This is a genomic window from Cupriavidus lacunae (assembly GCF_003353055.1).
Lineage (GTDB): Bacteria > Pseudomonadota > Gammaproteobacteria > Burkholderiales > Burkholderiaceae > Cupriavidus > Cupriavidus lacunae.
The window spans coordinates 1-54833 of the sequence record NZ_QKWJ01000007.1 but is presented as its reverse complement, the minus strand read 5'-3'; the positions used below and the strand labels follow the sequence as shown (position 1 = coordinate 54833).

Below are 54833 nucleotides of genomic sequence, written 5' to 3'. Positions count from 1 at the left end.
CCACTGATGAGGGTGGGGTAGTCCAGCGCCTCCGCAAGGCGTTCGCCGCTGTACCGGCCTGTGCGCGATACCACCGGCGTATAGCCGCGGTTTTCCGGCCGATAGAGAGTGATGTAGTGGTGATCTCGGTCAGTGTGGCATACCGCCACCACGATGAATTCGGTCATGACAGCTCCCGCTCGGCTTGCCGCATCGCGGCGGTGAGGGCAGCCATATCGTCGTGCGAGCCACCGCGGTCTGGGTGCGCCGCCTGGGCGCGCCGGCGGAATGCCGCCCGCACGTTGGCCATATCCTGCTCGCCGGCCGGCACGCCGATCACCTCGCGCCACGTACGCGCTGCGCCAGGCGACGGGAGGGCGGTGAAGCCGGTGAAGGCTCGTTCGAGGATCTGGGCCCCGCCGTGCCGCTCGATCGCGCGCCGCGCTTCCAGTGTGGCGGCGATGGCGGCCAGGTTGTCGGCCACGCTGCGGTACATGTCGATCGCCATCACGCGAGGCGCGCCGGCGCGGTCCTGCCAGTAGACTGCGGCGCCCGGGTCGGCCGGCTCGCGCTGGCCGGAGCGTGGCAGCCCATCCAGGCGGACCACCACGTTCGTGCTGATGACGGTAAAGCCCTGCCGCGCGCCGAGGCGATCCGATTGTTCCCGGGTATGCGACGCCAACCGTGCCGCCGGAAGGCAGCGAGCGCCGCGTTGCGGTCTACTGCCGATCGACCATGGCGCGCAAGTTCAACGCTGGGGACCACGCCAGCGGGTGCGCGGAGTTCTCCCGCTGGACTCTCGCCGGCGGGCGCGAGTTGCCAGGGCTGGTCAAGCGGCGTGCCGCTGAGCGAGCCCTGTGTGAGGGGATGTTGTCATGAGTGCGATCAGCAAGATTCTGCGCGAGTCGGAAGGCAATGGATTGATGTTCTGATGCCCTGGCTGCGACATGGCCCATCGCATTCAGTACGGCGCCGGTGACGGACCTCGCTGCCGTCGGCGCCCACGAACACGGGGAGCTTCTTGCCGCCCACTTCCTGAACTGCGATGTTGCCGGCTTCGTCGTACTTGAATGGCATGGTGACTTTCCTTGAGGCATCCGCCCGCGAGCTTGTGCGGCATCCGCCGCAATGCGCCCTGCGGCATCCACCGCGTTGGGCAATGAAAAACGCCCGCGAGGCAGAGCCAGGCAGGCGTCGGTAGAAACAAAAAAGCCCGCCGAAGCGAGCTTATGTGGGGTTTTGGAAGATCAGGCGTCGGCTAGGCGGTCCGCGAAGTCAGGCCCAATGGTTTCGACTCCCAGGTCACGCAATGCCATTTCGTCGGTGTTGTCCGCGATCTGCGAGACGCTGAGCAGACGGAATTCCATCGAGGTCATGGTGTACTTCTGCTTGTAGACGTCGCTGTAGCGCTTCAAGAGCCGCAGCGCTGTGGTCAGATCGAGCAGAGTGGAGAAGGCCACCGTGCGCGTGCGCGAGCTCACGAAGCGGTCAGAGTGCGGCTCCTCTCTCGTCGCCAAGCACTCCTCAACGGTCAATAGAAGCATTTCAACCTCACTGGTACTTGGCCCTCAACTGCTCCAGTGTAAGCGGATTCCGCGCTGGCCAGGTTGCTCTGAAGGACGCGATCGACAAGAGGGACAAGGAGATCGCGCGCCTGAACAAGCAGGTCGTCGCCAAGGACCAGGACGTGATCGTGGCCAAGCAGCAGGACCGTGAGCGTCAGCGCGAGGCCACCAACTCGGCGCTGATCGAGATCAAGACCGAGATGGTGGCCATGAAGAAGACCATCGAGCGGATGGAAGGGGACCGCTACACCGGGGCAGATGCCCGCCGGGACTTCGCCTGGCGGGATGAACGCGTCGCGGAGCAGGGCAAGCGGCTGACGGATCCGGAGAGCGAGGTGCGCGGCCGGCGGCGGTGAAGCAGGTACGCAAGCTGCCACCGCTTTCGATAGCGCTCTGGCGGCAGCCTGCGTGGTGCCGGACGCGCCGGCAGTGGCCGACTATGACGCCTGGCAGGATTGGATAGTGACGGTGCTAGGCGAGTTGGGAGAGTGCGCGGCCAAGCATCGTAAGACGGTGGAGGCTTGGCCGACGTAGGGAGTTGCTTACGCGAGCTTTTCGTAGTCGCGAAGGTGAAGGGCGATAGAGGTGTACTCGTGAACTGAGTCCTCAAAAGCCGGCGCCTTGCTGCCGATCACGAGGGACACGGCGTCTTGAAACTCGCACTCGGACCAGTCCGTACCGACCGTCGTCTTCAGCTTCTTTACGGCCTTGAGAAACCGTTCTTCATCGAGCTGGTGTCCAGAGTGCCAGCCATCGTGCGCGAGCCACGGTTTCAAGCAATCGGCCATGGTATTGGGATCGGCCATCATGGCTCCAAGTTTGGGTTGAGGGGCGCCCCTTATCGCTGAAACCGTTTAGCGGGCACTGCCCCAGGCCGCTTGATCTTGACCCTGTCGCGCGAAAGCTCGCCGGATCGGTACGCCGAGCCGGAACGTTTCCCCACCACTTCCTCCCGCCCAAGCGTCAACGAAGTCTGACCTTCTTCTCCTTAGCGCGCGCCGCGCCGGCTTCTGGAGGTAGGGGGGGCGAGGCTCAGGCGGTCGACCAGGCCGGACGCCGATTTCTACTCCAGTGGTTGCGCCGCGCTGGCTGAGCTAGAGCAGCGCGCGGGTTATGAAGCGCTGCTTGAGGCGGCTGTTACTGCTTGTCGGTGAAGGCCGCCAAAAAAATCTAGGCGCCGTGACGCAAAGTCGAGAACGGGGGTACTCGACGCGATGGATTCTCGCACCGACGTTTTCGGTGATGCTAGCCACATCTTGGTATGGCCCGGGCACCAGAATAGAAATACATCGCGCAGCACCGGTCGCTGGGGTCTGAGCCTATGGGAGTAGGGGTCGTTGATCATGGGCGTATGCTGTATGAATATACGGTGTAGCCTGGTCCGCGCCGCTTGCGAAATCTTTGGAAGATTGCGAAAATGTGCACGCGCCGACGCGGGATCGCGGTCGGCACAGATTCCAAAGTATTCGCGTAACGTGTTGATTATTTTGGGGATTGGCTCAGGATTGTGATTCCTGTCGTCGTGGGTTCGAGTCCGATCAGCCACCCCAACGCATTCTCCAAAACGGCGCCTCCCAAGGGCGCCGTTTTGCATTCCCCGGGGGTGTTATGTCTGTTCGAGCGGCAGTGCTTGGCGTAGTGATGGCAGCCATGGTGGCAGGGTGTGCCTCCGGTACTTCTGATAAAGAGATTCGCACGCGCCCGCCCGTGCGCTTGTTCACGCCCGCCAAGATGGGCGATGTTGCGAAATGCCTTCGCAACAACCTGGGCGACGATGCCGCATTCGTCAGCTATCCGGCAAAGAACCAGGCTGAGATCCGCATCGGCCAGACCACGTCTGGTGGTGAATACCAATACGCCTACCTGATTTCGCTGACAGCGCAGCCGGATGGTACGGCGCTGGAGTTGCGCAAGACCGATACGTGGTTCCCCCAGCTGATGCCGGCGGAACTGGAAGCCGAAGCCAGGGCGTGTGCGCCGCGTAGCTGAGGGCAGGGCCCGCGGCCGCGCGGACCGCGCCCGCGGGGTTCAGGCGGCCAGCTTGTCGGCGGTTTCGAGTTCAAGCATACGGCAGATCGCCGCCATGCTGCCGACCATGGTACGGCGCTGCGTACCCTGGTAGACGCGTACGCCCTTGCTCTGGCGGAACGGCACGGGCTTGACCGGGCGACGGGCGGCGACGTTGTGGATTTGCGGCATGGTGGCACCTCTTTTGGGCAAAGCGGGGTCAACACCCGGCAAGCCGGGCGGCATCTGCAAAGCAATGGAAGCGGGTGGGCCCGCGCAGGCGGATGGCCTGCGGTGGTGCCCGGCTAGAAGCCGGAAGATCGGATCAGCCCGACGGCGATGCCTTCCAGCGAGAACTCTTCGCCGGGCTCCACGATGATGTTGGTGAAGTCCGGGTTCTCTGCAATCAGTTCGATATGGCCGCCGCGCCGCTGCAGGCGCTTGACGGTTACGTCATCGCCCAGGCGTGCCACCACGATCTTGCCGTTGGCGGCTTCGCTGGCGCGGCGCACCGCGAGCAGGTCGCCGTCGAGGATGCCGGCGTCGCGCATACTCAGGCCACGCACGCGCAGCAGGTAGTCGGGGCGTTCGTCAAAGACTGAGGCGTCGACCTGGTACTGGCGGTCGATATGCTCGGCAGCCAGGATGGGGCTGCCCGCGGCCACGCGGCCCACCAGCGGCAGCGTCAGCTGCATCACGCCTGCCATTGGCAACGAGAACTGGTCCGGCATTTCCGAATCGCTGCGAGCCACCTTCAGGCGAATGCCACGCGAGGCGCCCGGCGTCAGTTCGATCACGCCCTTGCGAGCCAGCGCTCTCAGATGTTCTTCGGCGGCATTGGGGGAGGAGAAGCCGAACTCCGCGGCGATCTCGGCGCGCGTGGGCGGGAAGCCGGTATGGCGGATCGTATTGCGGATCAGATCGAAAATCTGCTGCTGCCGGGGTGTCAGGGTCGCCATGGGATCGCCGTTCCGTGCAGGGCCGCGGGGGATGTCGGGTCATGGATCAGCCGATCCTTTATCCTGCATCCGGCGGGCCGGGCACTGTATGTTTAAACAGTATGCTGTGATTTTATACAGTATCGGCCTGAGCGCAAGCAGAATTTTTGGGGCAGGCGGCATGGACCGGAGGCGCGTTGACTGGGCCAGCCAGCGGCAAGGCAGGGTGTGCCCGTTACAATCGCCACTCATCGTTCCCTATTCCTTGCGCTCCCCATGACCCAATTGCCCCGCATCGTCGTACTCGCCACCGGCGGCACCATTGCCGGAGCGGCCGGCAGTCCCGCCAGCAGCGCACGCTACCAGGCGGCGACCGTGCCGGTGTCGTCGTTGCTGGCGGCGGTGCCCGCGTTGCAGTCGGTGGCCCGGGTCGAAGCCGAGCAGGTGGCCCAGGTCGACAGCAAGGACATGACCTTCGCGCTCTGGCAAACGCTGGCGGCGCGGGTGGAGCACTGGTCGGCGCAGCCCGATATCGCGGGCATCGTGATCACGCATGGCACGGACACGCTGGAAGAAACCGCGATGGCGCTGCATCTGACGCAATCGTGTCCGGTGCCCGTGGTGATGACTGCGGCGATGCGGCCGTCGACGTCGCTGTCGGCGGACGGCCCGCTGAACCTGCTGGACGCGGTACGCGTGGCCGCCCACCCGGATGCGCGTGGCAAGGGGGTGCTGGTGGTGCTGAACCAGCAGATCCACGCGGCACGGGATGTGGCCAAGGCCCATACGTCGACGGTGGATGCCTTTGTCTCGGCTTGCGGGCCGCTGGGTTTCGTGCAGGACGACTATGTGCGCTTCGCCCGCGCGCCGCGCGCGGCCTGGACGATCGGGCCGATGCCCACGGCGTGGCCGGTGGTGGAGATCGTGGCGAGCTACGCCCAGCCGGGCAGGGTGGCCGTGGATGCGCTGGTGCAGGCGGGGGTCGCCGGGCTGGTGGTGGCGGCTGCCGGCAATGGCTCGGTGCATGAAGTGCTGGCCGGGGCGCTGGCCGATGCCGCCGCCGCAGGGGTGGCGGTGGTGCGCAGTTCCCGTACCGGTGCCGGCCATGTGGCGATTTCGCCTCAGCCCAGCCCCACGGACGGGGTCTTCGTTTCTGCCACAGACCTCAATCCCTATAAGGCGCGCGTGCTGTTGGCACTGGCGCTGGCCGCGGATGCAGGGCTGGCGCGCGATCCGGCGCGGCTGCAGGCGGTATTTGCCAACGCCTGATTTGCCTGTGTAATCATTGGCTTGCGCACATGTCAGAGTGCGGGCTATAATTTAAGGCTATTCAACCTTGCCACACCGGACTCGTGACGCCCGGGTGGCTAATCCAAAAGGAGCGTCAATGCGTCATTACGAAATCGTCTTCATCGTCCACCCGGACCAGAGCGAACAAGTGCCGGCCATGATCGAGCGCTACAAGCAGCTCGTGACCTCGCAGAACGGCAACGTTCACCGCGTGGAAGACTGGGGCCGTCGCCAGATGGCTTACATGATCCAGAAGCTGGCCAAGGCTCACTACGTTTGCCTGAACATCGAATGCGGCAAGGAAACGCTGGCTGAACTGGAACACGCGTTCAAGTTCAACGACGCCGTCCTGCGCCACCTGATCGTGCAGACCAAGAAGGCCGAGACCGCACCTTCGCCGATGATGAAGGAAGTGCAGCGCGAAGAAGCCCGCAAGGCCGCGCAAACGACCACCGAAGGCCAGGCCGCCTGAGTGCGGACTGCGGTGCGCGCCGTGGCTGACAGCGTCGGCCAGGGTTGCATGGATTGCAATCAGCAAGAGGCCCCGCGTTGAACCAGTTTCGGCTTGCCGCCACCCTGGCGGAACGCGATGCCCTGCGCTATACCCCGGCCGGGGTCCCCGTCGTGAACTGCATCCTGCAGTACAGCGGCGAGGCCGTCGAGGCGCAAACGCCGCGGCAGGTCGAGTTTGCAATCGCAGCGATGGGGATCGGCCAGGTTGGCCAGCGTCTGGAGCGGCTACCGCTCGGCACGCTGCTCGACTGCGAAGGATTCCTGGCCCGCAAGCACCGCAACAGCAAGGCCCTCGTCTTTCACATCACTGGATGTAAAGCATTCGAAAAGGATTGAATCATGGCATTCGTCAAACGTGACAACAAGAACAAGAAGCGCTTCCAGCAACAGAACCCGCTGTTCAAGCGCAAGCGCTTCTGCCGCTTCACCGTGGCTGGCGTGGAACAGATCGACTACAAGGATCTGGACACCCTGAAGGACTTCATCGGCGACAACGGCAAGATCACGCCGGCCCGCCTGACCGGTACCAAGGCTCACTATCAGCGTCAGCTGGATACGGCCATCAAGCGCGCGCGTTTCCTCGCGCTGATGCCGTACACCGACCTGCACAAGAACTGATCAGGCCCTAGGTCCGTCAAGGAGAGAACACGATGCAAATCATTCTGCTGGAAAAAGTCGTCAACCTGGGCAACCTCGGTGACATCGTCAAGGTGAAGGACGGTTACGCCCGTAACTTCCTGATCCCGGGCAAGAAGGCCCGCCGCGCCACGCAAACCGCGATCGCCGAATTCGAAGTCAAGCGCGCCGAGCTGGAAAAGGCCGCTGCCGAGAAGCTGGCCGCCGCGCAAGCCGAAGGCGAGAAGCTGAACGGCCTGACCGTCCAGATCGCCCAGAAGTCGGGCGTGGACGGCCGCCTGTTCGGTTCGGTGACCAACGCCGACATCGCTGCAGCCCTGGCTGGCGAAGGCTTCAAGCTGGAAAAGTCCCAGGTTCGCATGCCGAACGGCCCGCTGAAGATGGTGGGCGACCACCCGGTCAGCGTTGCGCTGCACACGGACGTCGTGGTCGACGTGACCGTGTCGGTGGTGGGCGAGAGCGTCTAAGGACGTGCCGCCTCGCCGGCGCGCTGCGCCGGCTGAAGCACCGCAAGCACTGCAAACAAGAAAGGCAGGAGCCCTGGCTCCTGCCTTTTTTGTTGCCCGCCCGCCTTTGCAGGCGCAGTCGCCAAATGTCCGGCGAAGTGTGTCCGCCCGCCGTTATAATCCCTCCCCATGAACGCGCCCGTCGCCGACCCCCAACTCGAGAACCTCAAGGTCCCGCCGCACTCCATCGAAGCCGAGCAATCGGTGCTGGGTGGCCTGCTGCTGGACAACGCCGCCTGGGACCGCATTGCGGATTTCATCTCCGAGGCGGATTTCTACCGTTTTGACCACCGGATGATCTTCCAGAGCATCGCCCGGCTGATCTCGGCCACCAAGCCGGCCGACGTGATCACGGTCTATGAGATGCTGCAGGTCGCCGGCAAGGCCGAGGAGGTAGGCGGCCTGGCGTACCTGAACTCGCTGGCGCAGAACACCCCCAGTGCGGCCAATATCCGCCGCTACGCGGAGATCGTGCGTGAGCGCTCGGTGCTGCGCAAGCTGGTGACGGCGGCCGACGATATCGCCTCGGCCGCGTTCGCGCCCAAGGGCCGCGAGGTGCGCGAGCTGCTCGACGAGGCCGAGTCCAAGGTCTTTGCGATCGCCGAAGAAGGCTCGCGCGGCCAGAAAGGATTCCAGGAAATCCAGCCGCTGCTGACCCAGGTGGTCGAGCGCATCGACGAGCTGTACCACCGCGATTCCACCACCGACGTCACCGGCGTCCCGACCGGCTTCATCGACCTGGACAAGATGACCAGCGGCATGCAGCCGGGCGACCTGGTCATCGTCGCCGGCCGCCCGTCGATGGGTAAGACGGCGTTCTCGCTGAACATCGGCGAACACGTGGCGGTGGAGCAGGGCTTGCCGGTGGCGGTGTTCTCGATGGAAATGGCGGGCACCCAGCTGGCCATGCGTATGCTTGGCTCGGTCGGCCGACTTGACCAGCACCGGCTGCGTACCGGCCGCCTGCTGGATGAGGACTGGCCGCGGCTGACGCATGCGATCCAGCGCATGAACGACACGCAGTTGTTTATCGACGAGACGCCGGCGCTGAACCCGATGGAGCTCCGTGCCCGTTCGCGCCGCCTGGCGCGCCAGTGCGGGCAGCTTGGCCTGATCATCATCGATTACCTCCAGCTGATGTCGGGTTCCGGCGGCGGCGAGAACCGCGCCACGGAAATTTCCGAAATTTCCCGTTCGCTCAAGGGCCTGGCCAAGGAGCTGAACTGCCCGGTGATCGCCCTGTCGCAGTTGAACCGAAGCCTGGAGCAGCGACCCAACAAGCGTCCGGTCATGTCCGATTTGCGCGAATCCGGCGCTATCGAACAGGATGCCGACGTGATCCTGTTCATCTACCGCGACGAAGTCTATAACGCGGATTCCCAGGACAAGGGCACGGCCGAAATCATTATCGGCAAGCAGCGTAACGGCCCGATCGGCACGGTGCGCCTGACCTTCCTTGGCCAGTTCACGAAGTTCGACAACTTCAGCGGCGGCCCGGCTTTCTTCGACAACGACACCTGACGAAGTCAAGCCGGCCTGCAACAGTCTGTGCGGCGCCGTCTCGTTTGTGCCAAATTCGCGGGCAATGTCGCTGTAACCCTGTAAAATATTGCGCTTTGATGACAGTCGCCACCAGCGGCTGCCATCCGACGCGTCCGCTCAATCCAGCAACACAATCCGCAGCGCCAACTCGCTGCCACAAGGAACATTCCATGTTCGGCCGATTCATGCCCACGGAGGGCAAGTTCTTCGAATATTTCAACCAGCACGCCGACTGCGCGGTGACCGCCGCCCATGAGCTCCAGGCACTGGTCAACGACTTGCCCAACGCCGAGGCACATGCGCGCCGGGTCCAGGCCACCGAGAAGAAGGCCGACCGGATCACGCACGACACCATCGACCTGCTGCACAAGACCTTCATCACGCCGCTGGACCGCGACGAGATCCACAAGCTCATCACGACCATGGACGACATCCTGGACCTGATGGAAGACGTGGCCGAGACCATCTCGCTGTATGACGTGACCAACCTGACCGACGAGGCCCTGCGCCTGGCGGCCATCTGCGTGCAGTGCTGCGACCAGGTCAAGATCGCGGTGGGCCTGCTTGAGGACATGGGCAACGCCAGCGCCATCCTGAAGACCGCGCAGCAGATCGACCAGCTCGAGTCGGAAGCCGACCGCGTGATGCGCTCGGCGATGTCCAAGCTGTTCCGCGACGAGACCGACGTCAAGCGCCTGATCAAGCTGAAGGCCATCTACGAACAGCTCGAGACGATCACCGACAAGTGCGAGGACGTCGCCAACATCATCGAAGGCATCGTCCTGGAAAACGCCTGAGGCGGCAATCGGCATGCAGACCATACAAATGAGCCTGTGGGTGATCGCCCTGCTGGTGGCGCTCGCGCTGCTGTTCGACTTCATGAACGGCTTCCACGACGCGGCCAACTCGATCGCCACGGTAGTGTCCACGGGTGTCCTCAAGCCGCACCATGCGGTGGCGATGGCGGCGATGTGCAACGTCGTCGCGATTTTCATTTTTCATCTGAAGGTGGCCGCAACGGTCGGGACCGGCACCATCGATGTCGCGATCGTCGACCATTACGTTATTTTCGGGGCGCTGGTCGGGGCAATCGCCTGGAACGTCATCACCTGGTACTACGGCATCCCGTCGTCGTCGTCGCACGCGCTGATCGGCGGGCTGGTGGGCGCCGCGGTGGCCAAGTCGGGCACCGGTGCGCTGGTGGGCAGCGGCCTGCTGAAGACCGTGGCCTTCATCCTGATCTCGCCGCTGCTGGGGTTCATCCTCGGCTCAATGATGATGGTGATCGTGGGCTGGACCTTCTTCCGCACGCCGCCGTCGCGCGTGGACCGGTGGTTCCGCCGGCTGCAGCTGGTTTCGGCTTCGATGTACAGCCTGGGCCATGGCGGCAATGACGCGCAGAAGACCATCGGCATCATCTGGATGCTGCTGATCGCCAGCGGCCATGTGGCGGCCGGCGGCCAGCCGCCGACCTGGGTGATCGTCTGCTGTTACGTGGCCATCGGCATGGGCACGCTGTTCGGCGGCTGGCGCATCGTGCGCACCATGGGCCAGAAGATCACCAAGCTCAAGCCGGTCGGCGGTTTCTGCGCCGAGACGGGCGGCGCCATGACGCTGTTCTTTGCTTCGGCGCTGGGCGTGCCGGTATCGACCACGCATACGATCACCGGCGCCATTGTCGGCGTCGGCTCGGCGCAGAAGATGTCGGCGGTGCGCTGGGGCGTGGCCGGCAATATCGTCTGGGCCTGGGTGCTGACGATTCCGGCGTCGGCCTTCATGGCGGCGATCGCATGGTGGATCGGGCTGCATATCCTGTAACGCAGGGGCAACCGCACCAGGCAAAAAGCCAGGCTGATGCCTGGCTTTTTGCTTGGACGCTTCACTGATTGGCGAAGGCCGCGATGGGATCGTCGTCGGCCGGGACGGGAGTTGGCGCCGGCTCGGGCACGGGAATGGCGGCCGGGGGCTGGGCCGGAGCCGGCGGCTGATAGGTGGCGGCCACTACGCGGCGCGCGCCGTTGTAGCGCGAGGCCCAGTAGGGCTTGCCCATGTCTTCCAGACGGACCGTGCCGCCGGACGACGGTGCATGGACAAAGCGGTTCTGTCCGACATAGATGCCCACGTGCGAATTGGCGCGGCCGGTGGTGTTGAAGAACACCAGGTCGCCGGACGCGACCTCGCTGCGGTCCAGCGAACTGCCGCGGGTGCCCATGGCCTCGGTGGTGCGCGGCAGGTTCACGTTGGCCGCGCGCGACACAACGTAGCGCACCAGGCCGCTGCAGTCGAAGCCCGAATCCGGCGTGTTGCCGCCATAGCGATAGGGCGTGCCGACCAGCGACATGGCCTGGATGGAAACCTCTTCCAGTCCGGCGCTGGGATCGACCATGGGCTTGCCGGGCGTGCGCGGCAGGCCGGCATAGCGGGAAGGCGGGGAACTGGCGCAGGCCGCCAGCAACAGGGCGGTGGCGCAGAGCAGCGGCAGCCGCGCCTGGGCAAGCAGGCGCCGCGGATTGGAAGAAAGACGGGTACGGCGCAATGGCATCCTGGGTTTCCGGTCGCCGGCCTGCCGGCGCACCGGAAGCCTTGCCGCTACCAGCGTAGCTGGGCGTTGCGCGTACCGGTGCTGACCTTGATGGACTTGGCCTGGCCCTTGTAACTGGCCTCGATATTGTAGCTGCCTTCGGGCGCACGTATCAGGCAGCGCGGGCCGGCGGCGCGGAAGGTGGCGACTTCCTGTTCGTCGCGCACCAGCTTGACCTCCACGTCGGACAGGAACTCACCGTTCGCGCCCTGCGTGAACTGGATGCCGATATTGAAATCTTTCTCTTTCGCCGTGAGCGCCTGGCGTTCGTCCTCGGCGACGCCGCCACAGACGTAGCTGACCGGCCCCATGGTGCGGATCACCATTTCGTCGGCGGCGGCATGGGCCGGGCGCCAGCTGGCGGCCAGCGCGATGCCGGCCGCGGCCAGCATGGCCAGCACAAGTCGCTGCCTGGGATGGCCTCGGGCGATCGCGGTGCCGGCGCCGGTGACGGTGCGACAGCGGGCGACAGGCGCATGCCTGCCGGGCAGATGCTCTAAATTCATCGACGCCTCCAGTCGGGATGCGGGACAACGGCAAACATGGGGCCATCATAGCCCCAAAGTGCTTGCCCTTGACGACAGCGCTCAGGCACAACAGGCGCGCCCCGCCATTGGCAGGGCGCGCCCGCAGGCTGCCGGTGTCAGAGCACGTCGCCGGCGTGGTCGGCCAGGCGCGAGCGTTCGCCGCGCGCCAGCGTGATATGGCCGCTGTGGCTCCAGCCCTTGAAGCGGTCGACCACGTAGGTCAGGCCCGATGAACCCTCGGTCAGGTACGGCGTGTCGATCTGCGCGATATTGCCCAGGCAGATGATCTTGGTGCCGGGGCCGGCGCGCGTCACCAGCGTCTTCATTTGCTTGGGCGTCAGGTTCTGCGCCTCGTCGATGATGACGAACTTGTTGACGAAGGTGCGCCCGCGCATGAAGTTCATGCTCTTGACTTTGATGCGCGAGCGGATCAGCTCCTGCGTGGCGGCGCGGCCCCAGTCGCCGGCGCTGTCGTCGCTCTTCTGCAGTACCTCGAGGTTGTCGTCGAACGCGCCCATCCACGGCTGCATCTTCTCTTCCTCGGTGCCGGGCAGGAAGCCGATGTCTTCGCCGACCGGCACGGTGGCGCGGGTGACGATGATCTCGTTGTACTGCTTCTGGTCCAGCACCTGCTCCAGGCCGGCGGCCAGCGCCAGCAGGGTCTTGCCGGTACCGGCCTGGCCCAGCAGCGTGACGAAGTCGATGTCCGGGTTCATCAGCAGGTTGAGCGCGAAGTTCTGCTCGCGGTTGCGGGCGGTCACGCTCCACACATTGTTCTTGTGGTGCGTGTAGTCCTTGAGCGTCTGCAGCAGCGCGGTCTTGCCGTTGATCTCCTTGACCTGCGCATACAGCGGCAGGCTGCCGTCGACGGGCTCCAGGTAGACGAACTGGTTGACCAGGAACGAGGGCACCAGCGGGCCGGTGAGCCGGTAGAACATGGCGCCGGACTTGGGGTCCTGCCAGCTTTCCACGCCCTTGCCGTGCTTGGCCCAGAAGTCGCCGGGCAACTGCATTACGCCGGCGTAGAGCAGGTCCTTGTCTTCCAGGACCTGGTCGTTGAAGTAATCTTCCGCGGGCAGGCCCAGTGCGCGCGCCTTGATGCGCATGTTGATGTCTTTCGACACCAGCACGACCTGGCGCTCCGGGTACTGCTGCTGCAGCGCGCTGACCACGCCCAGGATCTGGTTGTCGGCCTTGCCCTGCGGCAGGCCTTCAGGCAGCTTGATGTCGTTCAGGCGCGTCTGGAAGAACAGCTTGCCCTGCGCGTCGCGGTTGCCCAGCTTGGCCAGCGGCAGGCCCTCGTCGAGCACGCCGTCGGTGCCGCCCACCAGCGAATCGAGCGTGCGGCTGACCATGCGCGCGTTGCGCGCGACTTCGCTCATGCCCTTCTTGTGGTTGTCCAGTTCTTCGAGCGTCATCATCGGCAGATAGATGTCGTGTTCCTCGAAGCGGAAGAGCGAGGCTGGGTCGTGCATCAGCACATTGGTGTCGAGCACGAACAGCTTGCTCGGGCCTTCGGACTTGCGGGCGCGGCGCGTGGGGCCGGTGGAGGGTTTGACCAGGCTGACCGGAGCGGAGCTGACGGCGGGCGTCGATACGGCCGGGGTCTCGGTGCTGCGGGCGCGGGTGCCACCGGCGGCGCGGGCCTGGACCTCAGGCACCTCGGTGTCGCCGGTTTCCAGCAATGCCACACGCTCGAGCGCCGGCACAGGTTTCTTGCCCTGTGTGGCGGCTTTGGCCTTGGGCACCGCGGAGACCGGAGCAAACTCGCTCGGATCCAGCAATTGGGCAGGCTTGGCGGGCATGGTAGGCAGCGGCATGCTTGGCTTTCCTTTCAGGGGGACAAGAAGGGGGCGAGGATGTCCGTGTCGCGCCGCCGCGAATCGTCAGATATCGCGTGGCGGACCATGGCCGGGGCATGCATGCGCGAGGCGCCCGGCGCGGACAGGCATGAGAACAGACGCGGCTGCAAACAAAAAAGCCGCCATGCCTGCAGAACAGGGTTGGCGGCTAGGATCCGGCGGCTCTTTTGGCAGACTGCCGACACGGCAGGTCCGCTACCGGCCTGTGGCGCGAACCGCCTGGGCCGGGGAGTCGAAACAGCGTGGCATCCGGAATCTGAACTCATTACGGGCCAATGTATCCGAAGGTTTTGGGTTTGGCAATTGGGTTTGCCAGCGGCTTGTTGCAACACAGCACGTCCGGGTTGCGGTCCGTGCTGCGGCGACGCCGATACCAACACTATCCCTCAGATCCCGCGCACCATTTCCAGGACTTCGTCGACATGGTTCGGCACCTTGATGCCGCGCAGCTCGTGGCGCAGGATGCCCTTGCCGTCGATGATGAAGGTGCTGCGCTCGATGCCGCGGTGCTCCTTGCCATAAAGCTTTTTCATCTTGATGACATCGAACAATGTGCACACGGCTTCGTCGGCATCGGAGATCAGCTCGAAAGGCAGTTCGAGCTTGGCCTTGAAGTTCTCGTGCGAGCGGATGCTGTCGCGCGAGATGCCGAACACCTGCACGCCGGCCTTCTGGAAATCCTCATGCTGGTCGCGGAAGTTCATGGCCTCCGTGGTGCAACCCGGCGTGTTGTCCTTCGGGTAGAAGTACAGCACCACCGTCTTGCCGCGGTAGTCGGCAAGGCGGAAGGTGGCGTCGCCGGTCATCGGCGCGCTGAAGTCGGGTACGGCCTTGTTGAGACTGACGGTCATACTTGTGGCTCCTTGGGGGAGGGGCAGGGGATCGGGAGATTCATCGGTGAGGAGACTGCCGCCTCAGCCCGGGCAGATTGGGGCGCCCGGCCGGACTTCAAGCGTGGCGCCGGCTCAACTTTTGCTAAGGTCAGGCGGTCTCGGGTTCAAGCAGCAGCACCGCCGCCACCTTGCGGCCCTCGGCCATCAGGATGTTGTAGGTGCGGCAGGCGGCCTGCAGGTCCATGGCGTCCACCCCGACATGGCGGCGCGACAGCGACGCGGTCAGGCGCGGGTGCGGGAACCGCAGCCGTGAGCCGGTGCCAAGCAGCACCACCTCGGGGCCGAGTTCGGCCAGTTGCTCGAAATGCGCCGGTTCCAGGTCTTCGAAGCGGCTGACCGGCCAGGGCTTGATTTCACCCTCGGGCATGACCAGGATCGAGGTGGTGTGACGGACGAGGTTGATCTCGATATACCCCGGCCCATAGGCCGTGACGGTATTGAGCGACTGGGGCTGGTCGGCGTGGAGTTTCACTTGGAGGTCTCTGCGGCGGCCGCCGCGGGCTGGCAGGCCCGCCCCTGGGGCGGATGGCCGGCGGCCCGGGCGGGCAGTGGATGGGCGACAGCCCGCAGGCGGGTACGGTGCGCGCGGGTAGCGCACGCTGCAATGCAAGAATCCCTGCCGAAGTCTGTCATAATCCGATAAATTATAGCTTTTGCCTCCCTGTCTGCCACGTTCGCGTTGCATTGCAGCGGACGACGCCTTCGCGCGGGGCTTCCGCACGGGGCTTCGGCATTAATTCAGATTCGCCCAGATTCCCTGTCCGGTGCCGCCGACGCGGCACGCTACGCTCGCCCGACATCGCCGTGAAACCCATCCAGAAATCCAACAAACTCAATAACGTTTGCTACGACATCCGCGGGCCGGTGCTGGAAAAGGCCAAGCAGATGGAAGAAGAGGGGCACAAGATCATCAAGCTGAATATCGGCAACCTGGCCGTGTTCGGCTTTGACGCGCCGGAAGAGATTCAGCAGGACATGATGCGAAACCTGCCAAATTCGGCAGGTTATTCTGATTCCAAGGGTATTTTCGCCGCGCGCAAGGCGATCATGCACTATACCCAGCAAAAAAATATCGAGGGCGTTGGCCTGGAAGATATTTATGTGGGCAACGGTGCCTCCGAACTGATCGTGATGGCGGTCAATGCGTTGCTCAATACCGGCGACGAAGTGCTGGTGCCGGCGCCTGACTACCCGCTGTGGACCGCCGCGGTGAGCCTCTCGGGCGGCACGCCGGTGCACTATATCTGCGACGAGTCCAACGAATGGATGCCCGATCCGGCCGATATCCGCGCCCGCATCACGCCGCATACCAAGGCCATCGTCATCATCAACCCGAACAACCCCACCGGGGCGCTGTATTCGGACGAGCTGCTGCTCGAGATCGTCGCCATCGCGCGCGAGCATGGCCTGATCATCTTTGCCGACGAGATCTACGACAAGGTCCTGTACGACGGCAACACCCATACCTCGATCGCCTCGCTGTCGACCGATGTGCTGACCGTGACCTTCAATGGCCTGTCGAAGAACTACCGCTCGTGCGGCTACCGCGCCGGCTGGATGGTGGTGTCGGGCGACAAGCGCCCGGCCTTCGACTATATCGAAGGCCTGAACATGCTGTCGTCGATGCGCCTGTGCGCCAACGTGCCGGGCCAGTGGGCGATCCAGACCGCGCTGGGCGGCTACCAGAGCATCAACGACCTGGTCAACGAAGGCGGGCGCCTGCGCCGCCAGCGCGACCTGGCCTACGAGCTGATCACCGCCATCCCGGGCGTCACCTGCGTCAAGCCCAAGGCGGCGCTGTACCTGTTCCCCAAGCTCGACCTGTCGATGTACCCGGTGCAGGACGACCAGGAGTTCATCTATGAACTGCTGCAGGAGTCCAAGGTCCTGCTGGTGCAGGGCTCAGGCTTCAACTGGGCCAGTCCCGACCATTTCCGCATCGTGTTCCTGCCGCATGAGGAAGACCTGCGCGAGGCCATCAGCCGCATCGCGCGCTTCCTCGAGGCATACCGGAAACGTCACGGCAAGGCAGCGGCCTGAATCGCGGGCCGCGCCGCAACTCATCCCTAGCAACTCAGAAGATTGTCCATGAACCCCATCAAAGTTGGTCTGCTCGGCATCGGTACCGTCGGTAGCGGCACGTTCAACGTGCTCAAGCGCAATCAGGAAGAAATTCGCCGCCGCGCCGGCCGCGGCATCGAGATTGCCGTGGTGGCCGATCTCAACACCGAACGCGCGCGCGAACTGACCAACGGGGAAGTGGAGATCGTCAGCGACGCCAACGAGGTGGTGACGCGCCCCGACATCGACATCGTCATCGAACTGATCGGCGGCTACGGCATCGCGCGCGAGCTGGTCCTCAAGGCGATCGAGAACGGCAAGCACGTGGTCACCGCCAACAAGGCGCTGCTGGCTGTGCACGGCAACGAGATCTTCGAAGCGGCGCGCCGCAAGGGCGTGATCGTCGCCTTCGAAGCGGCGGTGGCCGGCGGCATCCCCATCATCAAGGCGCTGCGCGAAGGCCTGACCGCCAACCGCATCCAGTGGATCGCCGGCATCATCAACGGCACCACCAACTTCATCCTGTCCGAGATGCGCGACAAGGGCCTGGATTTCGACGTGGTCCTGAAGGAAGCGCAGCAGCTGGGCTACGCCGAGGCCGACCCGACCTTCGACATCGAGGGCGTCGACGCCGCGCACAAGGTCACGCTGATGAGCGCGATCGCCTTCGGCATGCCGGTGCAGTTCGACAAGGCCCACGTGGAAGGCATCACCAAGCTGTCGGCCACCGATATCAAGTACGCCGAGGAGCTGGGCTACCGCATCAAGCTGCTGGGCATCACCCGCCGCCGCGACGACGGCGTGGAACTGCGCGTGCACCCGACGCTGGTGCCGGCCTCGCGCCTGATCGCTAACGTGGAAGGCGCGATGAACGCCGTGCTGGTGCAGGGCGACGCCGTGGGCGCGACGCTCTACTACGGCAAGGGCGCCGGCGCCGAGCCGACCGCCTCGGCCGTGATCGCCGACCTGGTCGACGTGACCCGCCTGCATACCGCCGACCCGAACCATCGCGTGCCGCACCTGGCGTTCCAGCCCGACGAGCTGTCGAGCGTGCCGGTGCTGCCGATCGAAGAGATCAACAGCTCGTACTACCTGCGCATGCGCGTGGCCGACGAGACCGGCGTGCTGGCCGAGATCACCCGCATCCTGGCCGAGGGCGGCATCTCGATCGATGCCATGCTGCAGAAGGAATCGCGCGAAGGCGAGCCGCAGACCGACATCATCATCCTGACCCACATCACGCGCGAGAAGCACGTCAACGCCGCTATTGCCAAGATCGAGGCGCTGCCGACGGTGCTGTCCGCCGTGACGCGCCTGCGCATGGAAGAACTGAACTAAGGGCCGGACCTGCCGATTCACATGAAATACCAGTCGACCCGCGGCCATGAGATGCCGCAATCGTTTTCCGAGATCCTGCTGGGCGGCCTGGCGCCGGACGGCGGCCTGTACCTGCCCGCGCAGTACCCGCAAGTCACTGCCGACGAGCTCGAAGCCTGGCGCAAGCTGTCGTATGCCGACCTGGCCTACGAGATCCTGCGCAAGTTCTGCGACGACATTCCGGCCGAGGACCTGCGCGCGCTGATGCGCAAGACCTATACGCCCGAGGTGTACTGCAACGCGCGCGCCGGCGACAATACCGCCGACATCACGCCGCTGCGCACGCTGGGCGAAGAAGGCGGCACGACGCTGCAGTTGCTGGCCCTGTCCAACGGCCCGACGCTGGCCTTCAAGGACATGGCGATGCAGCTGCTCGGCAACCTGTTCGAGTACGCGCTGGAGCGCGCCGGGCAGGAGCTGAACATCCTGGGCGCAACATCCGGCGATACCGGCAGCGCCGCTGAATACGCCATGCGTGGCAAGCGCGGCATCCGCGTGTTCATGCTGAGCCCGCACCGCAAGATGAGCGCGTTCCAGACCGCGCAGATGTTCAGCCTGCAGGACGCCAATATCTTCAACCTGGCGGTCGAAGGCGTGTTCGACGACTGCCAGGACATCGTCAAGGCGGTCTCAAACGACCTGGAGTACAAGGCGCGCCAGAAGATCGGCACGGTCAACTCGATCAACTGGGCGCGCGTGGTGGCCCAGGTGGTGTACTACTTCAAGGGCTGGCTGCTCGCGACCGATGGCCCGGGCCAGAAGGTCTCGTTCTGCGTGCCGTCGGGCAACTTCGGCAATGTCTGCGCCGGCCATATCGCGCGCATGATGGGCCTGCCGATCGACAAGCTGGTGGTGGCCACCAACGAGAACGACGTGCTCGACGAGTTCTTCCGCACCGGCGCCTACCGCGTGCGCAAGTCGGCCGAGACGTACCACACCTCCAGCCCCAGCATGGACATCTCCAAGGCCTCGAACTTCGAGCGCTTTGTGTTCGATCTGCTGGGCCAGGACGCCGGCAAGCTGGCGGCACTGTTCCGCGACGTGGAAGAGAAGGGCGGCTTCGACCTGTCGGGCACGCCGGAATTCGACCGCATCCGTCAGTTCGGCTTTGTCTCGGGCCGCAGCACGCATGAGGACCGGCTGGCCACCATCCGCGACCTGTCGTCGCGCTACGGCATCACCATCGATACCCACACCGCCGATGGCGTCAAGGTGGCGCGCGAGCATCTCAGCGCCGGCGTACCGATGGTGGTGCTGGAAACCGCGCTGCCCGCCAAGTTTGCCGACACCATCCGCGAAGCGCTCGGCCACCAGCCGGAGCGCCCGGCCAGGTTCGAGGGCATCGAGAGCCTGCCGCAGCGCTTTGAGGTGATGCCGGCCGACGCCGCGCAGGTCAAGGCCTATATCGCCGGCCACACCGGCCTGTAAGGACGCCAGATCGGCCTGACTGCGGGCCCGCCTGCGGCGCTGCCGCATGCCGGGCCCGCGCCAACTCGCTACAATCAGGCTGCGGGCCCGATCCTCGGCCCCCGGATTGTCTGCCGCCAGCATGCTGCGCGGCGGCAATGCGCGGGCCGTTTTTCATGGGCCAATCCTTTCCCACATCGCACCATGACCCAAGCCGCAGCACCTTCCCGCCCCCCGATGCTGACCATGGCCCAGGCGCTCGACGCGCTGCTCGGCGCCGCCCGTCCGATTGCGCATGTGGAGCAGGCCGATACGCTCGAAGCCAATGGCCGCGTGCTGGCCGCGCCCGTGACCAGCTCGCTGCGCGTGCCGCCGGCCGACAATACCTCGATGGACGGCTACGCCATGCGCGCCGCCGATGTGCCCGCTGCCGACACGCGGCTGCGCGTGTCGCAACGGATCCCCGCCGGCCATGTCGGCACGGCGCTGGAACCCGGTACCGCCGCGCGCATCTTCACCGGCGGGCTGATCCCGCCCGGCGCCGACGCCGTGGTGATGCAGGAGCAATGCGCGGCCGAGGGCGACGATGTGATCGTCAACCATGTGCCGCAATCCGGCGAATGGGTGCGGCGCGCGGGCGAGGATATCGAAGCCGGCAGCGTGATCCTGCCGGCCGGCACGCGGCTGACGCCGCAGGCGCTGGGGCTGGCCGCATCGGTCGGCCAGGCGAAGCTGGACGTGGTGCGCCGCGTGCGCGTGGCCGTGTTCTTTACCGGCGACGAGCTGGCGATGCCGGGCGAGCCGCTCAAGCCGGGCGCCATCTACAACTCCAACCGCTTCACGCTGCGCGGCCTGCTGGAAAACCTGGGCTGCGAGGTGAGCGACTTCGGCATCGTGCCCGACACGCTGGCCGCCACCCGCGAGACGCTGCGCCGCGCGGCGCAGGGCCATGACCTGATCATTACCTCGGGCGGGGTCTCGGTCGGCGAGGAAGACCATATCAAGCCCGCGGTCGAGGCCGAAGGGCGGCTCGACATGTGGCAGATCGCGATCAAGCCGGGCAAGCCGCTGGCGTTCGGCCAGGTCAATAGCGGCGGCGAGCCGGCGTTCTTCCTGGGTTTGCCGGGCAACCCGGTGTCCAGCTTCGTGACCTTCCTGCTGTTCGTGCGCCCGTTCATCCTGCGCCTGCAGGGCGTGGCCGACGTGACCCCGCGGCGCCTGCCGCTGCGCGCGGATTTCGAACTGAAGAAGGGCGACCGCCGCAATGAGTTCCTGCGCGCGCGCATCAATGCGGAGGGTGGGCTGGACCTGTTCCCCAACCAGAGCTCGGGCGTGCTGACCTCCACCGTCTGGGGCGACGGCCTGATCGACAATCCGCCCAACCAGGCGATCGCGCGCGGCGATACCGTGCAGTTCATTCCGTTTGACGGCCTGCTCGCGTAGCCGGCCAGCAATACCAGGACGCAGAAGCAGTCATGATCATCGAACTCCGATTCTTTGCCAGCGTGCGCGAGCAGCTGGGCGTGTCCGAAGAGCGCGCCGAGGTGCCGGCCGACGTGCGCACCGTGGGCGAGCTGCGCCAGTGGCTGCGCCAGCGTGGCGGCGCCTGGGCCGAGACCCTGGCCGAAGGCCGCGCGCTGCGCATGGCCGTTGACCATGCGGTGGCGCGTGCCGATACGGCGATTGCCGAGGGCTGCGAAGTCGCGTTTTTCCCGCCAGTGACCGGAGGCTGAGATGAGCGTCAGGGTGCAGCGTGAGGATTTCGATCTCGGCGCGGAAGTCGCGGCGCTGCGTGTCGGCAATCCGGCGGTTGGCGCGGTCGCCAGCTTTATCGGCACCGTGCGCGACGTGAGCGACGGCAGCGCGGTCAGCGCGATGGAGCTGGAGCACTATCCGGGCATGACCGAGAAGGCGCTGGCGCAGATCGAGGCGGCCGCCTGCGCGCGCTGGGCGCTGCTGGGCGTGACCATCGTCCACCGCGTGGGCCCGCTGCAGCCGCTGGACCAGATCGTGCTGGTGGCGGTGGCATCGGCGCACCGCGGCAATGCCTTTGCCGCGTGCGAATTCATCATGGACTACCTCAAGTCCGAAGCGCCGTTCTGGAAGAAGGAAAACACCCCGGAAGGCGCGCGCTGGGTCGATGCCCGCGTGACCGACGAGGCCGCGCTCAAGCGCTGGGGGATTACGTCATTCAATGCCAGCGGGGATGATGCACAGCCCGAGGCGGGTACTGGCGGGAGCCAGCCCTGATGGGGCCGCTCGGCTTTGTCGCCGTGGGCATGGGCGCCGCGGCGGGTGCCTGGCTGCGCTGGGGCTTCGCAGTGCTGTGGAACGCGATCAATCCCGCGCTACCCTACGGCACGCTGGCGGCCAACCTGCTGGGCGGCTACCTGATCGGCCTGGCGGTCGGTTTCTTCGATACGCACGCCGGCCTGCCGCCGGAATGGCGCCTGCTTGCCATCACCGGCTTCCTGGGCGGGCTGACCACGTTCTCGACCTTTTCCAGCGAGGTGCTGGCGAACCTGATTGCCGGCGACTACGGCTGGGCGGCGATGCATTTGCTGCTGCACCTGGGCGGCTCATTGCTGCTGACCGCGTTCGGGCTCTGGACCTATCGCTTGCTGGCCTGATCCCGCCTGCCGGACCAGGGCAAGCAGTGCGGCATTGAAAGCCTGCGCCTGCTCCATATGCGGGCTATGGCCGGCGCCGGCGACCACGCTTAACCCTGCGGCCGGGTGCAAGGCACGGGTTGCGATGCCGACGGACGGCGCATAAAGCCGGCTGGCCTCGCCATACAGGTGGAACAAGGGCAGACGGGCCGTGCGCAAGGTGTCGCGGAAATCCTGCCGCGCCATGTCTTCCCACAACGCGGCCAGTGTTGCCGCGTCGCACTGGTCTGCCATGTGCGCGATGCGCTGCATTGCCGCACCATCCGGACGCTGTCCCGCAGCCCACAATCCCAAGGCGACCGACGGTGCCAGGCGTGGCCAGTCGGCCCGGATGCGCGCCGCCATTTGCGCGGCCTGCGCCATGTCGTAGTGTCCGTGCAGCCCATGCGGCCAGCCCGGGTCCGTGACCAGCCTGGGCGTCATGTCGATGCTGCCGACCGCCGACAGGGGAAGCGCCGGATGGTCGCGCAGCAGGCTCCATGCCACCATCGCCCCCATCGACCAGCCTGCTACCACCACGTCGGCCAGCCCGAGGTGCGCAACCAGTCCGGCCACGTCCCGCGCCAGCGCCGCGATGGTGTTGCTGTCGCGCTCGCGCGACAGGCCGTGGCCGGCATGGTCGGGCGCGATCACGCGGAATCCGGCCAGCGCCAGCGCGCGCTGGCCGTCAAAAGCCTCGCCATTGACCGACCAGCCGTGCAGCAACAGCAGCGGCCGTCCCTGGCCGGCTTCGCGCCAGCCAGGCAAGGCGCCGCGCGCCGGATGGCAGGCGAATTGCGGGGCAGCAGGGCTGGCGGGCGCCGAATCGGGAGCGTCCAACGGCGGGTTTCTCCTGGCAGGAGGGTGAAGGGAAGCGGCCTGAATGCCACCGGGTGAGGGTGCCCCTCTATTGACATCCATGGTGCTCAATTTATACGATGAAACATGAATCAGATATCAGGTTTTGCCTGAGTGTCGATTCAGGGCGGCGGCAGGGGCGGAGGAGGCGCCTGCCCCGCTGGCATGACATGAAGCGGCAGGCATTCCAATGACAAGGCGCTCAGCGCCACCGGAGACAAGATGTCCCCCACGCAGACTGGCGAGACTGACGTAGCCGACGCCACCGGCCCGGCCGGCGGCATCTGCCCGCCCAAGACCGCGCGCGGGCAGAAGACGCGCGAAGCGCTGCTGCGCGCCGCGGAGAAGGTGTTCGGCGAGAAAGGCTACTACGCCGCGTCGATCTCCGAGATCACGCAGGAGGCCAAGGTCGCGATGGGCACCTTCTACCTGTACTTCAAGGACAAGGAAGACATCTTCCGCGCGCTGGTCGCGCATATGCTGGAACTGGTGCGCGCGCACCTGCGCAAGCACGTCGCCGCCGCCGAAACCCAGATGGACGCCGAGCGCCTGGGCCTGAAGGCATTTCTCTCTTTCGTTTCGCGCCACAAGAACCTGTACCGGATCGTGCTGGATTCGTACTCGGTGGACGAGACCATCTACAGCAGCTACTTCGAGGTGTTTGCCGAGCTCTACAGCCGGCGCCTGACCCGCGCCGAAGATCAGGGCGAGATCGTGCCCGGCGATGCCGAGGTGCGCGCCTGGTGCCTGATCGGCATCAGCAACTTCCTGGGCATGCGCTATGCGCGCTGGAAGCGCCCGCCTTCGATGGATAAGGTGGTCGATACCGCCTTCGACCTGATCGCGCACGGCCTGCAGCCGCGATGAGCGCCAACGACGAACCCCCGGTGCAGTGGGTGCGCGCCGATGGCGTGGCGCTGCTGCGCCTGAACCGGCCGCAGCGGCACAACAGCCTGGTGCCCGAGCTGCTGGAAGCGCTGCTGGCCGCGCTGGACGAGATCGAGGCCGATCCCGCGATCCACGCTGTGGTGCTGACGCATGCCGGAAGGAATTTTTCCACGGGCGGTGACGTCGCGGCATTTGCCGCGCAGGGGGATGCGATCGCCAGCTACGCCGACCGGCTGCTGGCCCTGCTGAACCGTTCGATCCTGCGCCTGGCCGCGCTGCGCTGCCCGGTGGTGGCCGCGGTGGAGGGCTGGCTGACGGGCGGTTCGCTTGGCCTGGTGCTGGCGTGTGACATGGCGGTCCTGGCGCAGGATGTGCGCATCGCGCCGTACTACACGGTGGTGGGCTTCAGCCCGGACGGCGGCTGGACCGCGATGCTGCCGCAGCTGATCGGCTCGCCGCGGGCGCGCGCGTGGCAGCTGAACAATTCGATCGTTGCCGCGCCGGAGGCGGCGGCGCTTGGGCTGGCGGCCGCGCTGGCCGCGCCAGGTTCGGCCGAGGCCGAGGCCGTGACGCTGGCGCGCGGCGTTACGCGCAAGGTGCCGGGCAGCGTTGCCCACACGCGCGCGCTGTTGTGCTGGGATGCCGACACCCTGGCGGCCGGGCTTGAGCGCGAGCGCGCGGCCTTTGTCGCGCAGATCGCCAGCACCGAGACCGCCGACGGCATGCGGCGCTTCCTGGCGGAACGCGCGCGCGAATAGGCCATATAGCATTCCCAGGCAGTTGCAGCAGGTTTCAGTAAGACAAAGACAAACGAAACTGAAAACAGGAGACAGCAATGCAACGCAACCCACTCGCCGTACGCGCCCTGGTCGTGGCCGCCGGTCTGCTCGCCACCGGCGCCGCGCTGGCCAAGGACATCCGCATCGCGCACGTCTATGACAAGACCGGCGCACTCGAGGCCTATGCCAAGCAGACCCAGACCGGCCTGATGATGGGCCTGGAGTACGCCACCAACGGCACCATGGCCGTCAACGGCAACAAGCTGGTGGTGATCGAGAAAGACACCCAGGGCAAGCCGGACGTGGCCAAGGCGCAGCTGGCCGCGGCCTACAGCGACGACCGCGCCGATATTGCAGTCGGCCCCACGTCTTCCGGCACCGCGCTGGCCATGCTGCCGGTGGCCGAGGAATACAAGAAGGTGCTGCTGGTCGAGCCCGCGGTGGCTGATTCCATCACCGGCGACAAGTGGAATCGCTACATCTTCCGCACCGGCCGCAACTCGTCGCAGGATGCGATCTCCAACGCCGTGGCGCTGGACAAGCCGGGCGTGCAGATCGCCACGCTGGCGCAGGACTATGCCTTTGGTCGCGACGGCGTCAAGGCCTTCAAAGGCGCGCTGAAAAACGCGAAGATCGTGCATGAGGAATACCTGCCGACCAACACCACGGACTTCACCGCCGGGGCGCAGCGGCTGTTCGATTCGCTCAAGGACAAGCCGGGCCGTAAGGTGATCTTTATCATCTGGGCCGGCGCCGGCAACCCGTTCAAGATTGCCGATCTCGATCCCAAGCGCTATGGCATCGAGATCGCCACCGGCGGCAACATCCTGCCGGCGATGGCCAGCTACAAGAACTTCCCGGGCATGGAGGGGGCCACGTACTACTACTTCGGCATCCCCAAGAACAAGGCCAATGAGTGGCTGGTGTCCAACCACTACAGCAAGTTCAAGGCACCGCCCGACTTCTTCACCGCCGGCGGCATGACCGCGGGCATTGCGCTGGTGGAGGCGCTGAAGAAGACCGGTGGCGACACCGGCACCGAGAAGCTGATCGCGGCGATGGAAGGCATGTCGTTCGACACGCCCAAGGGCAAGATGACCTTCCGCAAGGAAGACCACCAGGCCATGCAGTCGATGTACCACTTCAGGATCAAGGTGGATCCCGCCTTTGCCTGGGGCGTGCCTGAACTCGTGCGCGAGATCAAGCCCGAAGAGATGGCCGTGCCCGTGCGCAACCACCGCTGATGAGCGCGCCAGCCTCCTTTGCCCGTGCCGCGCCGGCGTCGTCGCAGCCGGCCGCCGGGCGCGACGGTGCCATTGCCGCCGGGGCGCAGCCGCTGCTGGAAACGCGCGGCCTGACCATCCGCTTCGGCGGCCACGTGGCCGTCAATGCGGTGTCGTGCGCGTTCCGGCCCGGCGAGCTGACCTGCATCGTCGGCCCCAATGGCGCCGGCAAGACCACGTACTTCAACCTGGTTTCGGGGCAGCTGCCGCCCACGGCCGGGCAGATCCTGCTGGATGGCGAGGACGTGACGCGCCTGCCGGTGTCGCAGAAGACGCGCCGCGGCATCGGCCGCGCCTTCCAGCTGACCAGCCTGTTCCCGCAGCTGTCGGTGCTGGAGAACGTGCGTCTCGCGGTGCAGGCGCGCCAGCAGCGCGGCATCGATCTGTTCTCGATGTGGTCCAGCCACCGCGACGTGCAGGCGCAGGCCATGGCGATCCTGGAACGCGTGGCGCTGGCCGGCAAGCGACAGCTGACGGTGGCCTCGCTGCCGCACGGCGACCAGCGCAAGCTGGAGGTCGGCATCCTGCTGGCGCTGCAGCCGCGCGTGTTCATGTTCGACGAGCCCACCGCGGGCATGAGCGTCGACGAAGTGCCGGTGATCCTGGACCTGATCCGCGAGATCCGCCAGGACCGCAGCAAGACCGTGCTGCTGGTCGAGCACAAGATGGACGTGGTGCGCTCGCTCGCCGACCGCATCATCGTGCTGCACAACGGCACGCTGGTGGCCGACGGCGACCCCGCCGAGGTAATCGCTTCGCCGGTGGTGCAGCAGGCCTACCTGGGCATGCCGGAAGAGGAGGCCAGCCATGGCTGACGCACAAGCAACAGGGCCGATCCTGAGGCTGCAGGGCGTGCAGACGCATATCGGGCCGTACCACATCCTGCACGGCGTGAGCTTCGAGGTGCCGCGCGGCGGCGTGACCATGCTGCTGGGTCGCAACGGCGCCGGCAAGACCACCACGCTGCGCACCATCATGGGCCTGTGGCAGGCCAGCGCCGGCACCGTGAACTTTGACGGCACCGACATCACGCGCCACAGCACGCCCGCGATCGCGCAGGCCGGCATTGCCTACGTGCCCGAGAACATGAGCGTGTTCTCCGACCTGACCGTGGCCGAGAACATGCGCCTGGCCGCGCGCACGGGTGCCATCGACGAACGCCGGCTGGACTGGGTGTTCCGCATGTTCCCGGCGCTGAAGACCTTCTGGCACCAGCGCGCCGGCGTGCTGTCAGGCGGGCAGAAGCAGATGCTGTCGGTGGCGCGCGCCATCATCGAGCCGCGCCAGCTGCTGATCGTCGACGAGCCCACCAAGGGCCTGGCGCCGGCCATCATCCAGAACATGATCCATGTGTTCCGCGAGCTGAAGCAGACCGAGGTGTCGATCCTGCTGGTGGAGCAGAACTTCCATATGGCGAAGTCGGTGGGGGATACGGTGGCGGTGATGGACGACGGGCGCACGGTGCATACCGGGGCGATGGCGGCGCTGGCTGAAGACGACGCGCTGCAGCAGAAGCTGCTGGGGCTGTCGCTGGCGGCGCACCAGTAACGAAGGCGATTAGCGAGACCGATGGTTTGCTCCCCTCTCCCGCTTGCGGGAGAGGGGCAGGGGGAGAGGGCAGGCACTGGCATACCGACACGCATCACTTCGTCGATGCTCCGGCCCTCTCCCCAACCCTCTCCCGCAAGCGGGAGAGGGAGCACACAGTCAGTGATTTGAAGCACAGCGCGCGGGCATCTATGCCGCCGCAGGACGAGACACATGACAACAACTACGACCCTAACAAGCGCCGCGCCGTCGGACCTGCCCAAGGTGCGCCTCGACTGGACCCCGCTGGCGCTGGCCCCGTTGCTAATGCTGCTCGCCTTCCCGTTGATAGGCAGCCCGTCGACCTGGCTGACGCTGACCATCGCCGGCCTGGCGATGGGCATGATCATCTTCGTCGTCTCGTCCGGCCTGACGCTGGTATTCGGCCTGATGGACGTACTAAACTTCGGCCACGGCGCGTTCATCGCGCTGGGCGCCTATGTGGCGGCCTCGGTGCTGCTGCCAATGGCGGGTTGGGTGGAAGCGGACAGCCTGGCGCAGAACCTGGCGGTGTTTGCGCTGGCGATCGCGGCGGCCATGGTGGCCGCGGGCGCGGTCGGGCTGTTCTTCGAGCGCGTGGTGGTGCGCCCGGTCTATGGACAGCACCTGAAGCAGATCCTGATCACGATGGGCGGCATGATCGTGGCCGAGCAGCTGATCAAGGCCATCTGGGGCCCAGAGACCATCGCGCTGCAGTTGCCCACCACCTTCCGTGGCGCGGTGCTGCTGGGCGACGCGGCGATCGAGAAATACCGGCTGATCGCGATGGCGCTGGGGCTGGTGATCTTTATCGCCATGCTGTTGCTGCTCAACCGCACCCGCATCGGCCTGCTGATCCGCGCCGGCGTGGAGAACCGCGAGATGGTCGAGGCCCTTGGCTACCACGTGCGGCGACTGTTTATCGGCGTGTTCGTCGCGGGCGCGGCGCTGGCCGGGCTGGGCGGGGTGCTGTGGGGGCTGTACCAGCAGAACATCACCGCGGCGATCGGCGCGCAGGTGAATGTGCTGATCTTTATTGTGATCATCATCGGCGGGCTGGGCTCGACCACGGGCTGCTTCGTCGGTGCGCTGCTGGTGGGGCTGATGGCCAACTACACCGGCTTCCTGTTCCCAAAGGTGGCTCTGTTCTCCAACATCCTGCTGATGATGCTGGTGCTGCTGTGGCGCCCGCAGGGGCTGTTCCCGGTGGCGCGGCGCTGAGGGCAACGACCATGATCCGACTACTTTCCGGCGACCTGCCGCGCAGCCGCGTGCTGACCGTGATCCTGCTGCTGATCCTGGTGGCGCTGGCGTGCGCGCCCTTTGCCTTCCCCGGCGCGCGCGCGCTCAACATGGCGGCCAAGATCTGCATCTTCGTGGTGCTGGTGGCCAGCTACGACCTGCTGCTGGGCTATACGGGCATCGTTTCCTTTGCCCACACCATGTTCTTTGGCATTGGTGGCTATGGCGTGGCCATTGCCATGTCGCGCATGGAGCCGGGCTGGGGCGCGCTGCTAGTGGGCACCGTAGGCGCGCTGGCGGTCTCGGCGCTGCTGGCCCTCCTGATCGGGCTGTTCTCGCTGCGGGTGCGGGCGATCTTCTTTGCCATGATCACGCTGGCGGTGGCGACGGCCTTTGCCACGCTGGTGTCGCAGCTGTCGGAATGGACCGGTGGCGAGGACGGGCTGACCTTCAAGGTGCCGGAGGTGTTGCGCCCCGGCTTTACGCTGGGCGACGCCGAGTGGCTGGGGGTGCCGCTGAGTGGCAAGCTGCTGAGCTACTACCTGGTATTCGCCGGCGCGCTGACCTTGTTCCTGGTGCTGCTGCGCATCGTCAACTCGCCCTTTGGCCGGGTGCTGCAGGCGATCCGCGAAAACGACTTCCGCGCCGAGGCCATCGGCTACCGCACCGTGGTGTACCGCACCGTGTCGACGGTGCTGTCGGCGATGTTCGCCACGCTGGCCGGCGTGCTGATGGCGATCTGGCTGCGCTACAACGGGCCCGATACCTCGCTGTCGTTCGAGATCATGGTCGACATCCTGCTGATCGTGGTGATCGGTGGCATGGGCACGATCTACGGCGCGGTGATCGGCACGGTGCTGTTCCTGGTGGCGCAGACCTACCTGCAGGACGTGATGAAGCTGGCCAGCGATGCCACCGCCGCGCTGCCGCTGCTGTCGTCGCTGCTGCACCCGGACCGCTGGCTGCTGTGGCTGGGCCTGTTATTCATCCTGAGCGTCTACTATTTCCCGCAAGGCGTGGTGGGACGGCTGCGCGGCGCCGGACCCGTGCAGGACGTGGCAACCTGAGCAGCGGAGACTAGCCCATGTACGTGATCGACTGGCTGCACAAGAACGCGCAACAATTCCCCGACAAGGCCGCGCTGGTGGACGTGGAGAGCGGCCGCCAGGTGACCTATCGCCACTTCGACGAACGCGCCAGCCGCTTCGCCGAATACCTTCGCGACCACCTGCGGCTGGCGCCGGGCACGCGCGTGGCGGTGCTGGCGCATAACAGCTCGGACTATTTCGAGATGCTGTATGGCTGCGCCAAGGCCGGCATGGTCATGGTGTGCCTGAACTGGCGCCTGCCGGCGGCGGAGCTGCTGCCGATCCTGCAGGACTGCACGCCCGAGGTGCTGGTCGCCGGCGATGGCTTCCTGGCGGTGGCGGCCGAACTGGCCCGCGCCATGCCGCTGCGCGCGGTGCTGCACCTGGCCGACGACGAGGCCGCCGACGTGCCCGGCGGCTGGACCGAGTACGAAGCCGTGCTCGACGCCGCCTCCGGCCGCATCATCGAAATGCCGTGCCGCGACGAGTCCGAGGTCTGGCACCTGCTCTATACCTCCGGCACCACCGGCAAGCCCAAGGGCGTGATCCAGACCTACGGCATGGTCTTCTTCAACGCCGTCAACGCGATGCTGGCCAACAAGATCACGCGCGACGACGTGTTTCTCGGCGTGCTGCCGTTCTTCCATACCGGCGGCCTGAACCTCTATGCCAACCCGGTGCTGCATGCCGGCGGTACGGTGCACATCATGCGCCAGTTCGATCCGCAGGTGGTGCTGGGCAAGCTCGATCGCGCCGGCGGCGAGGGCATCACCATGTTCTTCGCGGTGCCGGCGGTGTACCTGTTCCTGAGCCAGCACCCGCGCTTCGCGCAGGCGGACTTCGCCGGCGTGCGCAATATGTCGGCGGGGGGCTCGCCGGTGCCCAGGCCGCTGCTCGAGGCCTACCTGGCCAAGGGCGTGACCATCTGCTTCGGCTTCGGCATGACCGAGACCGGTCCCACGGTTTTTGTCTGCGACGAGGACACCGCGCGCCGCAAGATCGGTACCATCGGCAAGCCGGTGGGGTCAATGCTGACCCGGATCGTCGATCCGCTGGGGGTGGACGTGGGCCCGGGCGAGCGCGGCGAACTGCTGATCAAGGGCCCGGGCGTGACCCCGGGCTACTGGAACCTGCCCGAGGCCACCGCGCTCGCCATCCGCGATGGCTGGCTGCATTCCGGCGATGTCGCCTATCGCGACGAGGACGGCGACTACTACATCGTCGACCGGGCCAAGGACATGTTTATCTCGGGCGGCGAGAACGTCTATCCGGCCGAGGTCGAGAACGTGCTGTTCCAGCTGCCGGGCGTGGCCGAGGCCGCGGTGATCGGCACGCCGGATGCACGCTGGGGCGAGGTCGGCATGGCGCTGGTGGTGCTGCGCCCTGGCGCCACGCTTGACGCCGATGCCGTGATCGCCTACTGCAAGGCACAGCTGGCCGGCTACAAGGTGCCGCGCCATGTGCGCTTTCTTGATGCGCTGCCGCGCACGCCGTCCGGCAAGGTCGAGAAGCACAAGCTGCGCACAAAGTTTTCTGCCTGAAGCGCATGGCCGCACCAGCCGTTGCCATTTGAATGGATTCCCGCCGCAGTTTGCAGTCTCCGCAGTCTCCGCAGTCTCCGCAGTCTCCGCAGTCCTCGATCTGAGATTAACTCGACAGTGACCGCGACCCGGTCGCGACAGGAGGAGGTTGACATGCATTCCACGCAATTCCCGCTGCAGTGGCAACGCCGACTCGGGCGCACCGTGCTCGCGGTCGCCGCATCGATGCTGGCCGCCGCCTGTGGCTCGGGCGACGATAACAACGGCAATGGCAGCAACCCCAATACGAAGCCGGCGAATATCGGCACGGTCACGATCAACAGCTACAACGGCACCACCGACGACCTGCTGACCGCTGGCCTGGGCAAGGACGGCCTGGCCAGCGCTACGGCGCCGTTGCCGGCCAACCCCACCGCGCCAACTGCGGCGGAATTGCGGCGCTACGCGATCTATACCAACTATCGCGCCATCGTCGATACCACCGCCAGCGGCGGCTACGGCTCGCTCTACGGCCCCAATGTCGATGCGCAGGGCAATGTCACCGGATCGGACGGCAAGGTGGCCGGCGTGGAATACCTGGCATATTCGGACGATGGCTCGGGCCAGCAGAACGTGACCATGCTGGTGCAGATCCCCACTACGTTCAACACGTCGAAGCCGTGCGTGATCACCGCCACTTCGTCCGGTTCGCGCGGCGTTTATGGCGCCATTGCCACCGGCGAGTGGGGCCTGAAGCGCGGCTGCGCGGTGGCCTATACCGACAAGGGCACCGGCGCCGCGCCGCATGACCTCGATACCGACACCGTGCCGCTGATCGACGGCACCCGCGCCGCGCGCGCGGCGGCGGGCAAGAATGCGCAGTTTGCCGCGCCGGCGGGGGCTACCTCCCTGGTGGACTTCACCGCTGCCAACCCGCACCGGCTGGCGTTCAAGCACGCGCATTCGCAGCGCAACCCGGAGAAGGACTGGGGTAGATTCACGCTGCAGGCGGTGGAATTTGCGATCTGGGCGATCAATGACCGCTTCGGCGCCGTGTCGACCAACGGCACCCGCCAGCGCACGCTGGACAAGGGCAAGATCGTAGTGATCGCGTCCAGCGTTTCCAATGGCGGTGGTGCCGCGGTGGCGGCGGCCGAGCAGGATGCCGACGGCCTCATCGACGGTGTGGCGGTGGGCGAGCCCAACCTCAACATGCCGCCCAATACCGGCATCGTGGTGAAGCGCGGCGCGACGCCGGTGGCGGCCTCGGGCCGCACGCTGTACGACTACACCACCACGGCCAACCTGCTGCAGCACTGCGCCTCGCGGACCACCGCGCTGACGCAGGCGCCGTTCTACACCAACCCCAACATGGCGCCATTCTTTGCCAACCGCTGCCAGACGCTGGCGGACAAGGGCCTGGTGAGCGGCGCGAACACGGACGAACAGAGCGCCAGCGCCCTGCAGGCGCTGCACGCCGCGGGCTGGGAGCCGGAGTCGGACGACCTGCATCCGTCGCTGGCCGCGTTCGACGTGGCCGCCGCAATCTCAGTCACCTATGCCAACGCCTATGCCCAGGCAAGCGTCACCGACCGGCTGTGCGGCTACAGCTTTGCGAGCACGCTGACCGACCTGAAGCCAGCGGCCATCGCGCCCGCTGCGCTGGCGTCGATGTACGCCACCGGCAACGGCGTGCCGCCGCAGGCACCGGTCCAGCTGATCAATGACCGCGATCCGCAGCATGGGCCGTACCTGAACCTGGCATCCGTTTCCGCCTCGACGCTGCGCGCCGATCTCAACTTCGACGGCGCCAACTGCCTGCGCAGCCTGCTGACCGGCGCCGACGCCACCGCGCGCGCGTTGCAGGCCGGCCAGGCGCTGACGCTGCGCAACGGCAACCTGCGCGGCAAGCCGGCGGTGATCGTGCACGGGCGCAGCGACGGGCTGCTGCCCGTCAACCATACCTCGCGCCCTTACCTTGGCCTGAACCGGCAGCAGGAGGGTGTCAACAGCAAGCTGTCGTATGTCGAGGTCGAGAATGCCCAGCATTTCGATGCCTTCATCGGGCTGGTGGCGGGATACAGCAACCGCTATGTGCCGCTGCACGTCTACCTGAACCGGGCGCTGGACGCGGTCTATGACAACCTCACCGCGGGCAAGGCGCTGCCGCCGTCGCAAGTGGTGCGGACCACGCCGCGCGGCGGCACCCTCAATACCCCGGCGCCGGCGCTGCTGCTGTCCAACGTGCCGCCGATTGCCGCCACCCCGGCGGCCGGCAACCTGATTTCCGTCAACGCCAACACCGTACAGGTACCTGACTGATGAACGACGCCCTGCCGCGCGTGCTGTCGCAGCGCGACTTCGACCGCTTTGCCGCCTTGTCGCGCGACGACAACCCGATCCACTGTGACCCGGCCTTTGCCCGTGGCACGCACTTCGGTGCGACCGTGGCGCACGGCATGTTCCTGTTTTCGCTGCTGTGCGCCCATACCTGGCGGCAACTGCCCGGGGCGGCGTTGCCGGTCGGGCAGACGCTGATGTTCCCGACTCCGGCCTTCGTTGGCGATGCGGTGCAGATCGCGTTGGCGCCGCAGCCGGCGCCGGCGGGGCTGGTGGCTTACGGCACCACCGTGGGCAGTGCGGGCGAACCGGGCGAAGCGCCGCGCGTCACGGCCGTGGGGGAGTCGATCTGGCTGCCGGATGCCAGTCCTGCTGGACTGGTCCGGCCGCCCGCCGAGACGGGCCAGGCACCCGAGGTGGGGGATACCGGCCTGTACGGCCTGCGCCCCGGCCAGGAAGCCAGTGCAAGCCGGGCCTTCACGGCGGCGGACCTGGACGAATACATCACCCTGACCGGCGACGCCAACCCGTACCACGCCGATCCGGGGTTTGCCCGCGCGCGCGGGTTTGACGGCCCGGTGGTGCCGCTGCCGCTGCTGGCCGGCATGTTCTCGGACCTGCTCGGCACCCGGCTGCCGGGGCGCGGCACGGGCTGGATGAAGCAATCGCTGCGGCTGGCCTCGGCCGCGCGGCTGGATGAGCCGCTGACGGCGCGCGTGCGCATCGTGCGGCTGCGCGCCGGCAAGGACCTGGTCAACCTGGCCAGCATGGTCACGGGCGCGGACGGGCGCGTGGTGGTGCAGGGCGAATCACTGGTGCTGGTGCGCAACCTCGCGGACAAGGGCGCCGGCGGTGCTGCCTAGTAGGGTATCGCTTACAGCACTTGCGAGCGTGGGAGCCGGGGTTGCCGACATAGAGCTTGACCGGGATCATTGCGTTCAGGCGTGGCCTTGAAATGTCGCGACAAAGCCTTATCTTTCGGAAAGACATCCAGTGTCCGGCAGGGCATACGGGCGCTCCGGCTGCAAAGACCGGAGCCGACGCCCCCGCATCAGGACACGACCTATCCGAGAGAGGGATTCCTTATGCGTCTTGACAAACTGACTACCCGGTTCCAGGAAGCGCTGGCTGATGCGCAAAGCCTGGCGCTGGGCAACGACAACCAATATATCGATCCGCAGCACGTGCTGCGCGCACTGCTGTCGCAGGACGACGGCGCCGCCAAGGCATTGCTGGCGCGCGCGGGCGTCAACGTGCAGGGCCTGCAGACGGCGCTGGACGCCGCCATCAAGCGCCTGCCGCAAGTGCAGGGCACCAACGAGGTCCAGATCGGCCGCGACCTCGTGAACCTGCTCAATTCCACCGAGAAGGAAGCCATCAAGCGCGGCGACCAGTTCATCGCCAGCGAACTGTTCCTGCTGTCCGTCGCCGACGACAAGGGCGAGGCGGGCCGAATCGCGCGTGAGAACGGCCTGAACCGCAGGTCGCTGGAGTCGGCCATCCAGGCCGTGCGCGGCGGCGATTCAGTCAACAGCGCCGAAGCCGAAGGCCAGCGCGAGGCACTGAAGAAGTACACCATCGACCTCACCGAGCGCGCCCGCATCGGCAAGCTCGACCCCGTGATCGGCCGCGACGACGAAATCCGCCGCGCCATCCAGATCCTGCAGCGCCGTACCAAGAACAACCCGGTGCTGATCGGCGAGCCGGGCGTGGGCAAGACCGCCATCGTCGAAGGCCTGGCGCAGCGCATCGTCAACGGCGAAGTGCCCGAGAGCCTGAAGAGCAAGCGCGTCCTGGTGCTGGACATGGCCGGCCTGCTGGCCGGCGCCAAGTACCGCGGCGAGTTCGAGGAACGCCTGAAGGCGGTGCTCAACGACGTTGCCAAGGACGAGGGCCAGACCATCGTCTTCATCGACGAGATCCACACCATGGTCGGCGCCGGCAAGGCCGAGGGCGCGATCGACGCGGGCAACATGCTCAAGCCGGCGCTCGCGCGCGGCGAGCTGCACTGCATTGGCGCCACCACGCTGGACGAGTACCGCAAGTACATCGAGAAGGACGCCGCGCTGGAGCGCCGCTTCCAGAAGGTGCTGGTCGACGAGCCGAGCATGGAGGCCACCATTGCCATCCTGCGCGGGCTGCAGGAAAAGTATGAGCTGCATCACGGCGTGGAGATCACCGACCCTGCCATCGTCGCCGCGGCGGAGCTGTCGCACCGCTATATCACCGACCGCTTCCTGCCCGACAAGGCGATCGACCTGATCGACGAGGCGGCCGCGCGCATCAAGATGGAAATCGACTCCAAGCCGGAGTCGATGGACAAGCTCGAGCGCCGCACCATCCAGCTCAAGATCGAGCGCGAGGCGGTCAAGAAAGAGACCGACGAAGCGTCGATGAAGCGCCTGGAGCTGATCGAGCAGGAAATCAAGCGCCTGGAGAAGGAGTACGCCGACCTCGACGAGATCTGGAGGGCCGAGAAGGGCGCCGCGCAGGGCACGGCCGCGCTCAAGGAAGAGATCGAGAAGGTCAAGCTGGAAATCGCCAAGCTGCAGCGCGAAGGCAAGCTGGACAAGGTGGCCGAGCTGCAATACGGCAAGCTGCCGGGCCTGGAAGGCAAGCTCAAGGCCGCGACCGACGCCGAAGCCAGCGAGCAGAAGCAGCCCAACAAGCTGCTGCGCACGCAGGTGGGCGCCGAGGAGATCGCCGAAGTGGTGAGCCGCGCTACCGGCATCCCGGTATCGAAGATGATGCAGGGCGAGCGCGAGAAGCTGCTGAAGATGGAAGACCGCCTGCATGCGCGCGTGGTGGGCCAGGACGAAGCCGTGCGGCTGGTGTCCGACGCCATCCGCCGCTCGCGTGCCGGCCTGGCCGACGAGAACAAGCCCTACGGCTCGTTCCTGTTCCTTGGTCCGACCGGCGTCGGCAAGACCGAGCTGTGCAAGGCCCTGGCCGAGTTCATGTTCGATTCGGAAGAGCACCTGATCCGCATCGACATGAGCGAATTCATGGAGAAGCACAGCGTCAGCCGCCTGATCGGCGCGCCGCCGGGATATGTCGGCTACGAGGAAGGCGGCTACCTGACTGAAGCCGTGCGCCGCAAGCCGTACAGCGTGGTGCTGCTCGACGAAGTCGAGAAGGCCCACCCGGACGTCTTCAACGTGCTGCTGCAGGTGCTGGACGACGGCCGCCTGACCGATGGCCAGGGCCGCACGGTGGACTTCAAGAACACGGTGATCGTGATGACGTCCAACCTGGGTTCGCAGATCATCCAGTCGATGGTCGGCGAGCCGCAGGAAGCGGTCAAGGGCGCGGTCTGGCAGGAGGTGCGCACGCATTTCCGGCCGGAGTTCCTGAACCGGATCGATGAGGTGGTGGTGTTCCACGCGCTGGACCAGAAGCATATCGAGTCGATCGCACGCATCCAGCTGCAACGCCTGCAGAGCCGCCTGGCCCGCATGGACATGACGCTGCAGGTGAGCGAGACGGCGCTGGAGAAGATCGCCAGCGCAGGCTACGACCCGGTGTTTGGCGCGCGCCCGCTCAAGCGTGCGATTCAGCAGCAGATCGAGAACCCGGTGGCACGGGCCATCCTGGAAGGCAAGTTCGCTGCCAAGGACGTCGTGCCGGTGGACTATGTCGATGGCGAGTTCACGTTTGGGCGGATGCTGCATTAAATCCGGCGTCCTCGCACGCAGCCGTTTGCTCCCTTTCCCGCTTGCGGGAGAGGGGAGCAAACAAGTGGCTGGTCAAAATCGATCCCTGTGCATGCGCGCAGGGATTTTTTTTCGTCCTGACATTTCGCGGTCCCGTGTAAGGCAGTCACCGGCCGTGCAAATTTTTCACACCGCCATACCGGCGGACCGCCGCCGGAGGCGAATCCACGCGAAATAGTCAGTGGCACACTTCTCGCGTCGCAAGGGGCTTAAGTTTCCCTACAAGGTGCTGCGCCTGACGCAGCCCCATCCCCCAGGAGCCCTTTATGACCGACAAGCCCTTCCTCACAGACGTCAAAACGCTGCGTGAGCGTGCCCGCCACCACATCGACGACGGCGCGGTGACCGCGGGCTATGACGCCGACCGCGATACCGTGCTGAAGCTGCTCAACGACGCGCTGGCCACCGAGATCGTCTGCGTGCTGCGCTATCGCCGCCACTACTACATGGCCAAGGGGCCGAATTCGAAGAGCGTGGCCGATGAGTTCCTGGCCCATTCCGATGAGGAACAAGGCCATGCCGACCAGATTGCCGAGCGCATCGTCCAGCTGGGCGGCGAGCCCGACTTTGCCCCGGACGGCCTCGCCAGCCGATCGCACGCGGAATACGTGGCGGGCACCTCGCTGACCGAAATGATCAAGGAAGACCTGGTGGCCGAGCGCATCGCCATTGACAGCTATCGCGAGATCATCCGGTTCCTGGGCGAGCGCGACCCGACGTCGCGCCGGATGATGGAAGGCATCCTCGCCGTCGAAGAGGAGCATGCCGACGAGATGGCCGACCTGCTGAGCCGGCACGCCGGCGGCTGAGCGGGATTGCCACGCACTTGATATTGGTCAAGCCGCGTCGGCGGCCGGGCCGATAAGATTCGTCCTGTCATGGAGATGCGGGGGCGCTCTTCATGACTTGTCTACCCGTTTCCAGAATGGAAACTTGGCCCGCACCGGCTTGCCGGTGCGGGCGTTTTCTTTTGTACGTGCCGATTGCGCCACCTGCTTGCAACACCTACGCGTGCCGCGCCTGCGCTCGCGGGCATGCCCATATTTCTGTCCGATCTTATGCAAAAAACAGCGAAGGATCGGCGAAACCATTCGTTCCGTTCAGATAGGTCCCTCGGTAGTCTTGCTCCTGACACAAGTCCGCCACCCAAGGCGGACAAGCAAACAGGCGCCTGGCGCCCATTCACGACACTGACGGGAGCAACACAAGATGATCCGCAAACTGGCTATCAGCCTGGCCGTACTTGGCGCCCTGACCGCGGCGCAGACCGCAGCGGCTGCCAATCTGCTGAACGTTTCCTACGACCCGACGCGCGAGCTGTATGTCGATGTCAATGCCGCCTTTGCCAAGGCCTGGAAGGCACAGGGCGGCGATGCCCTGAACGTGCGCCAGTCGCACGGCGGCTCGGGCAAGCAGGCGCGTTCGGTGATCGACGGGCTGGATGCCGACGTGGTCACGCTGGCGCTGGGCTATGACATCGACGCCATTGCGGAGAAGGGCCTGATCAAGCCGGACTGGCAGAAGCGCCTGCCCCACAATGCCTCGCCGTATACCTCGACCATCGTGTTCCTGGTGCGCAAGGGCAACCCCAAGGGCATCAAGGACTGGGGCGACCTGGTCAAGCCCGGCGTGCAGGTGATCACGCCCAATCCCAAGACCTCGGGCGGTGCGCGCTGGAACTATCTGGCGGCATGGGGCTACGCGCTGCGCCAGCCGGGCGGCAATGACACCAAGGCGCGCGAGTTCGTGGGCGAGCTGCTCAAGCACGTGCCGGTGCTGGATTCGGGCGCGCGCGGCGCGACCACCACCTTTGTCGAGCGGGGCCTGGGCGATGTGCTGATCGCGTGGGAGAACGAAGCCATCCTGGCCATCAAGGAGCTGGGTCCGGACAAGTTCGACATTGTCGCGCCGTCGGTGTCGATCCTGGCCGAGCCGCCGGTGGCTGTGGTCGACAAGGTGGTCGACAAGAAGGGCACGCGCAAGGCGGCCGAGGCCTACCTGCAGTTCCTGTACACCGAAGAGGGCCAGGAAATCGCGGCCAAGAATTACTACCGCCCGATCTCCGAGAAGGTGGCGGCCAAGTACGCGGCCAACTTCCCGAAGGTAAAGCTGTTCACCATCGACGAGGTCTTCGGCGGCTGGCAGAAGGCCCAGAAGACCCACTTTGCCGATGGCGGTTCGTTCGACCAGATCTACCAGCCCGGCAAGAAATAAACCACGAGACCGGCGCGCCGGGCCGCGTGGGGCGGCCGCGGCGCCGACCGGTCCATTAGAAGAAGGAAGCCCGATGTCCATCCTGACGCTCTCCGGCAGCCCGTCGGTCCAGTCCCGCTCCGGCCTGGTGCTGGCGCACCTGCGTGCCACGCTCGAGGCTGCCGGCGAACGCACCCGCCACCTCGACTTGCGCGACCTGCCCGCGGGCCCGTTGCTGGCGGCACGCGTGGACGACCCCGTCATCGCCGCCGCCACGCATGCCGTGTCCGAGGCGCAGGTGGTGGTGCTGGCCACGCCGGTCTACAAGGCCGCCTACAGCGGCTTGCTCAAGGCCTTCCTGGACCTGCTGCCGCAGACCGGCCTGTGCGACAAGATCGTGCTGCCGATTGCCACCGGCGGCAGCCTGGCGCATGCGCTGGCGATCGACTATGCGCTGCGCCCGGTGCTGTCCGCGCTGGGCTCGCGCCAGATCCTGCCGGGCATTTTTGCCGTGGACCAGCAGATCGAATCCTTTGAAGCCGCCGGCGTGCGCCAGGCGCGCTTCGATGCCGCGCTGTCGGCCCGCCTGGACGAGGGCGTGCTGCGCGTGCGCGATGCGCTGGCGCATTCCCGCATCGAGGTGCCGCTGGACGTGGTGCCCGGCGCCTTGGTCCAGCGCGCCGCCGCGATCGCGGTGGCCGAGCGATGTTCCGCCTGAACCGACTGATTGACTGAAGTGGCGCCGGCCAGCCCGGCGCAACGGCAGCCACGCCATGCCACCCGCCATGCGGGGTCGGCAGGGACGCTTGCTGCCGCAAACATCCTGGACATCAATCTGGCCCGCAGGGCATTGCCCCGGGCCATGGAGGACATCGCATGACATTGACCAACCCGTTGCGCATGGCAAGCCAGCGCCGCCGCCTCATCACCGCCGCGCTGGTGCTTGCCACCGGCCTGGCCTATGGCCTGTTGCCCGGCCGAGCCGAAGCGCAGTCGAAAAACTTCGACCCCAAGGTGCTGCGCATCGGCTACCAGAAGTACGGCACGCTGACGCTGCTGAAGGCGCGCGGCACGCTGGAAAAGCGACTGGCGCCGCAAGGCATCTCCGTCAAATGGACCGAGTTCCCCGCCGGGCCGCAGTTGCTCGAAGGGCTGAACGTCGGCGCCGTCGACTTCGGCACCGTCGGCGAGGCGCCGCCGATCTTTGCGCAGGCCGCGGGCGCGCAGCTGGTCTATGTCGGCAACGAGCCGCCGGCACCCGTGGCCGAGGCCATCGTCGTGCCCAAGGGCTCGGCGATCCGTTCGGTGGCGGAGCTGCGTGGCAAGCGCGTGGCGCTGAACAAGGGTTCGAACGTGCATTACCTGCTGGTGCGCCAGCTGGAGAAGGCCGGCATCCCCTACAGCGAGATCCAGCCGGTCTACTTGCCGCCGGCCGATGCTCGCGCGGCCTTCGAGCGCGGCGCGGTTGATGCCTGGGTGATCTGGGACCCGTTCCTGGCCGCGGCCGAGAAGCAGCTGGGCGCGCGCGTGCTGGCCGATGGCCGCGGCGCGGACGGCAAGAACGTGGTCAGCAACCACCAGTTCTACCTGGCCTCGCGCCCGTATGCACAGGCCAGGCCGGAAATCGTCAGCCTGATCCTGGACGAGCTGGCCACGCTGGGCACCTGGGCGGAAAAGAACCCCAAGGAAGCCACCACGGTGCTGACCGGCGAAACCGGGTTGCAGGCCGATGTGCTTGAGCTTGCTGTCTCGCGCTTCTCGTATGGCGCACGGCCGGTCAGCGCCGCGGTGCTGGCCGAGCAGCAACGCATCGCCGACACCTTCCACGCGCTCAAGCTGATCCCGAAGCCGGTCAAGGTGGCCGATGCGCGCTGGGACGCGCCGCAGCAGCAGGCGAAGCGATAGCCATCTCCGTCGCCAAGAACAAAAGGACAATGACATGCAAGTTTTCTGGTTCATCCCTACCCACGGCGACAGCCGCTACCTCGGCACCTCCGAAGGCGCGCGCGAGGTCAGTTTCGAGTACCTGAAGCAGGTCGCCGTGGCCGCCGATACGCTGGGCTACGAAGGCGTGCTGATTCCGACCGGGCGCTCATGCGAAGACCCGTGGGTGGCGGCATCGGCGCTGGCAGCGGTCACGCAGCGCCTCAAGTTCCTGGTCGCGGTGCGCCCCGGCCTGATGGCGCCGACGCTGGCCGCACGGATGGCGGCGACCTTCGACCGCATCTCCAACGGCCGGCTGCTGATCAACCTGGTCACCGGCGGCGACACTGCCGAGCTGGAAGGCGACGGCCTGTTCCTGGACCATACCGCGCGCTACGAGGCCTCGGCCGAATTCCTGCGCATCTGGCGCCAGGTGCTGGCCGCCAGCCATGACGGCGACAAGGTGGACTACGAAGGCAAGCACTTGAGCGTGAAGGGCGCCACCGTCCTCTATCCGCCGCTGCAGCAGCCGCATCCGCCGGTGTACTTCGGCGGCTCGTCGGCGCCGGCGCATGCGCTGGCGGGCGAGCAGGTCGATACCTACCTGACCTGGGGCGAGCCGCCCGCGGACGTGGCGCGGAAGCTCGACGACGTGCGCCGCCAGGCCGCGCGTCATGGCCGCACGGTGAAGTTCGGCATCCGTCTGCATGTGATCGTGCGCGAGACCGAAGCCGCCGCCTGGGCCGCGGCGGACGACCTGATCAGCCGGCTCGATGACGAGACCGTGGCGCGTGCGCAAGCCGTGTTCGCCAGGATGGATTCCGAAGGGCAGCGCCGCATGGCCGCGCTGCACGCCGGCGGCACGCGCCGCACGCGCGAGGCACTGGAGATCAGCCCCAACCTGTGGGCCGGTGTCGGCCTGGTGCGCGGCGGTGCCGGCACCGCGCTGGTGGGCGATCCGCGCACCGTGGCCGAGCGCATGCGCGAGTACGCCGAGCTGGGCATCGACACCTTCGTGCTGTCCGGCTATCCGCATCTGGAAGAGGCCTACCGCTTTGCCGAACTGGTGTTCCCGCTGCTGCCGCGCTCGGTGCGCGACAAGCTGCCGGGCAAGGTGCTGTCGGGCCCGTTCGGTGAAGTCATGGCGACCGGCATCGTGCCGCGCGCCGCGCAGAGTTGAGGAGGGGGTTGCCATGAACGCTCCTCTGTTACCGCCGCCGCGCCAGGCAACCCAGGCACTGGCGCGCGCGCTGGCCCCGTGGATCGTGCCAGTGCTGCTGATCGTCGCATGGCAGCTGGCTTCGCAGAACGGCTGGCTCTCCAGCCGCGTGCTGCCGGCCCCGCTGGCCGTGGTGCAGGCCGCGTGGGAGCTGGCACGCTCGGGCGAGTTGTGGAAGCACGTGGGGGTCAGCACCTGGCGCGCGCTGGTCGGGTTTGCCATCGGCGGCGGGCTGGGCCTGCTGCTGGGGCTGCTGACCGGCACCTTCCGCACTGCGGCCACGTTGCTCGACAGCACGCTGCAGATGGTGCGCAATATCCCGGCGCTGGCGCTGATCCCGCTGGTGATCCTGTGGTTCGGCATCGACGAGACCGCCAAGCTGTTCCTGGTGTCGCTGGGCGTGTTCTTCCCGGTCTACCTGAACACCTATCACGGCATCCGCTCGGTCGATACGGGGCTGGTGGAGATGGCACGCAGCTACGGCTTGTCCGGCTGGCAGCTGTATCGCGAGGTCATCCTGCCCGGCGCGCTGCCGGGCATCCTGGTGGGCGTGCGTTTCGCGCTGGGGTTGATGTGGGTGGTGCTGATCGTGGCGGAGACCATCTCCGCGCAATCGGGCATCGGCTACATGACCATGAATGCGCGTGAGTTCCTGCAAACCGACGTGGTGCTGGTGGGCATCCTGCTCTATGCGCTGCTGGGCAAGCTGGCCGACTGGCTGTCGCGCGGGCTGGAGCGCTACTGGCTGCGCTGGCATCCGGGCTACGCCGCTGCCTGACGGGCATCGGCAACCTAATCAAGGCAAGGAGATCGAGATGCAGATGTATCCGGTAGAACAGGCCGCGCTGGCTGAACTGGAAGCAGGCCTCGCGCGCCGCGAGGCGGCACAGCCGGCGGCAGAAGTACCGCGCAAGCCAGGTGGCGTGGCGCTGCAAGTGAGCCAGGTGGTCAAGCGCTACGACGGCCGCGAAGTGCTGCACAACGTGGCGCTGGACGTGGCGCCGGGCGAGTTCCTGGCTATCGTCGGGCGCAGCGGCTGCGGCAAGAGCACGCTGCTGCGACTGGTGGCGGGGCTGGAAGCGGCCGATGGCGGCAGTATTACCGTGGATGGCGAGGCTGGTGGCAAAGGCCGCACGCGGCACGCCGACGTGCGCGTGATGTTCCAGGACGCACGGCTGCTGCCGTGGAAGCGCGTGCTGGACAACGTGGCACTGGGCCTGCCGCGCGCACGCTGCGCCGAAGCTGCCAATGTGCTGGCGCAGGTGGGCCTGGCCGACCGCGCCCAGGCCTGGCCCGCGCGGCTGTCCGGCGGCCAGCGCCAGCGCGTGGCGCTGGCGCGCGCGCTGGTCCACCACCCGCAGCTGTTGCTGCTGGACGAGCCGCTGGGCGCGCTGGATGCACTCACACGCATCGAGATGCAGGGGCTGATCGAATCGCTGTGGCGCCGCCTTGGCTTCACGGCGCTGCTGGTCACGCACGACGTGTCCGAAGCGGTGGCGCTGGCCGACCGCATCGTGCTGATCGAGGACGGCCGCATTGCCATGGATGAACGCGTGGCGCTGGCGCGACCGCGCGAGCGCGGCGCGGCGGGCTTTGCGCAGCTGGAGGCCAGGGTGCTGCAGCGGGTGATGCGGCAGTCGCCGCACGCGCCCGGGCAAGCCGGTACGCAAGCTGTTCGCGCCACCGCGCCCGCGCCGCTGAATGTGAGTTGGGCAACATGATTGCAGTGCGTGCGGCCGCGCGCGCGGCGATGCGCGCGGCGTATCGCTGACATGGCGCATATCGTCAGCACGTAATCTTCATACGCTCGCGCCCGCCGAACTCCTATCATGAGCAGGCAGGCGGACGCGCTGCAGCGGTGCGCGCAGCACCCGTCATCATCCATACCAATCAGACCTTGAGGCCGAGCGGCCCGGTCAACCCAAGGATTGCCATGCCAGGCGTGCATGAACCCACGGGCGCAGCGTCTGCGCTCCAACGCTATCTGGAATCGCTGCCGCGCCAGCCGCTGGCTGACCGGCAACTGTGGCGCGATACGCGCGGGCAGGTGCAGGGGCAGTTCTTCAACTGCTCGCTCACTAGCGCGTTCGAGCCGCTGGTGACGCTGGCCGACCGCCAGGTGGTGGCCCATGAAGGCGCGATCCACACCTACGCGCAAGACGGCGTGGGCCTGGCCGCCTGGAAGCTGTTTGCGATGGCGGCCGACGATCACACGCTGATCTCGCTGGACCGGCTCTCGCGCCTGCTGCACGCCATCAACTACTTTGCCGCCGACGGCGAACACAAGCTGGTGCTGAACGTGCACAACCGGCTGCTGGCCGCAGTGGCGGACGATCACGGCGCCGCCTTCCGGCGCGCGCTGCAGTCGCTGGGGCTGCCGCTGGAGCGCTTTGTGATCCAGGTGCCGGCCAGTGCCAACGACGATCTCGGGCTGCTGCTGCATGTGGTCGGCAACTATCGGCGCAATGGCTTCGCGGTGAGCCTGCAGGCCTCGGACCCGGCGGAAGCGGGCGCGCTGATGGCGCATGCGCTGCCGGACTGGCTCAAGCTCGACATGCGCCGCACCTGGACCGACCGCCAGCTGTCCGGCCTGCGTGCCAGCGCGGCCAGCGCGGGCGTGACGTTGATCGGCCGGCGCCTGCAGAATGCCGAGAGTATCGAGCGCCTGCAGGCCGCGGGCATCGGCCTGGGGCAGGGCGCCTTTGCCGGCGGGCTGGTGAGTGCGGCCGGGCTGCGGGGTTCCAGGGCTGCAACCGCCAATGTACTTAGCGAGGAGCCGGTATGACGCAATCGAACAGGACCGCCGCCAGCCGCGCCACGCGGCTGGAGATTCCGCGACACCTGCAAGTGCTGACCGTGCCGGGTTTGCATGGCAGCGGCCCCGGGCACTGGCAGAGCCGCTGGGAACAACAATTCCCGGACTGGCAGCGGGTGGAGCAGCATGACTGGTCGCGCCCGAGCCTGCCGCTGTGGGCCGAGCGTGTCTCCGAAGGCGTGATGCGCGCCCAGCGCGTGGCCGCGCGCGGCGCGGTGCTGGTGGCGCACAGCTTTGGCTGCCTGGCCACGCTGCGCCAGGCAGCGCTGGATCCGGTGGGCATTGCCGGCGCGCTGCTGGTGGCACCCGCCGATCCGGACAAGTTCGGCGTGGCGGCGTTGCTGCCGACCTACCGCCTGCCCTTTCCGACCATCCTGGTGGCCAGCCGTAATGATCCCTGGATGCCGCAACGCACCGCTTTCAGCTGGGGCACGCTGTGGGGCAGCGAGCTGGTCGACGTGGGCAACGTCGGCCATATCAATGCCGATTCAGGACTCGGCGAGTGGCCTGAAGGGCTCGCGCTGCTCGATGCGCTGGTCCAGCGCATCGCGCATGTGGGCGACGCCGGATCCATAAGTGAGCCATCCGCCGCCTGGGAGGCATGTGTTGAAGTGGCATCCACCGTCCCTTATATCTAAATCGCCTAAGAAAATTCATAAAGATTCGTTCTGTTTATAAGGGCGACTCTGCAGAATCTGTCTCGTAGGCCGGCGCACTATGCGCCGGCGTCATAAAGAAAGGGCCGCCGGGGCCTGCCATCAGGGCCGGCGGCGCACCGCTCACAGACGAGACGACATGCCTCCATCCATTTCCCTGGCGGACACGCCGCCGCCAGCTGCTCCCCGCGCGCCTGACTCCGGCGCCACACGCACACCCGGCCGCCCGTCCAGACAGCGTTTTACGGTGCTGCCCGGCTTTGGCCTGTCGCTGGGCTTCACGCTGTTCTACCTGACGCTGATCGTCCTGATCCCGCTGTCGGCCACGTTCCTGAAGACGTTCACGATGACGTGGGACGGGTTCTGGACCACGGTCGCGGCGCCGCGCGTGGTGGCGTCGCTGCAGCTGAGCTTCGGCGCATCGCTGGTGGCGGCCATCGTCAATACGGTGTTCGGGCTGGTGGTGGCCTGGGTGCTGGTGCGCTACCGCTTCCCGGGCAAGCGTTTGATCGATGCGCTGGTGGACTTGCCGTTCGCACTGCCTACGGCGGTGGCCGGTATCGCGCTGACGGCGCTGTTTGCCGGCAACGGCTGGATCGGCCGTTATCTTGAGCCGCTGGGCATCAAGGTCGCGTTCACGCCGCTGGGCGTGGTGGTGGCGCTGACCTTTATCGGCCTGCCGTTCGTGGTGCGCACGGTGCAGCCGGTGCTGGAAGACGTGGAGCAGGAGCTGGAAGAGGCCGCCGCCAGCCTGGGTGCCAACCGCCTGCAGACCTTCCACCGCGTGATCCTGCCCGCCATCCTGCCGGCGCTGCTGACCGGCTTTGCGCTGTCGTTCGCACGCGCCACCGGCGAGTACGGCTCGGTGGTCTTTATCTCCGGCAATATGCCGATGGTGTCGGAGATCGCGCCGCTGATGATCTATTCCAAGCTGGAGCAGTACGACTACGCCGGCGCCACCGCGGTGGCGGTGGTGATGCTGGTGATCTCGTTCGGCCTGCTGCTGCTGATCAACCTGCTGCAGGCCTGGACGCGCCGCCATCAGTCCGGTGTGCGCGCCGCACTGGCACCTGAAGCGCCCGCCACGGGCAAGGAGTTCTGACATGGCCGGCGCCGTTGCGGGACGCCTGGGCGGGCAGGGCAACGCCCGGGGTCATCACAGGTTCGACGCCACCGGCGAGGCGCCATGGGTGCGCTATACGCTGATCGCGGTGGCGGTGCTGTTCCTCACGCTGTTCCTGTTCGTGCCGCTGGCTTCGGTGTTCTATGAAGCCTTGCGCAAGGGCGTGCAGACTTACTGGGAAGCACTGATCGAGCCCGACGCGCTGGCCGCGATCCAGCTCACGCTGACGGTGGCGGCGATCGCGGTGCCGCTGAACGTGGTGTTCGGTGTGGCGGCGGCCTGGGCCATCGCCAAGTTCGACTTCCGCGGCAAGAACCTGCTGATCACGCTGATCGACCTGCCGTTCTCGGTGTCGCCGGTGATCTCCGGCCTGGTCTACGTGCTGCTGTTCGGCGCGCAGGGCTGGCTGGGCCCGTGGCTGGAAGCGCACGACATCAAGATCATGTTCGCGGTGCCGGGCATCGTGCTGGCCACCATCTTCGTGACCTTCCCCTTTGTGGCGCGTGAGCTGATCCCGCTGATGCAGGCACAGGGCAGTGAAGAGGAAGAGGCCGCGATCGTGCTGGGCGCCTCGGGCTGGCAGACCTTCCGCCATATCACGCTGCCCAATATCCGCTGGGGCCTGCTGTACGGCGTGATCCTGTGCAATGCGCGGGCGATGGGCGAGTTCGGCGCGGTGTCGGTGGTGTCGGGCCATATCCGCGGGCTGACCAACACCATGCCGCTGCACGTGGAGATCCTCTACAACGAGTACAACTTCGCGGCGGCCTTTGCGGTGGCTTCGCTGCTGACGCTGCTGGCGCTGGTCACGCTGGGGATCAAGACGCTGGTCGAGTTCCGCGCCCGCAAGGAAACCGAAGAGGCTGCACCCGAGCGGCCGCTGGCAACGCTGCAAGCTTCAGTGCAAGGACAAGCATCATGAGCATCCAGGTCAAGAACGTAGAGAAGCGCTTTGGCGATTTTGTCGCGCTGGACAACGTCTCGCTCGATTTCGACGAAGGCGAGCTGACCGCGCTGCTGGGGCCGTCGGGCTGCGGCAAGACCACGCTGCTGCGCATCATCGCCGGCCTGGAGCGCGCCGACGCGGGCCAGATCGTGCTGGCCGGGCGCGATGCCTCGGACCAGCATGTGCGCCAGCGCCAGGTGGGTTTTGTGTTCCAGCACTATGCGCTGTTCAAGCATATGAGCGTGTTCGAGAACGTGGCGTTTGGCCTGCGCGTCAAGCCGCGCGCCGAGCGCCCCAGCGAAGCGCAGATCCGCGACAAGGTGCGCTCGCTGCTGGAACTGGTCCAGCTTGACTGGCTGGCCGACCGCTACCCGTCGCAGCTTTCGGGCGGCCAGCGCCAGCGCATTGCGCTGGCCCGCGCGCTGGCGGTGGAGCCGCGCGTGCTGCTGCTGGACGAACCGTTCGGCGCGCTCGACGCCAAGGTGCGCAAGGAGCTGCGCCGCTGGCTGCGCCGCCTGCACGATGAACTGCACGTGACCAGCGTGTTCGTCACGCACGACCAGGAAGAGGCGCTGGAAGTGGCCGACCAGGTGGTGCTGATGAACCGCGGCCACGTGGAGCAGTACGGCTCGCCCGAGGCGGTCTACAACCATCCGGCCACGCCCTTCGTATTCGGCTTCCTCGGCAACGTGAACCTGTTCCATGGCCGCCTGGAAGTGGGCGAGACCGGCGGCCTGCTGCATACCGGCGAAGCCGTGCTGCCGGTCGTGGGCAGCGGCCATGAGACCGCCGGCGACGCGGTGGCCTATGTGCGCCCCCATGACCTCGACCTGGAACGCTATTCGCCCGGCGCCGACGGCATCGCGGTCACACTGCGCCGCGCGCTGACGCTGGGCCCGGTGGCACAGCTTGAACTCGAACGTGAAGACAACCAGGACGTGATTGAGGTCGCGCTGCCGCTGGAGCGCTTCCGCCATGCGGGCTTCCGCGAGGGCGAACTGCTGGCGGTGCGCCCGCGCCAGTTGCGCGTGTTCACGCAGCCGCGTGTCAACGGTGCCAGCGGCACCGCGTCCATCCAACAAGAAAAGGCCACGCCATGAACTTCCAGCAACTCCGATCGATCCGTGAGGCGGTACGCCGCCAGTTCAACCTGACCGAGGTCGCCAACGCGCTCTACACGTCGCAGCCTGGCGTGTCGCGCCAGATCCGCGAACTGGAGGAAGAGCTGGGCGTGGAGATCTTCGAGCGCTACGGCAAGCGCCTGACCGGGCTGACCGAGCCCGGCCGCGAGATCGTGCGCATCGTTGAGCGCCTGCTGCTCGAGGCCGAGAACCTGCGCCAGGCCGGCGATGAATATGCCGGCCGCCATACCGGCCGCCTGACCGTTGCCACCACCCACACCCAGGCGCGCTATGCGCTGCCGCGCGTGGTGCAGTCGTTCCGCCGCGAATACCCGCATGTGACGCTGGCGCTGCAGGAGGCATCGCCCACGCATATCGTCGAGCTGCTGCTGACGGGGCAGGCCGATATCGGCATCGCTACCGAGGCACTGGCCACCGAGGCGGGGCTGACTTCGTTCGAGGCCTACAGCTGGCAGCACGTGCTGGTGGTCTCGCCCGACCATCCGCTCACGCGCCTGCCCGAGCCCACGCTCGAAGACGTGGCCGGCTTCCAGCTCATCACCTACGACGCCGGCTTCACCGGCCGCCGCAAGATCGACAGCGCCTTTGCCGAGGCCGGGCTGCAGCCCGAGATCGTGCTGACCGCGCTGGACGCCGACGTGATCAAGACCTACGCCGAACTGGACCTGGGCGTGGGCATCATCGCGTCGATGGCCTACGACGAACGCAAGGACTCCGGCCTGGTGCGGATCTCGGCCGACCACCTGTTCGCGCCTAACACCACCAGCGTGGCGGTGCGCCGCGGGGCCTACCTGCGCGGCTATGCGCACGCCTTCATCAATATGTTCGCGCCGCACCTGTCGCGCGACACCGTCACCAGCGTGCTCTCCGAACAGGACCGGCAGGCCCTGGCGGCCTGATCCCGGCGGGCGGCGCAAGCGGCACCTGCGGGCCGCCGCGCCGCGCCGTCCGCTCCCGCGCGGTGCCGTTCGCGCCCCGTGCCCGCCGTTCGTCGCAAGAGACTTTCTTCACGCCTTGCTGAGGGGTACATTCCCTGCACGTGCCGGCGTATGCCATTTTGTGGGCGCCGCACGTGTACCGCAGCGCAACAAAGTTTGCGCGCGGCCGCCGGTCAGCAAGGGCCGGGCAAAGGAGAGAGACGATCATGCGCGACGACGAACCGCTGCTGCGCTGGCAGTGGCGCGGCTATGCCCGCAACCACCAGCATCCCCGCAACCTGCTGCTGCATATCGTGGCGGTGCCGATGTTCATGGCCGGCACCGTACTGGGCATTTATGGCCTGCTGCGCCTGAGCCTGCCGGCGGTGGCGCTGGGGCTGGTGTGCATGGGCATGTCGATGGCGCTGCAGGGCCGCGGCCACAGGCTGGAGGCCCACGCCCCGGAACCCTTCGCGGGGCCGGCGGACATCGCCGGCCGCATCCTGGCCGAGCAGTGGATCACGTTCCCCCGCTACGTGTTGTCCGGGCAGTGGTGGCGCGTGCTGGCCGGCCAGACAGCGGCCCCCGGCGGGCCGACCGGGCAGGGTGGCTGACGCAACCCGTGTCACCGTCACATCACCTGCCCGTATTGCGCCAGGCTCAAGCCGCGCTAACATGAACGCCATGGACCGCTGCCTCTCACACGTCGCCACCGCCATCCCCTCCCGTCTCAATATCCTCGGGCGCGACCTGCTGTTCGTGCTGTGCATGAACTCGGTGATCGCGATCAGCCTGAACTACGGCTTCCAGACCGGCGGCAGCTTGTGGCACAACTTTGTCTACAGCCAGCTGATCGGCCTGTCGATCTGGGTGCTGATCGACATCCCGCGCGTGGTGATCTGGTGGAACGACCGGCCGCGCCGCTGGCCCTTCCTGCTGCTGGCCGCCGCCGCGGTGCCAGCAGGCGTGGTATTCGGCAGCTGGGCCACGCGCGTGGTGCTGGACCTGCCGCCCAAATCGGCGGACGAAGTCGGCGGCATGCTGCGCATGTGCCTGGTGGTGGGCATGCTGGCCGCGGCCTCGATGATTTATTTCTACTGGTCGCGCGAGAAGCTGGCGTCGCTGGAACGCCAGGCCGCGCTGGACGCCCTGCAGCGCGAGGAAGCTGAAAAGCAACTGGTGCGCGCGCAGCTGATGGCGCTGCAGGCGCAGATCGAGCCGCACTTCCTGTTCAACTCGCTGGCCAACCTCGACGGGCTGATCGCCACCGATCCGCCCGCCGCGCGCCAGTTGCTGCAGCGCCTGATCGGATTCCTGCGCATGTCGCTGGCGCATACCCGCGCCGAGCAATGCACGCTGCGGCAGGAGTTCGAGCTGCTGCGCAGCTATCTGGACATCCAGGGCATGCGCTTCGGCCAGCGGCTCTCGTTCGACATCGACCTGCCGCGGGAGCTGGCGAAGGTGGAGATCCCGCCCATGCTGATCCAGCCGCTGGTGGAGAACGCGGTCACGCACGGCATTGAGCCCTGCATGATCGGCGGCCATATCCGGCTGTCGGCGCGCGCGGCCGGCGACAATGCGGTGCAGGTCATTATCGCCGATACCGGCGTGGGCTTCGGCCATGCTTCGGACAAGGGCTCGGGCCTGGGCATCACGCACGTGCGCGAGCGGCTGGCCCGAATTTTCGGTGCGGCGGCCAGCATGCAGATGGAAGAGAACACGCCGCGCGGCGTGGTGGTGCGGCTGACGCTGCCGCTGGAGCGTCCGGCCGAGGCGCCCACCGTCACCCAGACCACCACCACCCAACCCGAGGCCATGCCCGGAGCGGCGCCGGCCATGCAACGGCTTTGAGGCGCATCAACCAGTACCCCTGACAACCAGCAGCAGAGGCACCGCCCAGGGCGGTGCCGCCTGTATCGCCAGGACCCAGCCACCATCCCAACGCCCCCATGACCCCGACCCTTCTGATCGCCGATGACGAAGCGCTGCTCGCGCGCGTGCTGGAATCCGAACTGAAGTCGCTGTGGCCCGAGGCCCGGATCGTTTCCGTGGTCCACGACGGCGTGGCCGCGCTGGCAGCGGCGCGCGAGCACCAGCCGCGCGTGGCCTTCCTGGATATCCGCATGCCGGGCATGAGCGGCATGGACGTGGCGCGCGAGCTGATCGAGTTCGACACCCCGCCGCTGGTGGTCTTCGTGACCGCCTATGACCAGTTTGCGCTGGAGGCATTTGAGCGCGCCGCCGTGGATTATGTGCTCAAGCCGGTGCAGCGCGAACGGCTGGAGGCGACGGTACAGCGCCTGAAGGACCGGCTGGCCGGCCCCGCCGACGATGAAGACACCGAATCCGAAGCCTCGATCGCGGACACCGACCGGCTCGGCCAGCTGCTGGCGCGCCTGGAATCGCTGGAGAATGCCACGCCAGGCACGTCCGGTGCGCCGCAGCGGCAGTACCTGCGCTTTATCAAGGCGCTGGTGGGGCAGGAGGTGCGCATCATCCCCGTGGACGAAGTCATCTACCTGGAAGCCACCGACAAGTACGTCAACGTCGTCTCCGGCACCGGCGAGGCGCTGATCCGCACCAGTCTGCGCGAACTGACGCAGCAGCTGGACCCGGAGCGCTTCTGGCAGGTGCACCGCGGCACCGTGGTCAACATCACCTGCGTGGCCAGCGCGGTCAACCAGTCGCTGGGCCGGCTGTCGCTGCGGCTGCGCGACCGCCCCGAACTGCTGCCGGTGGCGCGCCAGTACGCGCACCTGTTCAAGCAGATGTAAGGCACGCCCGCGGGCGGCGTGGCCGCCACCTGGCTGCAGAGGGCAGGGGTTTTCCTCTATGATGCGGGCTTCGGCCCGTATTTTCCCTGGGGCTGCCGCCTCCCGTCCTGCATAGCCCCTACCGCCAGCGCCATGTCCACCGCCGCAATCGATCCCACGCGCAATCCCCTTCGTCATGACGCCCAGGTGATCGGCCTGGTCGGACTGGCCCACGGGGTCTCCCATTTCTACCATCTGTTGCTGGCGCCGCTGTTCCCGTGGATCAAGGCGGAGTTCGGCCTGAGCTATGCCGAGCTGGGCCTGCTGATGACGGTGTTCTTCGCGGTCTCGGCGGTGGTGCAGACCGCGTCCGGCTTCGTGGTCGACCGCTTCGGCGCGCGGCCGGTCCTGTTTGCCGGGCTGGCCTTCCTGGGCGCAGCGGCCTTGCTGCTGTCGACCAGTGCCGGCTATGCCGCGCTGCTGTTCGGCGCGGCCGTGGCGGGGCTGGGCAACGGCGTGTTCCACCCGGCCGACTTCACGCTGCTGAACAAGCATGTGTCGCAGCCGCGGCTGGGCCATGCGTTCTCGGTGCACGGCATTTCCGGCAACCTGGGCTGGGCGGCGGCGCCGCTGTTCCTGGTGGCAATTGCCAACCTGGCCAGCTGGCGCGTGGCGCTGGCGGCGGCCTCGGCGGTCGCCTTTATCGTGCTGGCCGTGCTGGTCGTGCTGCGCCATGTGCTGGACCCGCGTGAAGTGCAGGGCGCCGTGGGCCGGCCCGCGGCCAAGGCTGCGGGCGCGGGCGGCAGCCTGCTTGGCTTCCTGCGCCTGCCGCAGGTATGGGTGTGCTGGGCCTTCTTCCTGCTGACCACGTTTTCCGCCGCTGGCATCCAGAGCTTTGCCCCGACCGCGCTGACCTATCTGTACGGCATGCCGTTCACGCTGGCCACCGCGTCGTACACCATCTACATGCTGTGCAGTGCCGGCGGCATGGTCGTGGGCGGCTTTGCCGCCAGCCGCACAAGCAACCATGAACGGCTGATCGCGGTGAGCTTCACCGTGTCGGGGCTGATGGCGGTGCTGGTCGGGCTGAACCTGGTGCCGGCACTGCTGGTGCCGGTGCTGATGGGCGTGATCGGCTTCGGTGCCGGTACCGCCGGACCATCGCGCGACCTGCTGGTGCGCGCCGCCGCGCCCGCCGGCGCCACCGGGCGCGTCTATGGCGTGGTCTACTCGGGCCTGGATATCGGCCTGGCCTGCGGCCCGCTGTTCTTCGGTGCGCTGATGGACGCGAAGCTGCCGGCGTGGGTGTTCTTCATGATCGGCGGCTTCCAGCTGCTGTCGATCTTTACCGCGGTGACCGTGGGCAACGGCAACCGCTCGCGCCGCGGCGCCGCTGCGGGCCGGGCGGAGGCCGCCTAGGAGGCTGCGCGGCAGAAGCCAAATCGGCGAAAGATCGAGGACAATACGGGCATGGCTGCCAGTTACCTTCCTTATCAACCCGACCAATCCTATCTGCTGCCCCCTTCTCTGGAAGAGT

General features: G+C 66.6%; 58 protein-coding genes and 1 pseudogene (1 of these 59 running past the window's edge). 46 read left to right on the top strand and 13 right to left on the bottom strand.

Annotated features, from left to right (window positions below):
* A protein-coding gene (locus DN412_RS08490) for a hypothetical protein (RefSeq protein WP_115014093.1) crosses the window boundary here: on the bottom strand, window positions 1-167 show its start. It extends 403 nt beyond the left edge of the window; 167 of the gene's 570 nt are visible here — the first part of the coding sequence; its start codon is at window positions 165-167; its stop codon lies beyond the left edge, outside the window.
* Window positions 164-661, bottom strand: coding sequence for a hypothetical protein (locus DN412_RS44000; RefSeq protein ID WP_208647581.1), 498 nt, complete (start codon window positions 659-661; stop codon window positions 164-166). The genes DN412_RS08490 and DN412_RS44000 overlap by 4 nt, the downstream gene beginning before the upstream one ends.
* Window positions 662-699: 38 nt before the next feature.
* Between DN412_RS44000 and DN412_RS45820 the strand changes: the two are divergent.
* Window positions 700-858, top strand: a pseudogene (locus DN412_RS45820) (glycoside hydrolase family protein); the annotation flags it as partial.
* A 6-nt stretch (window positions 859-864) separates the two neighbouring features.
* On the opposite strand, the gene DN412_RS42975 reads toward DN412_RS45820, so the two are convergent.
* A complete protein-coding gene (locus tag DN412_RS42975) occupies window positions 865-1056 on the bottom strand; it encodes a hypothetical protein (RefSeq protein WP_133303033.1) in 192 nt (63 codons plus the stop codon).
* A gap of 170 nt (window positions 1057-1226) precedes the next feature.
* Window positions 1227-1496: a hypothetical protein gene (locus DN412_RS08475; protein WP_133303032.1), complete on the bottom strand. Its 270-nt coding sequence runs from the start codon at window positions 1494-1496 to the stop codon at window positions 1227-1229.
* Window positions 1497-1540: 44 nt separating this feature from the next.
* Here DN412_RS08475 and DN412_RS08470 point away from each other — a divergent pair, with 44 nt between their 5' ends.
* On the top strand, window positions 1541-1900 hold the full coding sequence (locus DN412_RS08470) for a hypothetical protein (RefSeq protein WP_115014091.1): 360 nt from the start codon (window positions 1541-1543) through the stop codon (window positions 1898-1900).
* A gap of 186 nt (window positions 1901-2086) precedes the next feature.
* Here the strand turns inward: DN412_RS08470 and DN412_RS08465 are convergent, their stop codons facing one another.
* Entirely contained in the window at window positions 2087-2353 is a 267-nt protein-coding gene (locus DN412_RS08465; protein WP_115014090.1) for a hypothetical protein, read from the bottom strand.
* A gap of 832 nt (window positions 2354-3185) precedes the next feature.
* On the opposite strand from DN412_RS08465, the gene DN412_RS08460 reads away from it, so the two are divergent.
* Window positions 3186-3533: a hypothetical protein gene (locus DN412_RS08460; RefSeq protein WP_244222593.1), complete on the top strand. Its 348-nt coding sequence runs from the start codon at window positions 3186-3188 to the stop codon at window positions 3531-3533.
* Between the two features lie 39 nt (window positions 3534-3572).
* On the opposite strand, the gene DN412_RS43745 is transcribed toward DN412_RS08460, so the two are convergent.
* Together DN412_RS43745 and lexA are read right to left on the bottom strand one after the other, a co-directional pair.
* Window positions 3573-3743: a hypothetical protein gene (locus DN412_RS43745; protein ID WP_164704851.1), complete on the bottom strand. Its 171-nt coding sequence runs from the start codon at window positions 3741-3743 to the stop codon at window positions 3573-3575.
* A 113-nt stretch (window positions 3744-3856) separates the two neighbouring features.
* The gene (gene lexA, locus DN412_RS08455; RefSeq protein ID WP_035821632.1) at window positions 3857-4510 is read right to left on the bottom strand and encodes a transcriptional repressor LexA; all 654 of its coding nucleotides are present in this window, start codon (window positions 4508-4510) and stop codon (window positions 3857-3859) included.
* 255 nt (window positions 4511-4765) lie between these two features.
* Between lexA and DN412_RS08450 the strand changes: the two genes are divergently transcribed.
* The 8 genes from DN412_RS08450 (at window position 4766) to DN412_RS08415 (ending at window position 10794) form a co-directional block, all read left to right on the top strand.
* Entirely contained in the window at window positions 4766-5758 is a 993-nt protein-coding gene (locus DN412_RS08450) for an asparaginase (RefSeq protein WP_115014088.1), read from the top strand.
* Window positions 5759-5876: 118 nt separating this feature from the next.
* Window positions 5877-6251, top strand: a complete 375-nt coding sequence (gene rpsF / locus DN412_RS08445; protein ID WP_010809513.1) for a 30S ribosomal protein S6 — start codon at window positions 5877-5879, stop codon at window positions 6249-6251.
* Window positions 6252-6328: 77 nt separating this feature from the next.
* Entirely contained in the window at window positions 6329-6628 is a 300-nt protein-coding gene (gene priB, locus DN412_RS08440; protein WP_115014087.1) for a primosomal replication protein N, read from the top strand.
* Between the two features lie 3 nt (window positions 6629-6631).
* Window positions 6632-6910, top strand: coding sequence for a 30S ribosomal protein S18 (rpsR, locus tag DN412_RS08435; protein ID WP_006163606.1), 279 nt, complete (start codon window positions 6632-6634; stop codon window positions 6908-6910).
* 32 nt (window positions 6911-6942) lie between these two features.
* Window positions 6943-7395: a 50S ribosomal protein L9 gene (rplI, locus tag DN412_RS08430; protein ID WP_115014086.1), complete on the top strand. Its 453-nt coding sequence runs from the start codon at window positions 6943-6945 to the stop codon at window positions 7393-7395.
* Between the two features lie 168 nt (window positions 7396-7563).
* Window positions 7564-8955, top strand: a complete 1392-nt coding sequence (locus DN412_RS08425) for a replicative DNA helicase (RefSeq protein ID WP_013957138.1) — start codon at window positions 7564-7566, stop codon at window positions 8953-8955.
* Between the two features lie 191 nt (window positions 8956-9146).
* Entirely contained in the window at window positions 9147-9773 is a 627-nt protein-coding gene (locus DN412_RS08420) for a DUF47 domain-containing protein (protein WP_018309174.1), read from the top strand.
* A 13-nt stretch (window positions 9774-9786) separates the two neighbouring features.
* Window positions 9787-10794 (top strand): inorganic phosphate transporter, encoded by a 1008-nt coding sequence (locus tag DN412_RS08415; RefSeq protein WP_078196753.1) that lies wholly within the window; start codon window positions 9787-9789, stop codon window positions 10792-10794.
* Between the two features lie 61 nt (window positions 10795-10855).
* Here DN412_RS08415 and DN412_RS08410 read toward each other — a convergent pair whose 3' ends face one another.
* The 5 genes from DN412_RS08410 to DN412_RS08390 form a co-directional block, all read right to left on the bottom strand.
* Window positions 10856-11518 carry a C40 family peptidase gene (locus DN412_RS08410; protein WP_115014085.1) on the bottom strand — a complete coding sequence of 221 codons (663 nt, stop codon included), beginning with the start codon at window positions 11516-11518 and terminating at the stop codon, window positions 10856-10858.
* A 47-nt stretch (window positions 11519-11565) separates the two neighbouring features.
* Window positions 11566-12063 carry a hypothetical protein gene (locus tag DN412_RS08405; RefSeq protein ID WP_115014084.1) on the bottom strand — a complete coding sequence of 166 codons (498 nt, stop codon included), beginning with the start codon at window positions 12061-12063 and terminating at the stop codon, window positions 11566-11568.
* A 137-nt stretch (window positions 12064-12200) separates the two neighbouring features.
* Complete coding sequence (locus tag DN412_RS08400; RefSeq protein ID WP_115014083.1) at window positions 12201-13904, bottom strand: PhoH family protein; 1704 nt, start codon at window positions 13902-13904, stop codon at window positions 12201-12203.
* A gap of 428 nt (window positions 13905-14332) precedes the next feature.
* Window positions 14333-14797: a peroxiredoxin gene (locus DN412_RS08395; RefSeq protein ID WP_115014082.1), complete on the bottom strand. Its 465-nt coding sequence runs from the start codon at window positions 14795-14797 to the stop codon at window positions 14333-14335.
* Window positions 14798-14927: 130 nt separating this feature from the next.
* Window positions 14928-15311, bottom strand: a complete 384-nt coding sequence (locus DN412_RS08390; RefSeq protein WP_115014081.1) for an Mth938-like domain-containing protein — start codon at window positions 15309-15311, stop codon at window positions 14928-14930.
* 332 nt (window positions 15312-15643) lie between these two features.
* Here DN412_RS08390 and DN412_RS08385 point away from each other — a divergent pair, with 332 nt between their 5' ends.
* From DN412_RS08385 to crcB, 7 genes are all read left to right on the top strand, one after another.
* Window positions 15644-16879, top strand: a complete 1236-nt coding sequence (locus DN412_RS08385; RefSeq protein WP_078196747.1) for a pyridoxal phosphate-dependent aminotransferase — start codon at window positions 15644-15646, stop codon at window positions 16877-16879.
* Window positions 16880-16927: 48 nt separating this feature from the next.
* Window positions 16928-18238 (top strand): homoserine dehydrogenase, encoded by a 1311-nt coding sequence (locus DN412_RS08380; RefSeq protein ID WP_115014080.1) that lies wholly within the window; start codon window positions 16928-16930, stop codon window positions 18236-18238.
* A gap of 21 nt (window positions 18239-18259) precedes the next feature.
* Window positions 18260-19705, top strand: coding sequence for a threonine synthase (gene thrC / locus DN412_RS08375; RefSeq protein ID WP_115014079.1), 1446 nt, complete (start codon window positions 18260-18262; stop codon window positions 19703-19705).
* A gap of 183 nt (window positions 19706-19888) precedes the next feature.
* Window positions 19889-21127 carry a molybdopterin molybdotransferase MoeA gene (locus DN412_RS08370; protein ID WP_115014078.1) on the top strand — a complete coding sequence of 413 codons (1239 nt, stop codon included), beginning with the start codon at window positions 19889-19891 and terminating at the stop codon, window positions 21125-21127.
* A gap of 32 nt (window positions 21128-21159) precedes the next feature.
* A complete protein-coding gene (gene moaD, locus DN412_RS08365; protein WP_115014077.1) occupies window positions 21160-21417 on the top strand; it encodes a molybdopterin converting factor subunit 1 in 258 nt (85 codons plus the stop codon).
* A 1-nt stretch (window position 21418) separates the two neighbouring features.
* Window positions 21419-21934, top strand: a complete 516-nt coding sequence (locus tag DN412_RS08360) for a molybdenum cofactor biosynthesis protein MoaE (protein ID WP_115014076.1) — start codon at window positions 21419-21421, stop codon at window positions 21932-21934.
* A complete protein-coding gene (crcB, locus tag DN412_RS08355) occupies window positions 21934-22314 on the top strand; it encodes a fluoride efflux transporter CrcB (protein ID WP_115014075.1) in 381 nt (126 codons plus the stop codon). The genes DN412_RS08360 and crcB overlap by 1 nt, the downstream gene beginning before the upstream one ends.
* Here the strand turns inward: crcB and DN412_RS08350 are convergent.
* Window positions 22264-23172: an alpha/beta fold hydrolase gene (locus DN412_RS08350; RefSeq protein ID WP_115014074.1), complete on the bottom strand. Its 909-nt coding sequence runs from the start codon at window positions 23170-23172 to the stop codon at window positions 22264-22266. The genes crcB and DN412_RS08350 overlap by 51 nt on opposite strands.
* 240 nt (window positions 23173-23412) lie before the next feature.
* Here DN412_RS08350 and DN412_RS08345 point away from each other — a divergent pair, with 240 nt between their 5' ends.
* The 28 genes from DN412_RS08345 (at window position 23413) to DN412_RS08210 (ending at window position 54715) form a co-directional block, all read left to right on the top strand.
* A complete protein-coding gene (locus DN412_RS08345) occupies window positions 23413-24057 on the top strand; it encodes a TetR/AcrR family transcriptional regulator (RefSeq protein ID WP_115014073.1) in 645 nt (214 codons plus the stop codon).
* A complete protein-coding gene (locus tag DN412_RS08340; protein WP_115014072.1) occupies window positions 24054-24836 on the top strand; it encodes an enoyl-CoA hydratase/isomerase family protein in 783 nt (260 codons plus the stop codon). The genes DN412_RS08345 and DN412_RS08340 overlap by 4 nt, the downstream gene beginning before the upstream one ends.
* 77 nt (window positions 24837-24913) lie before the next feature.
* Window positions 24914-26101 (top strand): substrate-binding domain-containing protein, encoded by a 1188-nt coding sequence (locus DN412_RS08335; RefSeq protein WP_115014071.1) that lies wholly within the window; start codon window positions 24914-24916, stop codon window positions 26099-26101.
* 92 nt (window positions 26102-26193) lie between these two features.
* Complete coding sequence (locus DN412_RS08330; protein WP_115014192.1) at window positions 26194-26955, top strand: ABC transporter ATP-binding protein; 762 nt, start codon at window positions 26194-26196, stop codon at window positions 26953-26955.
* A complete protein-coding gene (locus DN412_RS08325; protein ID WP_115014070.1) occupies window positions 26948-27688 on the top strand; it encodes an ABC transporter ATP-binding protein in 741 nt (246 codons plus the stop codon). Before DN412_RS08330 ends, DN412_RS08325 begins: the two co-directional genes overlap by 8 nt.
* 213 nt (window positions 27689-27901) lie before the next feature.
* The gene (locus DN412_RS08320) at window positions 27902-28927 is read left to right on the top strand and encodes a branched-chain amino acid ABC transporter permease (protein ID WP_115014069.1); all 1026 of its coding nucleotides are present in this window, start codon (window positions 27902-27904) and stop codon (window positions 28925-28927) included.
* An 11-nt stretch (window positions 28928-28938) separates the two neighbouring features.
* Window positions 28939-30015 (top strand): branched-chain amino acid ABC transporter permease, encoded by a 1077-nt coding sequence (locus tag DN412_RS08315; protein ID WP_115014068.1) that lies wholly within the window; start codon window positions 28939-28941, stop codon window positions 30013-30015.
* A 17-nt stretch (window positions 30016-30032) separates the two neighbouring features.
* Entirely contained in the window at window positions 30033-31577 is a 1545-nt protein-coding gene (locus DN412_RS08310) for an acyl-CoA synthetase (protein WP_115014067.1), read from the top strand.
* A gap of 153 nt (window positions 31578-31730) precedes the next feature.
* Window positions 31731-33878 (top strand): D-(-)-3-hydroxybutyrate oligomer hydrolase, encoded by a 2148-nt coding sequence (locus DN412_RS08305; protein ID WP_115014066.1) that lies wholly within the window; start codon window positions 31731-31733, stop codon window positions 33876-33878.
* Window positions 33878-34759 (top strand): MaoC/PaaZ C-terminal domain-containing protein, encoded by an 882-nt coding sequence (locus DN412_RS08300; protein ID WP_115014065.1) that lies wholly within the window; start codon window positions 33878-33880, stop codon window positions 34757-34759. The genes DN412_RS08305 and DN412_RS08300 overlap by 1 nt, the downstream gene beginning before the upstream one ends.
* Before the next feature lie 222 nt (window positions 34760-34981).
* Window positions 34982-37570: an ATP-dependent chaperone ClpB gene (gene clpB / locus DN412_RS08295; RefSeq protein WP_115014064.1), complete on the top strand. Its 2589-nt coding sequence runs from the start codon at window positions 34982-34984 to the stop codon at window positions 37568-37570.
* A 305-nt stretch (window positions 37571-37875) separates the two neighbouring features.
* On the top strand, window positions 37876-38418 hold the full coding sequence (locus DN412_RS08290; protein WP_115014063.1) for a ferritin-like domain-containing protein: 543 nt from the start codon (window positions 37876-37878) through the stop codon (window positions 38416-38418).
* 400 nt (window positions 38419-38818) lie between these two features.
* Window positions 38819-39823 (top strand): sulfate ABC transporter substrate-binding protein, encoded by a 1005-nt coding sequence (locus DN412_RS08285; protein ID WP_115014062.1) that lies wholly within the window; start codon window positions 38819-38821, stop codon window positions 39821-39823.
* A gap of 73 nt (window positions 39824-39896) precedes the next feature.
* The gene (gene ssuE / locus DN412_RS08280) at window positions 39897-40520 is read left to right on the top strand and encodes an NADPH-dependent FMN reductase (RefSeq protein WP_115014061.1); all 624 of its coding nucleotides are present in this window, start codon (window positions 39897-39899) and stop codon (window positions 40518-40520) included.
* A 158-nt stretch (window positions 40521-40678) separates the two neighbouring features.
* Window positions 40679-41707 (top strand): sulfonate ABC transporter substrate-binding protein, encoded by a 1029-nt coding sequence (locus tag DN412_RS08275; protein WP_115014060.1) that lies wholly within the window; start codon window positions 40679-40681, stop codon window positions 41705-41707.
* A 34-nt stretch (window positions 41708-41741) separates the two neighbouring features.
* The gene (gene ssuD, locus DN412_RS08270) at window positions 41742-42905 is read left to right on the top strand and encodes an FMNH2-dependent alkanesulfonate monooxygenase (RefSeq protein ID WP_115014059.1); all 1164 of its coding nucleotides are present in this window, start codon (window positions 41742-41744) and stop codon (window positions 42903-42905) included.
* A 13-nt stretch (window positions 42906-42918) separates the two neighbouring features.
* Window positions 42919-43722 (top strand): aliphatic sulfonate ABC transporter permease SsuC, encoded by an 804-nt coding sequence (ssuC, locus tag DN412_RS08265; RefSeq protein ID WP_115014058.1) that lies wholly within the window; start codon window positions 42919-42921, stop codon window positions 43720-43722.
* Between the two features lie 37 nt (window positions 43723-43759).
* Complete coding sequence (locus DN412_RS08260; protein WP_115014057.1) at window positions 43760-44665, top strand: ATP-binding cassette domain-containing protein; 906 nt, start codon at window positions 43760-43762, stop codon at window positions 44663-44665.
* A 212-nt stretch (window positions 44666-44877) separates the two neighbouring features.
* Window positions 44878-45729 (top strand): EAL domain-containing protein, encoded by an 852-nt coding sequence (locus DN412_RS08255; protein ID WP_115014056.1) that lies wholly within the window; start codon window positions 44878-44880, stop codon window positions 45727-45729.
* Complete coding sequence (locus DN412_RS08250) at window positions 45726-46397, top strand: RBBP9/YdeN family alpha/beta hydrolase (RefSeq protein WP_078196714.1); 672 nt, start codon at window positions 45726-45728, stop codon at window positions 46395-46397. Before DN412_RS08255 ends, DN412_RS08250 begins: the two co-directional genes overlap by 4 nt.
* Before the next feature lie 157 nt (window positions 46398-46554).
* A complete protein-coding gene (gene cysT / locus DN412_RS08245; RefSeq protein ID WP_115014055.1) occupies window positions 46555-47517 on the top strand; it encodes a sulfate ABC transporter permease subunit CysT in 963 nt (320 codons plus the stop codon).
* A gap of 1 nt (window position 47518) precedes the next feature.
* A complete protein-coding gene (cysW, locus tag DN412_RS08240; RefSeq protein WP_115014054.1) occupies window positions 47519-48460 on the top strand; it encodes a sulfate ABC transporter permease subunit CysW in 942 nt (313 codons plus the stop codon).
* Window positions 48457-49584: a sulfate/molybdate ABC transporter ATP-binding protein gene (locus tag DN412_RS08235; RefSeq protein ID WP_115014053.1), complete on the top strand. Its 1128-nt coding sequence runs from the start codon at window positions 48457-48459 to the stop codon at window positions 49582-49584. The genes cysW and DN412_RS08235 overlap by 4 nt, the downstream gene beginning before the upstream one ends.
* On the top strand, window positions 49581-50525 hold the full coding sequence (locus DN412_RS08230; RefSeq protein WP_115014052.1) for a CysB family HTH-type transcriptional regulator: 945 nt from the start codon (window positions 49581-49583) through the stop codon (window positions 50523-50525). The genes DN412_RS08235 and DN412_RS08230 overlap by 4 nt, the downstream gene beginning before the upstream one ends.
* A 245-nt stretch (window positions 50526-50770) precedes the next feature.
* On the top strand, window positions 50771-51157 hold the full coding sequence (locus DN412_RS08225; protein ID WP_115014051.1) for a DUF962 domain-containing protein: 387 nt from the start codon (window positions 50771-50773) through the stop codon (window positions 51155-51157).
* A 61-nt stretch (window positions 51158-51218) separates the two neighbouring features.
* On the top strand, window positions 51219-52394 hold the full coding sequence (locus tag DN412_RS08220) for a sensor histidine kinase (protein ID WP_115014050.1): 1176 nt from the start codon (window positions 51219-51221) through the stop codon (window positions 52392-52394).
* Between the two features lie 98 nt (window positions 52395-52492).
* On the top strand, window positions 52493-53317 hold the full coding sequence (locus tag DN412_RS08215) for a LytR/AlgR family response regulator transcription factor (RefSeq protein ID WP_115014049.1): 825 nt from the start codon (window positions 52493-52495) through the stop codon (window positions 53315-53317).
* A 132-nt stretch (window positions 53318-53449) separates the two neighbouring features.
* Window positions 53450-54715 carry an MFS transporter gene (locus tag DN412_RS08210; RefSeq protein WP_115014048.1) on the top strand — a complete coding sequence of 422 codons (1266 nt, stop codon included), beginning with the start codon at window positions 53450-53452 and terminating at the stop codon, window positions 54713-54715.
* Window positions 54716-54833: the final 118 nt, after the last annotated feature.

What these genes read in the sequence shown, in the direction of transcription:
- DN412_RS08450 (WP_115014088.1), top strand. Translation starts at nt 4,766, where the DNA reads ATGACCCAATTGCCCCGCATCGTCGTACTCGCCACCGGCGGCACCATT.
- DN412_RS08210 (WP_115014048.1), top strand. Translation starts at nt 53,450, where the DNA reads ATGTCCACCGCCGCAATCGATCCCACGCGCAATCCCCTTCGTCATGAC.
- clpB (WP_115014064.1), top strand. Translation starts at nt 34,982, where the DNA reads ATGCGTCTTGACAAACTGACTACCCGGTTCCAGGAAGCGCTGGCTGAT.
- DN412_RS08415 (WP_078196753.1), top strand. Translation starts at nt 9,787, where the DNA reads ATGCAGACCATACAAATGAGCCTGTGGGTGATCGCCCTGCTGGTGGCG.
- DN412_RS08315 (WP_115014068.1), top strand. Translation starts at nt 28,939, where the DNA reads ATGATCCGACTACTTTCCGGCGACCTGCCGCGCAGCCGCGTGCTGACC.
- DN412_RS43745 (WP_164704851.1), bottom strand. Translation starts at nt 3,743, where the DNA reads ATGCCGCAAATCCACAACGTCGCCGCCCGTCGCCCGGTCAAGCCCGTG.
- ssuC (WP_115014058.1), top strand. Translation starts at nt 42,919, where the DNA reads ATGAACGCTCCTCTGTTACCGCCGCCGCGCCAGGCAACCCAGGCACTG.
- DN412_RS08360 (WP_115014076.1), top strand. Translation starts at nt 21,419, where the DNA reads ATGAGCGTCAGGGTGCAGCGTGAGGATTTCGATCTCGGCGCGGAAGTC.
- DN412_RS08215 (WP_115014049.1), top strand. Translation starts at nt 52,493, where the DNA reads ATGACCCCGACCCTTCTGATCGCCGATGACGAAGCGCTGCTCGCGCGC.
- DN412_RS08370 (WP_115014078.1), top strand. Translation starts at nt 19,889, where the DNA reads ATGACCCAAGCCGCAGCACCTTCCCGCCCCCCGATGCTGACCATGGCC.
- DN412_RS08305 (WP_115014066.1), top strand. Translation starts at nt 31,731, where the DNA reads ATGCATTCCACGCAATTCCCGCTGCAGTGGCAACGCCGACTCGGGCGC.
- DN412_RS08405 (WP_115014084.1), bottom strand. Translation starts at nt 12,063, where the DNA reads ATGAATTTAGAGCATCTGCCCGGCAGGCATGCGCCTGTCGCCCGCTGT.
- DN412_RS08300 (WP_115014065.1), top strand. Translation starts at nt 33,878, where the DNA reads ATGAACGACGCCCTGCCGCGCGTGCTGTCGCAGCGCGACTTCGACCGC.
- DN412_RS08380 (WP_115014080.1), top strand. Translation starts at nt 16,928, where the DNA reads ATGAACCCCATCAAAGTTGGTCTGCTCGGCATCGGTACCGTCGGTAGC.
- DN412_RS08420 (WP_018309174.1), top strand. Translation starts at nt 9,147, where the DNA reads ATGTTCGGCCGATTCATGCCCACGGAGGGCAAGTTCTTCGAATATTTC.
- DN412_RS42975 (WP_133303033.1), bottom strand. Translation starts at nt 1,056, where the DNA reads ATGCCATTCAAGTACGACGAAGCCGGCAACATCGCAGTTCAGGAAGTG.
- DN412_RS08425 (WP_013957138.1), top strand. Translation starts at nt 7,564, where the DNA reads ATGAACGCGCCCGTCGCCGACCCCCAACTCGAGAACCTCAAGGTCCCG.
- DN412_RS08275 (WP_115014060.1), top strand. Translation starts at nt 40,679, where the DNA reads ATGACATTGACCAACCCGTTGCGCATGGCAAGCCAGCGCCGCCGCCTC.
- cysW (WP_115014054.1), top strand. Translation starts at nt 47,519, where the DNA reads ATGGCCGGCGCCGTTGCGGGACGCCTGGGCGGGCAGGGCAACGCCCGG.
- rpsF (WP_010809513.1), top strand. Translation starts at nt 5,877, where the DNA reads ATGCGTCATTACGAAATCGTCTTCATCGTCCACCCGGACCAGAGCGAA.
- DN412_RS08325 (WP_115014070.1), top strand. Translation starts at nt 26,948, where the DNA reads ATGGCTGACGCACAAGCAACAGGGCCGATCCTGAGGCTGCAGGGCGTG.
- DN412_RS08310 (WP_115014067.1), top strand. Translation starts at nt 30,033, where the DNA reads ATGTACGTGATCGACTGGCTGCACAAGAACGCGCAACAATTCCCCGAC.
- DN412_RS08230 (WP_115014052.1), top strand. Translation starts at nt 49,581, where the DNA reads ATGAACTTCCAGCAACTCCGATCGATCCGTGAGGCGGTACGCCGCCAG.
- DN412_RS08285 (WP_115014062.1), top strand. Translation starts at nt 38,819, where the DNA reads ATGATCCGCAAACTGGCTATCAGCCTGGCCGTACTTGGCGCCCTGACC.
- DN412_RS08400 (WP_115014083.1), bottom strand. Translation starts at nt 13,904, where the DNA reads ATGCCGCTGCCTACCATGCCCGCCAAGCCTGCCCAATTGCTGGATCCG.
- DN412_RS08340 (WP_115014072.1), top strand. Translation starts at nt 24,054, where the DNA reads ATGAGCGCCAACGACGAACCCCCGGTGCAGTGGGTGCGCGCCGATGGC.
- DN412_RS08225 (WP_115014051.1), top strand. Translation starts at nt 50,771, where the DNA reads ATGCGCGACGACGAACCGCTGCTGCGCTGGCAGTGGCGCGGCTATGCC.
- DN412_RS08235 (WP_115014053.1), top strand. Translation starts at nt 48,457, where the DNA reads ATGAGCATCCAGGTCAAGAACGTAGAGAAGCGCTTTGGCGATTTTGTC.
- crcB (WP_115014075.1), top strand. Translation starts at nt 21,934, where the DNA reads ATGGGGCCGCTCGGCTTTGTCGCCGTGGGCATGGGCGCCGCGGCGGGT.
- DN412_RS08395 (WP_115014082.1), bottom strand. Translation starts at nt 14,797, where the DNA reads ATGACCGTCAGTCTCAACAAGGCCGTACCCGACTTCAGCGCGCCGATG.
- DN412_RS08410 (WP_115014085.1), bottom strand. Translation starts at nt 11,518, where the DNA reads ATGCCATTGCGCCGTACCCGTCTTTCTTCCAATCCGCGGCGCCTGCTT.
- rpsR (WP_006163606.1), top strand. Translation starts at nt 6,632, where the DNA reads ATGGCATTCGTCAAACGTGACAACAAGAACAAGAAGCGCTTCCAGCAA.
- moaD (WP_115014077.1), top strand. Translation starts at nt 21,160, where the DNA reads ATGATCATCGAACTCCGATTCTTTGCCAGCGTGCGCGAGCAGCTGGGC.
- cysT (WP_115014055.1), top strand. Translation starts at nt 46,555, where the DNA reads ATGCCTCCATCCATTTCCCTGGCGGACACGCCGCCGCCAGCTGCTCCC.
- DN412_RS08250 (WP_078196714.1), top strand. Translation starts at nt 45,726, where the DNA reads ATGACGCAATCGAACAGGACCGCCGCCAGCCGCGCCACGCGGCTGGAG.
- DN412_RS08220 (WP_115014050.1), top strand. Translation starts at nt 51,219, where the DNA reads ATGAACGCCATGGACCGCTGCCTCTCACACGTCGCCACCGCCATCCCC.
- lexA (WP_035821632.1), bottom strand. Translation starts at nt 4,510, where the DNA reads ATGGCGACCCTGACACCCCGGCAGCAGCAGATTTTCGATCTGATCCGC.
- DN412_RS08260 (WP_115014057.1), top strand. Translation starts at nt 43,760, where the DNA reads ATGCAGATGTATCCGGTAGAACAGGCCGCGCTGGCTGAACTGGAAGCA.
- rplI (WP_115014086.1), top strand. Translation starts at nt 6,943, where the DNA reads ATGCAAATCATTCTGCTGGAAAAAGTCGTCAACCTGGGCAACCTCGGT.
- thrC (WP_115014079.1), top strand. Translation starts at nt 18,260, where the DNA reads ATGAAATACCAGTCGACCCGCGGCCATGAGATGCCGCAATCGTTTTCC.
- DN412_RS08320 (WP_115014069.1), top strand. Translation starts at nt 27,902, where the DNA reads ATGACAACAACTACGACCCTAACAAGCGCCGCGCCGTCGGACCTGCCC.
- ssuE (WP_115014061.1), top strand. Translation starts at nt 39,897, where the DNA reads ATGTCCATCCTGACGCTCTCCGGCAGCCCGTCGGTCCAGTCCCGCTCC.
- DN412_RS08465 (WP_115014090.1), bottom strand. Translation starts at nt 2,353, where the DNA reads ATGATGGCCGATCCCAATACCATGGCCGATTGCTTGAAACCGTGGCTC.
- DN412_RS08460 (WP_244222593.1), top strand. Translation starts at nt 3,186, where the DNA reads ATGGCAGCCATGGTGGCAGGGTGTGCCTCCGGTACTTCTGATAAAGAG.
- ssuD (WP_115014059.1), top strand. Translation starts at nt 41,742, where the DNA reads ATGCAAGTTTTCTGGTTCATCCCTACCCACGGCGACAGCCGCTACCTC.
- DN412_RS08290 (WP_115014063.1), top strand. Translation starts at nt 37,876, where the DNA reads ATGACCGACAAGCCCTTCCTCACAGACGTCAAAACGCTGCGTGAGCGT.
- DN412_RS08345 (WP_115014073.1), top strand. Translation starts at nt 23,413, where the DNA reads ATGTCCCCCACGCAGACTGGCGAGACTGACGTAGCCGACGCCACCGGC.
- DN412_RS08335 (WP_115014071.1), top strand. Translation starts at nt 24,914, where the DNA reads ATGCAACGCAACCCACTCGCCGTACGCGCCCTGGTCGTGGCCGCCGGT.
- DN412_RS08255 (WP_115014056.1), top strand. Translation starts at nt 44,878, where the DNA reads ATGCCAGGCGTGCATGAACCCACGGGCGCAGCGTCTGCGCTCCAACGC.